The organism is Brachybacterium sp. ACRRE (assembly GCF_022346485.1).
Taxonomy (GTDB): domain Bacteria; phylum Actinomycetota; class Actinomycetes; order Actinomycetales; family Dermabacteraceae; genus Brachybacterium; species Brachybacterium halotolerans.
Genome location: NZ_JAKRMO010000016.1, coordinates 1 through 55,800, shown reverse-complemented (window position 1 = coordinate 55,800; position 55,800 = coordinate 1). Strand labels below are relative to the sequence as shown.

At 72.7% G+C, this 55,800-nt stretch carries 51 protein-coding genes, 1 tRNA gene and 4 pseudogenes (1 of these 56 only partly in view); 33 read left to right on the top strand and 23 right to left on the bottom strand.

Annotated features, from left to right (window positions below; genetic code table 11):
• Positions 1 to 875 carry the 5' portion of an MFS transporter gene (locus MHY49_RS06880; protein WP_239203306.1) on the bottom strand. Its footprint begins 691 nt before the window's first position, so only the first 875 of its 1,566 coding nucleotides appear in the window; the start codon lies at positions 873 to 875; its stop codon lies off the left edge, out of view.
• Positions 876 to 1,040: 165 nt separating this feature from the next.
• Between MHY49_RS06880 and MHY49_RS06875 the strand changes: the two genes are divergently transcribed.
• On the top strand, positions 1,041 to 1,685 hold the full coding sequence (locus MHY49_RS06875; protein ID WP_239203305.1) for a TetR/AcrR family transcriptional regulator: 645 nt from the start codon (positions 1,041 to 1,043) through the stop codon (positions 1,683 to 1,685).
• Positions 1,686 to 1,783: 98 nt separating this feature from the next.
• Here MHY49_RS06875 and MHY49_RS06870 read toward each other — a convergent pair whose 3' ends face one another.
• Positions 1,784 to 2,962: an FAD-dependent monooxygenase gene (locus MHY49_RS06870; protein WP_239203304.1), complete on the bottom strand. Its 1,179-nt coding sequence runs from the start codon at positions 2,960 to 2,962 to the stop codon at positions 1,784 to 1,786.
• A 124-nt stretch (positions 2,963 to 3,086) separates the two neighbouring features.
• Here MHY49_RS06870 and MHY49_RS06865 point away from each other — a divergent pair, with 124 nt between their 5' ends.
• Together MHY49_RS06865 and MHY49_RS06860 are read left to right on the top strand one after the other, a co-directional pair.
• Positions 3,087 to 3,746 (top strand): TetR/AcrR family transcriptional regulator, encoded by a 660-nt coding sequence (locus MHY49_RS06865; RefSeq protein WP_239203303.1) that lies wholly within the window; start codon positions 3,087 to 3,089, stop codon positions 3,744 to 3,746.
• A gap of 459 nt (positions 3,747 to 4,205) precedes the next feature.
• Positions 4,206 to 4,325: pseudogene (locus MHY49_RS06860) on the top strand (zinc finger domain-containing protein); the annotation flags it as partial.
• Positions 4,326 to 4,394: 69 nt separating this feature from the next.
• Here the strand turns inward: MHY49_RS06860 and MHY49_RS06855 are convergent.
• The 3 genes from MHY49_RS06855 to MHY49_RS06845 all read right to left on the bottom strand — a co-directional run bounded on the left by MHY49_RS06855 (position 4,395) and on the right by MHY49_RS06845 (position 6,438).
• Positions 4,395 to 5,330 (bottom strand): Abi family protein, encoded by a 936-nt coding sequence (locus MHY49_RS06855; RefSeq protein ID WP_239203301.1) that lies wholly within the window; start codon positions 5,328 to 5,330, stop codon positions 4,395 to 4,397.
• A 245-nt stretch (positions 5,331 to 5,575) separates the two neighbouring features.
• Positions 5,576 to 6,070: a GNAT family N-acetyltransferase gene (locus MHY49_RS06850; RefSeq protein WP_239203300.1), complete on the bottom strand. Its 495-nt coding sequence runs from the start codon at positions 6,068 to 6,070 to the stop codon at positions 5,576 to 5,578.
• A 23-nt stretch (positions 6,071 to 6,093) separates the two neighbouring features.
• Complete coding sequence (locus MHY49_RS06845) at positions 6,094 to 6,438, bottom strand: metalloregulator ArsR/SmtB family transcription factor (protein ID WP_239203299.1); 345 nt, start codon at positions 6,436 to 6,438, stop codon at positions 6,094 to 6,096.
• Between the two features lie 86 nt (positions 6,439 to 6,524).
• Between MHY49_RS06845 and MHY49_RS06840 the strand changes: the two genes are divergently transcribed.
• The 3 genes from MHY49_RS06840 to MHY49_RS06830 are packed head-to-tail and all read left to right on the top strand — an operon-like array spanning position 6,525 to position 10,124.
• On the top strand, positions 6,525 to 7,841 hold the full coding sequence (locus MHY49_RS06840) for an NAD(P)-binding domain-containing protein (RefSeq protein ID WP_210416619.1): 1,317 nt from the start codon (positions 6,525 to 6,527) through the stop codon (positions 7,839 to 7,841).
• Positions 7,838 to 8,902 (top strand): NAD(P)/FAD-dependent oxidoreductase, encoded by a 1,065-nt coding sequence (locus MHY49_RS06835; protein ID WP_239203297.1) that lies wholly within the window; start codon positions 7,838 to 7,840, stop codon positions 8,900 to 8,902. Before MHY49_RS06840 ends, MHY49_RS06835 begins: the two co-directional genes overlap by 4 nt.
• A 46-nt stretch (positions 8,903 to 8,948) precedes the next feature.
• Positions 8,949 to 10,124, top strand: a complete 1,176-nt coding sequence (locus MHY49_RS06830; protein ID WP_239203296.1) for an MFS transporter — start codon at positions 8,949 to 8,951, stop codon at positions 10,122 to 10,124.
• A gap of 7 nt (positions 10,125 to 10,131) precedes the next feature.
• On the opposite strand, the pseudogene MHY49_RS06825 reads toward MHY49_RS06830, so the two are convergent.
• The 6 genes and pseudogenes from MHY49_RS06825 to MHY49_RS06800 form a co-directional block, all read right to left on the bottom strand.
• Positions 10,132 to 10,530, bottom strand: a pseudogene (locus MHY49_RS06825) (low molecular weight phosphatase family protein); the annotation flags it as partial.
• 51 nt (positions 10,531 to 10,581) lie between these two features.
• Positions 10,582 to 10,995 (bottom strand): annotated as a pseudogene (locus MHY49_RS06820) (arsenate reductase ArsC); the annotation flags it as partial.
• A 16-nt stretch (positions 10,996 to 11,011) separates the two neighbouring features.
• Positions 11,012 to 12,013, bottom strand: a complete 1,002-nt coding sequence (locus MHY49_RS06815; RefSeq protein WP_239203328.1) for a metalloregulator ArsR/SmtB family transcription factor — start codon at positions 12,011 to 12,013, stop codon at positions 11,012 to 11,014.
• Positions 12,010 to 13,104 (bottom strand): ACR3 family arsenite efflux transporter, encoded by a 1,095-nt coding sequence (gene arsB, locus MHY49_RS06810; RefSeq protein ID WP_239203295.1) that lies wholly within the window; start codon positions 13,102 to 13,104, stop codon positions 12,010 to 12,012. Before arsB ends, MHY49_RS06815 begins: the two co-directional genes overlap by 4 nt.
• A 67-nt stretch (positions 13,105 to 13,171) precedes the next feature.
• A complete protein-coding gene (locus MHY49_RS06805; protein WP_239203327.1) occupies positions 13,172 to 15,085 on the bottom strand; it encodes a cation-translocating P-type ATPase in 1,914 nt (637 codons plus the stop codon).
• Complete coding sequence (locus tag MHY49_RS06800; RefSeq protein WP_239203294.1) at positions 15,082 to 15,450, bottom strand: helix-turn-helix transcriptional regulator; 369 nt, start codon at positions 15,448 to 15,450, stop codon at positions 15,082 to 15,084. The genes MHY49_RS06805 and MHY49_RS06800 overlap by 4 nt, the downstream gene beginning before the upstream one ends.
• 288 nt (positions 15,451 to 15,738) lie before the next feature.
• Here MHY49_RS06800 and MHY49_RS06795 point away from each other — a divergent pair, with 288 nt between their 5' ends.
• Entirely contained in the window at positions 15,739 to 15,882 is a 144-nt protein-coding gene (locus MHY49_RS06795) for a zinc finger domain-containing protein (protein ID WP_370646024.1), read from the top strand.
• Between the two features lie 72 nt (positions 15,883 to 15,954).
• On the opposite strand, the gene MHY49_RS06790 is transcribed toward MHY49_RS06795, so the two are convergent.
• Positions 15,955 to 16,554 carry a DUF4396 domain-containing protein gene (locus MHY49_RS06790; RefSeq protein WP_239203326.1) on the bottom strand — a complete coding sequence of 200 codons (600 nt, stop codon included), beginning with the start codon at positions 16,552 to 16,554 and terminating at the stop codon, positions 15,955 to 15,957.
• Positions 16,555 to 16,729: 175 nt separating this feature from the next.
• Between MHY49_RS06790 and MHY49_RS06785 the strand changes: the two genes are divergently transcribed.
• Positions 16,730 to 17,056, top strand: a complete 327-nt coding sequence (locus MHY49_RS06785; RefSeq protein ID WP_239203292.1) for a putative quinol monooxygenase — start codon at positions 16,730 to 16,732, stop codon at positions 17,054 to 17,056.
• Positions 17,057 to 17,189: 133 nt separating this feature from the next.
• The gene (locus MHY49_RS06780; protein WP_228358316.1) at positions 17,190 to 17,804 is read left to right on the top strand and encodes a response regulator transcription factor; all 615 of its coding nucleotides are present in this window, start codon (positions 17,190 to 17,192) and stop codon (positions 17,802 to 17,804) included.
• 48 nt (positions 17,805 to 17,852) lie between these two features.
• On the opposite strand, the gene MHY49_RS06775 is transcribed toward MHY49_RS06780, so the two are convergent.
• The 5 genes from MHY49_RS06775 to MHY49_RS06755 are packed head-to-tail and all read right to left on the bottom strand — an operon-like array spanning position 17,853 to position 25,208.
• On the bottom strand, positions 17,853 to 18,980 hold the full coding sequence (locus MHY49_RS06775; protein ID WP_239203291.1) for a sensor histidine kinase: 1,128 nt from the start codon (positions 18,978 to 18,980) through the stop codon (positions 17,853 to 17,855).
• Positions 18,977 to 20,812: a thiol reductant ABC exporter subunit CydC gene (gene cydC / locus MHY49_RS06770; RefSeq protein WP_239203290.1), complete on the bottom strand. Its 1,836-nt coding sequence runs from the start codon at positions 20,810 to 20,812 to the stop codon at positions 18,977 to 18,979. Before cydC ends, MHY49_RS06775 begins: the two co-directional genes overlap by 4 nt.
• Positions 20,809 to 22,542 (bottom strand): thiol reductant ABC exporter subunit CydD, encoded by a 1,734-nt coding sequence (cydD, locus tag MHY49_RS06765; protein WP_239203289.1) that lies wholly within the window; start codon positions 22,540 to 22,542, stop codon positions 20,809 to 20,811. Before cydD ends, cydC begins: the two co-directional genes overlap by 4 nt.
• 11 nt (positions 22,543 to 22,553) lie before the next feature.
• Positions 22,554 to 23,636, bottom strand: coding sequence for a cytochrome d ubiquinol oxidase subunit II (cydB, locus tag MHY49_RS06760; protein ID WP_239203288.1), 1,083 nt, complete (start codon positions 23,634 to 23,636; stop codon positions 22,554 to 22,556).
• A gap of 15 nt (positions 23,637 to 23,651) precedes the next feature.
• On the bottom strand, positions 23,652 to 25,208 hold the full coding sequence (locus tag MHY49_RS06755) for a cytochrome ubiquinol oxidase subunit I (RefSeq protein WP_228358321.1): 1,557 nt from the start codon (positions 25,206 to 25,208) through the stop codon (positions 23,652 to 23,654).
• A gap of 476 nt (positions 25,209 to 25,684) precedes the next feature.
• Here MHY49_RS06755 and MHY49_RS06750 point away from each other — a divergent pair, with 476 nt between their 5' ends.
• The 5 genes from MHY49_RS06750 to proB all read left to right on the top strand — a co-directional run bounded on the left by MHY49_RS06750 (position 25,685) and on the right by proB (position 32,685).
• Positions 25,685 to 28,975, top strand: coding sequence for an Rne/Rng family ribonuclease (locus MHY49_RS06750; protein ID WP_239203287.1), 3,291 nt, complete (start codon positions 25,685 to 25,687; stop codon positions 28,973 to 28,975).
• 258 nt (positions 28,976 to 29,233) lie between these two features.
• Positions 29,234 to 29,542, top strand: a complete 309-nt coding sequence (rplU, locus tag MHY49_RS06745) for a 50S ribosomal protein L21 (protein WP_200500859.1) — start codon at positions 29,234 to 29,236, stop codon at positions 29,540 to 29,542.
• Positions 29,543 to 29,581: 39 nt separating this feature from the next.
• Positions 29,582 to 29,836 (top strand): 50S ribosomal protein L27, encoded by a 255-nt coding sequence (rpmA, locus tag MHY49_RS06740; RefSeq protein WP_200500858.1) that lies wholly within the window; start codon positions 29,582 to 29,584, stop codon positions 29,834 to 29,836.
• Positions 29,837 to 29,962: 126 nt separating this feature from the next.
• A complete protein-coding gene (gene obgE / locus MHY49_RS06735; protein WP_239203286.1) occupies positions 29,963 to 31,495 on the top strand; it encodes a GTPase ObgE in 1,533 nt (510 codons plus the stop codon).
• A 2-nt stretch (positions 31,496 to 31,497) separates the two neighbouring features.
• Entirely contained in the window at positions 31,498 to 32,685 is a 1,188-nt protein-coding gene (proB, locus tag MHY49_RS06730; RefSeq protein ID WP_228358323.1) for a glutamate 5-kinase, read from the top strand.
• A 318-nt stretch (positions 32,686 to 33,003) separates the two neighbouring features.
• On the opposite strand, the gene MHY49_RS06725 is transcribed toward proB, so the two are convergent.
• Together MHY49_RS06725 and MHY49_RS06720 are read right to left on the bottom strand one after the other, a co-directional pair.
• On the bottom strand, positions 33,004 to 33,927 hold the full coding sequence (locus MHY49_RS06725) for a ribokinase (protein WP_370646022.1): 924 nt from the start codon (positions 33,925 to 33,927) through the stop codon (positions 33,004 to 33,006).
• A 200-nt stretch (positions 33,928 to 34,127) separates the two neighbouring features.
• Positions 34,128 to 34,502 carry a DUF488 domain-containing protein gene (locus MHY49_RS06720; protein ID WP_239203285.1) on the bottom strand — a complete coding sequence of 125 codons (375 nt, stop codon included), beginning with the start codon at positions 34,500 to 34,502 and terminating at the stop codon, positions 34,128 to 34,130.
• A 178-nt stretch (positions 34,503 to 34,680) separates the two neighbouring features.
• Between MHY49_RS06720 and MHY49_RS06715 the strand changes: the two genes are divergently transcribed.
• From MHY49_RS06715 to MHY49_RS06685, 7 genes are all read left to right on the top strand, one after another.
• On the top strand, positions 34,681 to 36,081 hold the full coding sequence (locus tag MHY49_RS06715) for a glutamate-5-semialdehyde dehydrogenase (RefSeq protein WP_239203284.1): 1,401 nt from the start codon (positions 34,681 to 34,683) through the stop codon (positions 36,079 to 36,081).
• 101 nt (positions 36,082 to 36,182) lie between these two features.
• Positions 36,183 to 36,404, top strand: a complete 222-nt coding sequence (locus MHY49_RS06710) for a hypothetical protein (RefSeq protein WP_152352815.1) — start codon at positions 36,183 to 36,185, stop codon at positions 36,402 to 36,404.
• A gap of 3 nt (positions 36,405 to 36,407) precedes the next feature.
• Entirely contained in the window at positions 36,408 to 37,016 is a 609-nt protein-coding gene (gene nadD / locus MHY49_RS06705; RefSeq protein ID WP_152352816.1) for a nicotinate-nucleotide adenylyltransferase, read from the top strand.
• Positions 37,009 to 38,136 carry a hypothetical protein gene (locus tag MHY49_RS06700; RefSeq protein WP_239203283.1) on the top strand — a complete coding sequence of 376 codons (1,128 nt, stop codon included), beginning with the start codon at positions 37,009 to 37,011 and terminating at the stop codon, positions 38,134 to 38,136. Before nadD ends, MHY49_RS06700 begins: the two co-directional genes overlap by 8 nt.
• The gene (rsfS, locus tag MHY49_RS06695) at positions 38,133 to 38,507 is read left to right on the top strand and encodes a ribosome silencing factor (RefSeq protein ID WP_152352818.1); all 375 of its coding nucleotides are present in this window, start codon (positions 38,133 to 38,135) and stop codon (positions 38,505 to 38,507) included. Before MHY49_RS06700 ends, rsfS begins: the two co-directional genes overlap by 4 nt.
• The gene (locus MHY49_RS06690; protein WP_239203282.1) at positions 38,504 to 39,139 is read left to right on the top strand and encodes a histidine phosphatase family protein; all 636 of its coding nucleotides are present in this window, start codon (positions 38,504 to 38,506) and stop codon (positions 39,137 to 39,139) included. Before rsfS ends, MHY49_RS06690 begins: the two co-directional genes overlap by 4 nt.
• A 73-nt stretch (positions 39,140 to 39,212) precedes the next feature.
• Positions 39,213 to 39,285 (top strand) — tRNA-Ala (locus tag MHY49_RS06685).
• Positions 39,286 to 39,409: 124 nt separating this feature from the next.
• On the opposite strand, the gene MHY49_RS06680 is transcribed toward MHY49_RS06685, so the two are convergent.
• A complete protein-coding gene (locus tag MHY49_RS06680) occupies positions 39,410 to 40,438 on the bottom strand; it encodes a pyridoxal-phosphate dependent enzyme (protein ID WP_239203281.1) in 1,029 nt (342 codons plus the stop codon).
• 288 nt (positions 40,439 to 40,726) lie between these two features.
• Between MHY49_RS06680 and MHY49_RS06675 the strand changes: the two genes are divergently transcribed.
• From MHY49_RS06675 to MHY49_RS06660, 4 genes are all read left to right on the top strand, one after another.
• The gene (locus MHY49_RS06675) at positions 40,727 to 41,932 is read left to right on the top strand and encodes a sensor histidine kinase (protein WP_239203280.1); all 1,206 of its coding nucleotides are present in this window, start codon (positions 40,727 to 40,729) and stop codon (positions 41,930 to 41,932) included.
• Positions 41,929 to 42,591: a response regulator transcription factor gene (locus MHY49_RS06670; RefSeq protein ID WP_239203279.1), complete on the top strand. Its 663-nt coding sequence runs from the start codon at positions 41,929 to 41,931 to the stop codon at positions 42,589 to 42,591. The genes MHY49_RS06675 and MHY49_RS06670 overlap by 4 nt, the downstream gene beginning before the upstream one ends.
• Positions 42,592 to 42,770: 179 nt before the next feature.
• Positions 42,771 to 43,148 (top strand): hypothetical protein, encoded by a 378-nt coding sequence (locus MHY49_RS06665; protein ID WP_239203278.1) that lies wholly within the window; start codon positions 42,771 to 42,773, stop codon positions 43,146 to 43,148.
• 232 nt (positions 43,149 to 43,380) lie between these two features.
• Complete coding sequence (locus MHY49_RS06660; protein ID WP_239203277.1) at positions 43,381 to 45,114, top strand: sulfite reductase flavoprotein subunit alpha; 1,734 nt, start codon at positions 43,381 to 43,383, stop codon at positions 45,112 to 45,114.
• Positions 45,115 to 45,171: 57 nt separating this feature from the next.
• On the opposite strand, the gene MHY49_RS06655 is transcribed toward MHY49_RS06660, so the two are convergent.
• Complete coding sequence (locus tag MHY49_RS06655; RefSeq protein ID WP_239203276.1) at positions 45,172 to 45,678, bottom strand: DUF6314 family protein; 507 nt, start codon at positions 45,676 to 45,678, stop codon at positions 45,172 to 45,174.
• A 390-nt stretch (positions 45,679 to 46,068) separates the two neighbouring features.
• Here MHY49_RS06655 and MHY49_RS06650 point away from each other — a divergent pair, with 390 nt between their 5' ends.
• From MHY49_RS06650 to MHY49_RS06625, 6 genes are all read left to right on the top strand, one after another.
• On the top strand, positions 46,069 to 47,598 hold the full coding sequence (locus tag MHY49_RS06650) for an MDR family MFS transporter (protein ID WP_239203275.1): 1,530 nt from the start codon (positions 46,069 to 46,071) through the stop codon (positions 47,596 to 47,598).
• A gap of 34 nt (positions 47,599 to 47,632) precedes the next feature.
• A complete protein-coding gene (locus MHY49_RS06645) occupies positions 47,633 to 48,478 on the top strand; it encodes an HAD family hydrolase (RefSeq protein WP_239203274.1) in 846 nt (281 codons plus the stop codon).
• Positions 48,475 to 49,557 (top strand): FAD-dependent oxidoreductase, encoded by a 1,083-nt coding sequence (locus MHY49_RS06640; protein ID WP_239203273.1) that lies wholly within the window; start codon positions 48,475 to 48,477, stop codon positions 49,555 to 49,557. Before MHY49_RS06645 ends, MHY49_RS06640 begins: the two co-directional genes overlap by 4 nt.
• 98 nt (positions 49,558 to 49,655) lie before the next feature.
• Complete coding sequence (locus MHY49_RS06635) at positions 49,656 to 50,516, top strand: siderophore-interacting protein (RefSeq protein WP_239203272.1); 861 nt, start codon at positions 49,656 to 49,658, stop codon at positions 50,514 to 50,516.
• Positions 50,517 to 50,526: 10 nt separating this feature from the next.
• Positions 50,527 to 51,249 carry a DNA-3-methyladenine glycosylase I gene (locus MHY49_RS06630; RefSeq protein WP_239203271.1) on the top strand — a complete coding sequence of 241 codons (723 nt, stop codon included), beginning with the start codon at positions 50,527 to 50,529 and terminating at the stop codon, positions 51,247 to 51,249.
• Between the two features lie 168 nt (positions 51,250 to 51,417).
• A complete protein-coding gene (locus MHY49_RS06625; protein WP_239203270.1) occupies positions 51,418 to 52,833 on the top strand; it encodes an O-acetylhomoserine aminocarboxypropyltransferase/cysteine synthase family protein in 1,416 nt (471 codons plus the stop codon).
• Here MHY49_RS06625 and MHY49_RS06620 read toward each other — a convergent pair.
• Positions 52,796 to 52,978 carry a hypothetical protein gene (locus tag MHY49_RS06620; protein WP_239203269.1) on the bottom strand — a complete coding sequence of 61 codons (183 nt, stop codon included), beginning with the start codon at positions 52,976 to 52,978 and terminating at the stop codon, positions 52,796 to 52,798. The two genes, MHY49_RS06625 and MHY49_RS06620, sit on opposite strands and share 38 nt — an antisense overlap.
• 122 nt (positions 52,979 to 53,100) lie before the next feature.
• Entirely contained in the window at positions 53,101 to 54,585 is a 1,485-nt protein-coding gene (locus MHY49_RS06615) for an NAD(P)/FAD-dependent oxidoreductase (protein WP_239203268.1), read from the bottom strand.
• A 119-nt stretch (positions 54,586 to 54,704) separates the two neighbouring features.
• On the opposite strand from MHY49_RS06615, the gene MHY49_RS06610 reads away from it, so the two are divergent.
• Both MHY49_RS06610 and MHY49_RS06605 read left to right on the top strand, forming a co-directional pair.
• Positions 54,705 to 55,286 carry a hypothetical protein gene (locus tag MHY49_RS06610; RefSeq protein WP_239203267.1) on the top strand — a complete coding sequence of 194 codons (582 nt, stop codon included), beginning with the start codon at positions 54,705 to 54,707 and terminating at the stop codon, positions 55,284 to 55,286.
• Positions 55,283 to 55,800: pseudogene (locus MHY49_RS06605) on the top strand (hypothetical protein); the annotation flags it as partial. The gene MHY49_RS06610 and the pseudogene MHY49_RS06605, both read left to right, overlap by 4 nt.

Genomic DNA, 55,800 nt, shown 5'->3' with positions numbered 1-55,800 from the left:
GTGAACAGGGAGTACACCCCGCCCAGCGCCGCGGCCGACAGGAGGAACACCGCGAGTGCTCCGCTGACGGTGCGGTTGGCGAACAGGCGCACGTCCAGCAAGGGCTGGGCCGCGCGCAGCTGCCGGACCACGAACCACAGCCCGACCAGGGCCCCGGCGATCAGCAGGCCGATCGACGGCCCGGCCGGCTCCTGGGTGGCGAAGCGCTTGACGCCGTAGATGATGGCCAGCAGCGAAGCCACCAGGAGCAGTGCGCTGAACAGATCGATCCTCGCGGTCGGATCCTTGTGCTCAGGAAGCAGCAGCGGCGCGCCGACGGCCACCAGTGCCATCACCGGCACCGCGACCAGGAAGGTCGCCTGCCAGCCGAAGACCTCCAGCAGCAGGCCGGACAGCAGCGGTCCGAGGGCGACGCCGGCGGAGATCCCGCCTGCCCAGACGCCGATCGCGACGCCTCGTGCCTTCGGATCGGCGAAGAGCACGAAGATCAGTCCCAGGGTGGACGGGAGCATCATGGCCCCGCCCAGGCCGAGGACGGCGCGCCAGGTGATCATCAGCTCGGGGCTGGTCGTCAACGCCGCGGCGATGGACACGATCCCGAACAAGACCGCGCCGATCATCATGAGCAGCCGCTTGCCGATCCTGTCGCCCAGGACGCCCATCGCGACGAGGAACCCGGCCATGACGAATCCGTAGATGTCGAGGATCCACAGCAGCTGCGTGCTCGTCGGGTTCAGGTCGGCGGCCATGCTCGGCGCGGCCAGGAACAGGATCGTCAGCATCATGAACAGCAGCGTCGACGGGATCACCAGGACCGCCAGCCCCCACCACTGCTTCGCCCCGGTCCGGGGCGCAGATGCACGCGCCTCAGGCATCGCGCACCTCACTGTCTCGCGTCGTCGTCGTCATGGCTCCACAGGTCCTCTCGCTCTCGACGGAGTCGTCACGGGCCGGGAGGCCCTCACCGAAGTCAAGCATCGATGTACGACTTCTAACCGCTAGAGTATCTCGTATATTCCCGTACGAGTTAGAGGTGGGGCATGCCAAACGGCAAGAGCATGGCCGGCGCTGGAGAGCAGAAGCCGGTGCGCCGAGGAAAGACGGCCAACCAGCGGGCGGACGCCCAGCGCAACCGGGCGAGGATCCTCGCCGCGGCCCCTGATGCGTTCCGGAAGGACCCCGATGCCTCCGTCGCCGACATCGCCGCCGAGGCGGGCATCGGCCGGATGACCCTGTATGGGCACTTCAAGACGCGCGCCGAGCTCATCGAGGCCGCTCTCGTCGAGAGCATCGAGAAAGGCGACGAGGTGCTGGCCGACGTGCCGCTGGACGGCGATCCCGCCTCAGCGCTCCAGCGGCTGATCGCCTCCAGCTGGACCCTGGTCGACCGGTCCCGGGCACTGCTGGCGGCCGCGCAGAAGGAGCTGCCCGCGTCTCGCATCCGCGAGATGCACGAGAAGGCCGAGGCCCGGATGCGCGGCCTGCTGCTGCGCGGCCAGCGCGAGGGAGCGTTCCGGTCCGACCTGCCCCTGACCTGGCTGCTGACGACTGCTCACGTGGTGATGAACGGAGCCGCGGAGGAGGCCCGGGCCGGCCGCCTCGAGCCGGATGACGCGCCGTGGTTCATCCAGGCCGTCCTGCTCCCGGCCTTCGCACGGCCGCCGGGTGTCGAGACCGCTTCATGAGCGACCGCAGCCGGCGGCTGCCGCATCGGTCGTCGTCCCAGCCTGCCTCTCGGCCCGGCCGGAATGGCAGACCACCGGTCCGGCAGGTCACGCCTCATCTACGGCGCGGCCAGTCCGGCAGTAGGCGGGGTCCATCCGAAGGCACCGCCGACGGCTCGGTTCGCCAGGCCCGTGGGCAGGGCGCGGGTCAGTCGGTCGCGGAACCAGGCGGCGAGGGGGTGGCTGGTCTGGGCGACAGCGCCGATCCGCCCCGACATCGCGGCCATGCGTTGGGTGCGGGGGCGGCGCAGGGCGTCGTAGTCGTGAAGGCCGTCGTCGATGCCGCTGGTGTTGGTCATGGCGGCGAGCACCGCGGCGTCCTCGACGGCCAGGCATGCGCCCTGGCCGATGTCGGGGGTGACTGCGTGAGCGGCGTCGCCGAGCAGCGCGATCCGACCGTGGACGAAGCTGGGCAGGGGCGCGCGCAGGTAGTAGACATTCTGCCGCAGCAGCCTGGACTCGGCGGTCGCGGCGAGCAGCCGGGGGATGGGGTCGTGCCAGTCGTGGAATCGGTCGGCGAGCAGGTCGAGCCGGTGCGGCGGCGCGTCGAACTCGTCGAGGTTCTCGCAGGCGAACCAGTAGATGCCGCTGTCGATGGCGGCGATGCCGAATCGGGTGCCGCGACGACTCCAGGTCTCTGACAGGACCGGCTGGATCTGCGGAGTCGGGGCGTCGACGTGGCCACGCCACACGGTGTAGCCGGCGTAGGTCGGTCCTGGGTGTTCAGGGAACAGTGCCGCGCGCAGGCGGCTCTGGACCCCGTCGGCGACGATCACCATGTCGGCCGTCGCCGTGATCGACTCCTCGGACTCGGTGGCGAAGGTCGCCGACGCCGAGTCGATACCGGTAGCGATCGCTGTTGCCCTGTGCCCGGTGTGCAGGGCCTGGGCATCGAGCTGGTTCAGCAGGATGTCGTGCAGTGTGGCTCGATGGAGTGCGTAGAAGGGTGCTCCGTAGCGGCGGAGAATGTCGTCTCCGGAGAGTCGAAGCAGGTGGCGGCCCGACTGGTCACTGATCGCCATGCCCGCTTGTCGACGTCCCCGGCTGCGGATCTGGTGGCCCAATCCCAGTGCGTCGAGGGCCTTGACGGCGTTCGGGGCGATCCCGATGCCGGCTCCGACCGGGGCGATCGCCGGGGTCTGTTCGTAGACGTCGACCCGCCAGCCGGTGCGCTGCAGCGCGTGGGCAGCGGTCAGACCCCCGATTCCGGCTCCCACCACGATGGCCGCTCTCGTCATCCCAACCTCCGTCTCATTGCCGTTGCCGTCAGCGGGCCACGGCATTCAATCGATCGTTTGACGCGTGAGGCACCATTCCAGCACATCCTGCGCATGTCTTCAAACGATCGTTTAAGATGGTGCCATGGGAACGACCTCGGATCGACAGACCGCGGATCGCCTGATCACGGCGGCGCTGCGCATGTTCGGCGAACACGGCTACGACGGAGCAGGGGTGCGTGCGATCACCGAGGAGGCCGGGGCGAACATCGCGGCCGTCAAGTATCACTTCGGCAGCAAGCAGGGACTCTTCCGCGCCGTCATCGGCCTCGCCATGGAACGGATCAACACCCAGCGGGAACGGCGGCTCGACGAGATGTTCGCCGGAGGGCGACCGACCGCGGCAGAGCTCGTCGACGCCTTCGTCTCTGCCGCACTCGTCCTGGCAGAACGAGGGAGCATCTATGACGCCGACCTTGCGCGCTTCCTTGGCCGAGTCGTCTGCGATCCCGATCCCCGGCTGCGCCGAGCCTTCAGCTCCGAAGTCGCCTCCGTCGAAGGTCGATACCTGGACGAACTCGTCCGAGCGTTGCCCGGTCTTCGCAGATGTGACGTCGAGTTCCGCTTTCGATCCATGGTCGGGCTCCTCGCCCTGCACCAGATCGGGAGTCTCCGACAGCTCGCGCCCGGGCCGGTGGCCGCCACTGTCGAGCAGGATTCGGACGCGTTGCGGGTGCTAGCGCTACAGCTCTTCCAAGTGGGGCCGCAACGTGCAGGGAAGAAGTCGATGAGAGCGGGCGGGTGAGAGGTCGACAATTCGCCGGCCGGGCCATCCTGGCATCAGGTGCCGCCTCCACCGGGCAATGTGAGCGTTAAAAGCCTGGGCGGTGTGCCGTGCAAAGCCTCAAGATCATCCCCTTGGCAGGAAGAGAACCGACCGCCCGATCGCGCGAGAAGTCCGGTCTCAGAACACCGTCTTGCAGGGCGAGCGTCCAAGCCGGGCTACGGGTGGCGACTACGGGCAAGTGTTGAAGATCAGGAGCAGCGTCGATGCCCGAGGAGGAGTGCTCGATGTCGCCGCCGCGGGAAAAGCCTCTATTGAAGCGCCAGGGCCCCCGGTGACTCACATCAGTATCATGATCCTCAAGGCGTCCTGCCGTGCTGGATTAGGAGTGCGAGTAGAGTGCCGATTGAATCGCGAGTCGACTGGCGACTCGACTCACTTGTGAGTGAACGTCACAAACTTGTCGAGTCCGGACGCATGACATTGGATGTATATGGGCGGGAGGGTCGCCCGTGCAGGCGCTGCGGCACTCCGATCGTGCGCGAGCGCTTCATGAACCGCTCGAGCCACTTTTGCCCGGCCTGCCAGCGGAAACGCTAGCCGAACGCTCGCGTTCAACCCAACCACGAGTGGTAATCCGACCTCTGTCATGACGGATCGTCAGGCGGCTCAGTCGAGGTGTCGACGCCAGAACGGGTTGTCTGCCCAGTCGTCGGGGATGCCCATGCCACGCAGGTTCATCGCGGGGCGAGAGTCGACCAGTTCGTGAAGTCGCCGCGCCCAGCCGCTGCGCGGGGAGATCGGTTCCAGGACCGTCTGCAGGGAGACGAGGACGGGGTAGAGCCGCTTTCTGGATCGCTCGGGCAGCGCTTCGGTTCCTTCGAGCCAGGACACGGTGGGCGAGTTCGGGATCGCCGGGTAGACGCCGAGGCCGACGTTCCACAGTCGGCCGTGGTGGGCGCAGACGTTGCGAACGCGGACGTAGGTCTGCATCCAGGACTCGAGCAAGGGCGCTGTCAGGCCGATGCTCCGGGCGACGGCGGTCCGATCAGAGCGGCGCTTCAGATTCCGGTACCCGCTGGTGAGCTGTCCGACGGTGAGGGTCTCGACCATGAGCCAGGACGGCGGCAGCTCGGGTGAGCCGTAGGTGGTGAGGTAGTGCTCGAGCGCCGAGCGGTGGACCAGCGAGTCCTCCCCGGCGTCCGGGGTGCCGCGGAGCCGCTCGTCGCAGGTGTCCCTGACGATCTTCAGAAGTCCCGCATGCTTGCCGCGGTCGCGGAAGTGCGAGGCGTCCATGTACCAGTGCGGGTCGTCGTAGACCGTCGACATGTGATCGGTCAGCGCCGCGCGCACGGCGACCTCGACGCGCTCGAGAGCGTCGATGACCACCGAGCGCAGCGCCCGGTCGAAAACGTAGAGGTCTAGTACGTCGTCGAACGACGTCCCGTCGCGCAGGCGATGCTCGGGTCCGCCCTGTTGGAAGGGGATCGTGTAGGGGGAGAGGCGGTAGTAGCCGATGTGGCGCAGGTGCCGCAGCGCCCGCTCCCGGTTGACGATGACCAGTCCGCGGTCGGCGAGGCGGTCGACGAGCTCTTCCAGCTCCATTGGCGGCTTGTCGTAACTCAGTGTTCCGCGCGGGCGAGGCGGGCGGGGCGCGCGGCGCGGCTGGGGCATCGACGCTCCCTCCTCGATGCGGGCAGAGAAAATCCCCCAAGTGCGCATCGTGGAGAGGCGTGGGGGATGTAGTGCCCTCAGGCTAGCACGGACGGGCCGAGGCGTCGACCGTGCGCGTTTGTCGGCCGACGAGCACCACCACCTTGCGGCCCGGTGCGTAGCCGGAGTCGTGAGGTTCAAGAAGTCGTCGCGGGTGCGCGTCTCTCGATCATCACGGTGTCCCGCCACTGGCCGGCTAGCGGCCCGCACGGCATCAGCCCGATCCGCTCGCGGCGTCCGACGACCCTGAATCCCGCGCTCTGGTGAAGCCTCAGGCTGGCGGCGTTCTCGGGGAAGATCGAGGACTGGACGGTCCAGACGCCTGAGCGATCAGCGAGTTCGAGGAAGTTAGAGAGGAGCCGCGATCCGACTCCGCGACGGGCGGCATCAGGGGCGACGTAGACCGAGTGCTCGACCACGCCGCGGTAGACGGCGCGCATGGAGACGGGACCGGCGGCGGCCCAGCCGAGCACGCGGTCGTCGCCATCGACGGCGACGATCATGAGGTCCGGGCGCTTGCCGGCGGCGAACGCTTCCCAGTCTGGCGATGGCTCCGCTTCGAAGGTGGTGTGCCCGGTCGCGATGCCTGCGCGGTAGATGGCCTCGACGGCGGGCCAGTCGGCCGGCGTCATCGGCCTAGTGGCTGGCGGCTCCATCAGGCGATGAGTGCCCTGGCGGCGGCGGCGAGGGTGTCGATGGTGGGTCGGTAGTAGGCCCAGCGGCCGCGCTGCTCGCGGGCGACGAGCCCGGCCTCGACGAGCAGTTTCATGTGGTGGGAGACGGTGGGCTGGGAGAGGCCGACGGGCTCGGTGAGGTCGCATACGCACATCTCGCCGTCGCTGCTGCCGGCGATGAGGGACATGAGCTTGACCCGGGTGGGGTCGCCGAGGGCCTTGAACACCTTGGCCAGGTCGTGGGCGACGCTGTCGTCGATCGTCTCGCCGAGCACGCAGCAGGGCGCAACGTCGGCCGTGGCCTCGATGGCGGGAGAAGTGCTCATGCCTCCATTCTGCCTCACGTATTGACATCTGTCGATACGTGAGGCAGGCTCGACTCATCGAAAAACGTCAATACGTGGAGGTTGCAGTGAATCCCGTCATCGTCATCGGAGCCGGTCCGCAGGGCCTGGCCGCCGCCGCCCACCTGCTCGAGCGCGGACTGGAGCCGCTCGTCCTGGAATCGGGCGACACCCCGGCGTCGGCCGTCACGGAGTGGGGCCACGTGCGCCTCTTCTCGCCGTGGCCCGAGCTCACGGACCCCGCGGCCCGCCGACTGCTCGAGCCGACCGGCTGGAGCACGCCGGAGAAGGGCTACCCGACGGGCGCGCAGTGGGTCGAGGGCTACCTCGCGCCGCTCGCCGAGGCGCTGGGCGACCGCGTCCGGTACGGCTCGCGCGTGGTCGGCGTCGGCCGCAAGGGGCGCGATCTCTCGGTCGACGCCGGTCGAGCCGAGCAGCCCTTCGTGGTCCACGTCCGGCGCGCCGACGGGTGCGAGGAGCGGTTCGAGGCACGTGCGGTGATCGATGCCTCGGGCACCTGGCGGGCCCCGAGCCCGGCGGGCGCGGACGGGCTGCCTGCCTTGGGCGAGCTGGCCGCGGTCGAGGCCGGTCTACTCGGACACCGCACGCCGAGCCGCGAAGAGGCGGCAGCGCTGACGGGCAAGCACGTCGTGGTCGTCGGCAGCGGCCACTCGGCGGCGACCGCCATCGGCGACCTCGCGACGTTCGTGCGCCGTGTACCAGCCACCCGGGTGACCTGGGCGCTGCGCCGCGGCTCCGTCGGCAACGCCTTCGGCGGCGGAGTCGCCGACGAGCTGCCCGAGCGTGGAGCCCTGGGGCAGCGGGCGAAGAAGGCCGTCGAGGACGGCCTCGTCGACCTGGTCACCGGCTTCCGCACCGAAGAAGTCGTCGTCGAGGACGGCCGGGCGGTCCTGGTCGCCGAGGATGGCCGTCGGCTCGCTCCCGCGGACCGGGTGGTCGTCGCGACCGGGTTCCGCCCGGACCTGTCGTTCCTGTCCGAGGTGCGCCTGGACCTGGACGTGCGGCTGCAGGCCCCGGCGAAGCTCGCCGCCGAGGTCGACCCGAACGTCCACTCCTGCGGCTCGGTGCGCGCCACGGGCGCGGCCGACCTCGCCCACCCGGAGCCCGGCTTCTACATCGTCGGGGCGAAGTCCTACGGCCGCGCTCCGACGTTCCTGGCGATGACCGGGTACGAGCAGGTCCGCAGCGTGGTCGCCGAGCTCGCCGGTGACCACGAGGCCGCGTCGCGGGTCGAGCTGGAGCTGCCCGACACCGGTGTGTGCGGCGGGTCAGGGCTGTTCGACGCACCGGAAGAGGCGTCGTCGGGCGGCTGCTGCACGCCCGCGCCGCAGCTGATCCAGCTCGGCACGAGGACGGCGGGATGAGCCGCGGCCGCCTGATCGTCGTCGGCGGCGGCCAGTCCGGGCTCGCCGCTGCCCGTGCCGGGCGGGAGAAGGGCTGGGAGCCGGTGGTCCTTGAGGCCGGTCCGGAGCCGGTCGGGTCCTGGCCGCGCTACTACGACAGCCTGCGTCTGTTCTCCCCGCGCCGCTACAGCGCATTCCCGGGCCACCCGTTCCCCGGCGACCCCGACGGATACCCGGGCCGCGACGAGGTCGTCGACTACCTCCGCGGCTATGCCCGCAGTCTTGATGTCGAGATCCGAATCGGGGCTCGGGTCGTCGGCGTGGCCGCGGATGGTCCGTCGTTCGCGGTCGAGCTCGCCGACGGCTCCGGCCTGGTCGGGGATGCGCTGGTCGCTGCCTCGGGCTCGTTCGGCAACCCGCACGTGCCGACGATCCCCGGGCGAGAGGCCTTCGGCGGCCGGGTCCTGCACGTGGCCGATTACCGGTCCCCGGAGGAGTTCTCGGGCCGGCGGGTCGTGGTCGTCGGCGCGGGCAACTCCGCCGTCCAGGTCGCCCACGAGCTCGCCGACCACGCCAAGACGTCGCTGGCGGTCCGGGACCGGGTCCGGTTCGCGCCGCAGGTCATCGCCGGGAAGGATCTGCACTGGTGGCTGAAGGTCACCCGCGCCGACCTCCTGCCACCGTCTGTCCTCGCCCGGATCGTCACCGGCACCCCGGTGATCGGGACGGACAAGTACCGGAAGGCGCTGGAGGCGGGACGTCCCGACCAGCGGCCCATGTTCGCCGAGTTCACCTCCGACGGTGTCGTGTGGCCGGACGGCTCGCGGGAGCAGGGCGACGCGGTGGTCTTCGCGACCGGTTACCGGCCGCATCTGCCGTACCTGCGCTCCGTCGGCGTCCTCGACGAAGCCGGCATGCCGAGACATGACCGTGGGGTCGCGACCGGGCTGCCGGGTGTGGGTTTCCTCGGTCTGGAGTTCCAGCGCTCGTTCTCCTCCAACACGCTGCGCGGGGTCCACCGCGACGCCGACTACGTGGTCACGGCTCTCGCTCGGCAGCCGCGGGGTGCCGCCGTTGCCTGAGCCGGCGACACGCCCAGCGCTGGGGACGGTGCTGGTGGCGCTGTGCGTGACCGAGATCGTCTCCTGGGGCCTGCTCTACTACGCCTTCCCCGTCCTAGCCCCGCGGATCAGCGCCGACACCGGCTGGTCGCCGATCGTCGTCGCCTCGGCGTTCTCGGCCGCGCTGGTCGTCTCCGCGCTGGCCGGGGTGCCGGTCGGCCGGATCATCGACCAGCGCGGGCCGCGTCTGGTCATGACCGCCGGCTCGATCCTCGGCGTCCTCGCCCTCGTCGTGATCACCGTCTCGCCGGAACTGCCGGTCTTCGTCGGTGGCTGGGTGCTCGCCGGGGCCGCGATGGCCGGGGTGCTCTACCCGCCGGCTTTCGCCGCGATCACCGGCTGGTTCGCTCCTCGTCAGCTGGGTGCGCTGGCGACGCTCACCCTGGTCGCCGGACTGGCCAGCACGGTGTTCGCTCCGCTGACCGCGACCGTCGGCGCGCACGCGGGATGGCGGGCGACCTACCTGTGGGCGGCGGTAGTCCTCGCCGTCCTCACGGTCCCGGCGCATTGGTTCCTCCTGCGTCGGCCCTGGCCCGCGAAGCAGCGGCCCGAGGAACCCGCCGTCGACCGCGCCTACGCATCGGAGGTCCTGCGCAGCGCCCAGTTCCGGCTGCTCGCGGCCGGGCTGACCGCGGTGTCGCTGGCGATGTACGCAGGTCTGCTCGCCCTGGTCCCGCTCATGCTCGAGCGCGGTCTCGACGCCCAGACCGCGGCATGGGTGCTCGGCCTCGGCGGCATCGGGCAGGTCGCCGGCCGCCTCGTCTACACCGGTCTGGCGCGCCGCGTCCCGCTGACCGCGCGCACCGCGACGGTGTTCGTCCTGGTGTCGGCGAGCACGCTCGCCCTGGCCGTCGTGCCGGGTCCGGTCGGCCCGCTGGTCGCGGCGTCAATGACTGCCGGGATCGGGCGCGGGATCGCGACACTCCCGCCGGCGACCGCGATCACCGACCGCTGGGGCCCGCGCGCCTACGGCCACCTCTCCGGCGTCCTGGGCCTGCCGGTGCTGCTGGCCACCGCCCTCGCCCCGTTCGCCGGCGCGGTGCTGGCCGAGACGACCGGCGGCTACGCGCACGCGTTCCTCGTCCTCGCCGCCCTGGCGGCGGTCGGGACGGTGCTCATGATCGCCAGCGCACGCACCCAGGCTCCCCGCCGGGCGGCGGCCACGGCCGAGCGGACGGCGTGACCCGGGTTCAGGCCTTCGACGAGACGACCAGCTCTGAGAGGAGGCCGCGGGCCTTCTCGGCGAGTTCGTCGCGAATCAGCCGCATCCGCTCCTCGCCCTCGATCCCGCGGTCTGACGGCTCGTCGATGTTCCAGGTCTCGATGGTCCCGGCCATCCCCGGCGTGGGCTCGACGACGGCCTCGTCGCCGATGACGACGACGCGGTCCACGGTGCGCAGCAGGGCCGGGTCGATCGGCTTGGGGTGCTCGCCGGCCATGCTCGCCCCGACCTCCGCGACCGAGGCAACAGACTGCGCATTGAGCGACGACCCCGGGGCCGTGCCCGCGGAGTAGACCTCGACGGAGTCACCGGCGATCTGGCGCATGAGGGCGGCGGCCATCTGCGACTTCCCGCCGTTCTTCTTGCAGACGAACAGCACCGCCGGCACCTGCCCGCGTTCCTCCTGCTCGGCGGGCGCGAGCAGTTCGTCGACCAGCTTCTCGATGCGGGCGCGGATCTCGTCGCGGATCGGGCGGACGGCGTCGATGCCCTGGCCGGCGGGGTCGTCGAGGGTCCAGTCCTCGTAGCGTTTGCCGGGGTAGAAGGGGCAGGTGTCGCCGCATCCCATGGTGATCACGACGTCGGAGTCCTGCACCGCTTGGGTGGTGAGGATCTTGGGCTGCTCCGCGGCGATGTCGATGCCCATCTCGGCCATTGCTTCGACGGCGACGGGGTTGATCTGCTCTGCGGGCATCGAACCGGCGGAGCGGACCTCGATCCGGTCACCGGCGAGGTGACGGAGCCAGCCGGCGGCCATTTGGGAGCGGCCGGCGTTGTGGACACACACGAAGAGCACGGAGGGCTTCTGCGCGGAGGGGCTCTGTTCAGGCATGAGGGTCCTTGTTCCTTCAGTTGGTGAGGGCGGCGATGAGCGTGCGGACGCGGTGCTCGATGTCGTCGCGGATCGCTTCGACGCCTTCGGGCGAGGCCAGCGCTGGGTCGCCGACGGCCCAGTCCTCGTAGCGGACGCCGGGGATGATCGGGCACACGTCGCCGCAGCCCATCGTGATCACCACGTCGGCGGCGCGGACGGCGTCGTCGGTCAGGGGTTTCGGGAATGCGCTGCTCGCTTCTCGTTCGCCCTCGATCTCGGCGAGCAACGACCGCACATGCGGGTGCACGTCCACCGACGGCGTCGACCCCGCAGAACGCGCGATCACCTTGCCGTCGGCGAGCCGGTTGACGATCGCGGCAGCCAGCTGGGAGCGGCCCGCGTTGGCGACGCACACGAACAGCACCTGCGGCCGGCCTGCCTCCCGGTCCCGCGTCAGGTCGGCGAGGCGCTGCCGGGCGAAGCGCTCGGTGAGCGGGATCAGGTGCTGGGTCAGCTTGGCCGAGCGGGCAAGGCCCGCGTAGGACTCGCGCACGATCGCGATCACGAGGTCGCGGTCCAGGCCGGCCGTCTCGTCGGCCAGCTCCTCGCCGAGCCGGGTCACCCGGTCGTCCATGTCCGGCAGCGCCTGAGCGCGGGCCTCCGCATGCTCGGGGGCGTCGGCGATCGCGGCGGGGGCGAACGCGTCGAGCAGCGCGGAGACGGCGCGCCGCCTCGCCGGGGCAATCCGGTACCAGACCCAGGTGCCACGGCGCTCCGACAGCAACAGCCCGGTCTCCTTGAGCACCTTCAGATGATGGGAGACGGTGGGCTGGGACACGTCGGCGAGCTCGGCGAGGTCGCACACGCACGACTCGCCGCGGGGATCGGTCGCGATCGCCGAGAGCATCCTCAGCCGCAGCGGCTCCGCCAGCGCCTTCAACGCGCCGGCCACGGTCGTCGCAGCTTCCTGGCCGATCGCTTGCGTCGCGGACGGCGCGCAAGCCTCGGGACCGGTGACGGCTTCTGCGGTAGTCATGATGCCCTCAATTCGGCGTACGGGTCGGCGCGGAACCAGGCACGAGCCGCCCACAGCGAGACGTAGACGAGGCCCACGAGCACCGGCACCTCGATCAGAGGCCCGACGACACCGGCCAGAGCCTGACCGGACGCGGCACCGAACGTGCCGATCGCGACGGCGATGGCGAGCTCGAAGTTGTTACCCGCCGCAGTAAACGCCAGCGTCGCCGACCGGGCATATCCCAGACCGAGGCCCCGGCCGAGCAGCATCCCGGCCAGCCACATGATCGCGAAGTAGGCCAGCAGCGGCAGCGCGATCCTGGCGACGTCGAGCGGGTTGGAGGTGATCGCGTCGCCCTGCAACGCGAACAGCAGCACGATCGTGAACAGCAGCCCGTACAGCGCCCACGGCCCGATCCGGGGCAGGAACTTCTCCTCGTACCACTCCCGGCCCTGGCGCTTCTCGCCGATCCACCGGGAGGCGAAGCCGGCGACGATCGGGACGCCGAGGAAGACCAGGACGTTGAGCGCGATCTGACCCATGGACACGTCCAGACCCTGCGTGTCCAGGCCCAGCCAGCCGGGCAGCACGGTGAGGTAGAACCAGCCCAGCACCGAGAACATCACGACCTGGAACACCGAGTTGATCGCCACCAGCACCGCGGTGGCCTCACGGTCGCCGCAGGCCAGGTCGTTCCATATCACCACCATCGCGATGCACCGGGCCAGGCCGACGATGATCAGACCGGTCCGGTACTCGGGCAGGTCCGGCAGGAAGGCCCAGGCCAGGGCGAACATGATCGCAGGGCCAGCGAGCCAGTTCAGAACCAGGGAAGAGATGAGCAGCTTCTTGTCGCCGGTGACGGCGGCGACCCGGTCGTAGCGGACCTTCGCGAGCACCGGGTACATCATCACCAGCAGTCCCAGGGCGATCGGCACCGAGATGCCGCCGACCTCGAGCCGTGACAGCAGGCCGGACAGGCCAGGGACGAGCCGGCCGAGTAGCAGACCGGCAACCATCGCCAGGCCGATCCACGCGGGCAGCCACCTGTCGAGGGTCGAGAGCCGTCGGGTCGCTGGAAGTGCAGCGGTCGCCGCTTGATTAGACATGCCTCTATATTGACAGAACTCGATTCAGCATCGCAACCGCATGCCCCTCCATCGGGGCGGTCCCGCATCAGCCCGCCTGACGATTGCGGGCACGCGCGGCGCGCAGCCCGTTGGCGATGACGACGACCTCGGCGACCTCGTGGACGAGGACCACCGCTCCCAGGCCGAGCACGCCGGTGATGGCCAGCGGCAGCAGCACGGTGATGATCGCCAGGGACAGCACGATGTTCTGGTTCATGATCGCCCGGCCGCGGCGGGCGTGCCGCAGCGCCTGCGGGATCAGGCCGAGGTCGTGGCCGGTGAAGGCGACGTCGGCGGACTCGATCGCGGCGTCGGAGCCGGTCGCACCCATCGCGATGCCCACGGTCGCACCGGCCAGGGCGGGGGCGTCGTTGATGCCGTCTCCGATCATCGCCGTAGGCGCGGCCTCGGAGAGCCGGGCGACGATGCGGGCCTTGTCCTCGGGCTGCAGCTCGGCGTGCACATCGCCGATCCCGGCGATCTGCGCGATCGCGTGCGCGGTGCGGGCGTTGTCGCCGGTGAGCATGCTCACCTCGACGCCCTGGCCCCGCAGCGTGCGCACGACCTCGGGGACCTCGGGGCGCAGCTCGTCGCGGACGCCGATCGCCCCGGCCAGCTGGCCGTCGACGGCCACGAGCACGCAGGTCTGGCCCTCGGCCTCCAGGTCCTCGACCCGGGCCTTGAGCGGCCCCGCGTCGATCCAGCGGGGGCTGCCCACCGTCACCCGGCGGCCGTCCACCAGGCCGCCGATGCCGTGCCCGGCCTCCTCGGCGACGTCCTGCGCGGCGGGGGCTCCCTGGCCCGCGGCGGCGATGGCGGCGGCGAGAGGGTGCGTCGAGTGCTGCTCCACGGCCGCGGCCCAGCCGAGCACCTGGTCGTCGTCGAACCCGTCGGCGGCGACGACGGCGGTGACCTCGGGTCGGTTGCGGGTCAGGGTGCCGGTCTTGTCCACGGCGAGGTGGCGGATGCCGCCGAGGCGCTCGAAGGCGGCCCCGCTCTTGATGACGACGCCGAACTTCGTCGCCGCCCCGATCGCGGACACCACGGTGACGGGCACCGCGATCGCCAGCGCGCACGGGCTGGCCGCGACGAGGACGACCAGGGCGCGGGTGATCCAGGTCTCGGGGTCGCCGAGCAGCGAGCCGAGCACGCCGACCAGCACCGCGAGGACCATCACGCCGGGCACCAGCGGGCGGGCGATCCGGTCGGCGATGCGCGCACGCTCGCCCTTCTCGGCCTGGGCCTGCTCGACCAGCTCAACGATGGTGGTCAGCGAGTTGTCGGTGCCCGCGGCGGTCGCCTCGACCTCCAGCACACCGGCGGTGTTGATCGCGCCGGCCGAGACCGCGTCATCGGGCGCGACCTCGACCGGGATCGACTCGCCGGTGATCGCCGAGGTGTCCAGGCTGGAGCGACCGGACCGGACAGTCCCGTCGGTCGCGACCCGCTCGCCGGGGCGGACCAGCAGCACGTCGCCGACGGCGATCTCCTTGGCCGGGACGTCGACCGAGGCACCGTCGCGCAGTACGGTCGCGGTCTCCGGCACGAGCTTCAGCAGCGCGCGCAGGCCGCCGCGGGCGCGGTCCATCGCCTTGTCCTCCAGGGCCTCGGCGATCGAGTAGAGGAACGTCAGCGCGGCAGCCTCCTCGACGTAGCCGAGGATCACCGCCCCGACGGCGCTGATTGTCATCAGCAGCGCGATCCCGAGCTTCCGCCTGACGACCAGGTTCCGCAGAGCGCCGGGCACGAACGTGTACGCGCCCAGCAGCAGGCCCGCCCAGAACGCGACCAGCGCCGCGACGCGCAGCCCCGACCACTCCAGCACCAGGCCGGTGCCGAACGCGACGCCGGAGAGGATCGGCACCACCAGTCCCGGGTCGCGCCACCACGGGCGCTCGGACTCCTCGGCTTCCTCGGATGTGCCGGTGGTCGGCTCGTCGCAGCCGCAGGCGGCGCTCACGAGGCGTCCCCCGAGCCGGTCGCGGCGCAGCAGCCGGACACCGAGCAGTGCGGGTCGATGCACGGCGCGCTCTCGTCCACCGCGAGAGTCACGTCCACCAGCGCCGTCAGTGCCGCGGCCAGGTGCGGATCGGCGATCTCGTAGCGGGTCTGGCGGCCCTCGGGCTCGGCGACCACGATCCCGCAGTCACGCAGGCACGTCAGGTGGTTGGACACGTTCGAGCGCGTCAGCCCCAGCTCGCGCGACAGCACGGCGGGGTGGCTCGGGCCGTCGAGCAGGGACATCAGGATCCGGGAGCGCGTCGGGTCGGCCATGGCCCGGCCCAGCCGGTTCATGACGTCGAGGCGCGAAGCAATGGTCAGCATACACTGAACGATACAGTGGTTGCTGACCTATTGCGAGCTCTCCTCGTGACGGCGGCTGCGTCTCAAAAGCATCTGCTTTCGAGACCCAAGGAGGGACAAGTGCTGTAGTCACTCGTGTGCTGTCCGACCGCCCGCAGTGTGCCTGTTCAATGTCATGATGGTCGAGTGCTCATGTCCGATCGGGAGGAGCGCTGGTCCCTTGAAAATCGATCCGTGTCCCGCGCTAATGCGGCTGACCTGGGGAAACGGGCGTCCGAGGCTCTTCCCGTACATCAATGTCACAAACGTGTGGAGTCGGGCTACTTCGCGCGCTCCCTCGCCGCCTACGGCCGGGCGGGGGAGCCGTGCCCGCGCTGCGGCACGATCATCCGCCGCTCCGTGCTGCAGCAGCGCTCGTGCTTCTTCTGCCCGAACTGCCAGCGCAGGGCCTGAGGAGGCACGGGGCTCAGGGCGCGGCCTCGTCGCATGGCCCCTTGGCACGGCCCTGCGCGCCGGGAGCCGTGATCAGCCCAGCAGCGAGCCGATCGAGGCGATGAAGCCGCCGAGCAGGAAGGCGCTGATGCCGATCAGCAGCGGCCGGTTGTCCATCGCCGCGTCCTCGCCGAGCGCATGGTGCGTGACGGCGTGCCCCTTGCCGCGGCGCAGCAGCGCGCGGTTGACGGGCCAGGCGGCGAAGAACGCGATCGTCAGGGAGATCGCCATCGAGAGCCAGAAGAGCGGGTCGAGCAGCGTCGCCCCCATGGCACCGGGGATCACCAGCATGACCAGGTTGTCCACGACCTCCATGGTCGCGATCGACAGGGTGTCCGCGACGAGCACCAGGCGCAGCGCGTCGCCCAGGGCGATCCCGCCCCGGACCAGCGGCAGCGCCGAGAGCGAGTACCCGAAGACGAAGGCGAGGAGTATCGAGAGGACCGTGGTGGGGAGGTTCGTCCACCCTGCGGCGGTGCCGACCAGCATCCCGATGATCTCCCCGATGGAGCACCCCGTGAGGCAGTGCAGCGTCGCCCCGACGGCCATCCCGGACATGTCGTGAGCACGGGTCCCGTGGTGCGGGTCCGCCGTGCCCGGGACGTGCTCATGGTGCGCGTGCTCATCGGGCATGTGGTCCACCGGAGTCCTCCTCGTTCTCGCTCCGCGCCGGTCAGGGCTTGGGGCCGGAGCGTCGGAACCCGACGATCGTACGACCTGGGAGGACCCGCGTTGCGGGAGGGCCGGCGCCGGTCTAGCGTCGGCCGCGCGTCCGGACGGGCGCTCCCGACGGCAGAAGGAGACTCTCATGGCACTCCAGGACCAGCCCGGCTACGTCATCCAGATGCGCGCGAAGCCCGGCATGGGGGACCGGCTGTTCGAGCTCGCGACCGAGGGGATGTTCAGGTCCGGCTCCTCCGACCGCTTCATCATGCTGCGCGAGGACGCCGATCCCGACGTGCTGTGGAACATCGAGATCTTCCGCTCGGAGGAGGACAAGGCCCGCTACGAGGACAGCCCGCTCGCGGACGAGCTGCGCGAAGAGATCCTCGAGACCCTGGACGGCCCTCCGCTGCGTCGCGTCGAGGTGCACCCGTACGCCGCGATCCCGGAGCTTCCCGGCGACAAGGCCTGAGGCCCGCGGATGCTGCGGGCGCCCGTCGGTCCCCGCCTCTCCCGCCGCCCCCAGGAAGGCGGTGACCTGCTGGGGTAGCGTGTCGAGCGTCGGACCCCACCACCAGCACCGATCACTCGCGGAGGACTCTGCCATGGACGACGCCCCGATCGGCGTGATGCTCGTCGACGACTTCGAGGTGGTCCGACGGGGGATCGCGACGGTGGTCGCCGCCGATGCACGCCTGCGGGTCGTGGGGGAGTCCGCGAGCGTCGCCGAGACCGCGCGCCGTCTGCCCGCGATCCGGCCCGATGTGCTCGTGGTGGACCTCCAGCTGCCCGACGGCACCGGCATCGACGTCATGCGCGCGGCGCGGGCCGTCGACCCCGACATGCGGATGCTGGTGCTCACCAGCTTCGACGACGACCCGGCCGTCCACGAGTCGCGGGCCGCGGGAGCCGCGGGGCTGGTGCTGAAGTCGGCGCGGGCCGCGGACATCGTCGGCGCCATCCTCGCCGTGCATCGCGGAGAGTCGATCTGGCCAGAGGACCGCGTCGCCGACGGGCCGGAGCTGTCCGCCTCCGATCAGCGCATCGTCGAGCTCATCGGCGACGGGCACTCGAACCGGGAGATCGCCGAGGAGGTGGGGATCGCGGAGAAGACGGTCAAGAACCGGGTCACCGTGATCCTGCAGGCCCTGGGGCTGCAGCGGCGCACACAGGTCGCGGCGATGGTGGCGGCGCGCCGTCGGGCCGGCTGGAAGCCCTGAGCAGCGAGTCCCCGATCCGGGGAGCCCGCGCCTCGGCGGGACCCCGCCTCAGGCGGGCGGGAGCGTCACCCGCCAGTTGATCATCGTGCCCGGCTCGAGCGAGATCGCATCGACCCAGCCCTGATGGCGGCGCGCCCGGCTCGACATGTTCGCCAGGCCGCTGCGGCGGCTCACGCTCGGGTCGATGCCGCGGCCGTTGTCGGAGACCGCCACCTGCACGACACGGTCCACACCCTCGCTGAACAGCGTCACCGAGACGGCCACCGCGCTCGCGTGCGCGTGGCGGGCGGCGTTGGCGAGCGCCTCGCGGACCACCGCGACGACGTCCTCGGCGATCTCCTCGGGCACCTCGGCGTCCATCGCCGCGGCGTTCCGCGGCAGGCGCAGGGCGGGTGCGAAGCCGAGCCCGGCGGTCGCGAGCCCCGTCTCGTGACGGAGCCGCTCGCTGAGCGTCGCCTCGCTGCGCTCACGGCGCAGCGACTGGACGATCTGCCGGATCTGGGCGACCGCGTTCTCGACGCCCAGCAGCGAGGTCTCGACGCTGCGGCGGATCGTGGCGTTGGAGACGGCGCCCGCCGCCTCGTCGAGCGCGGAGGTGAGGCCCTCGAGCTCCATCCCCACGGCGAACAGCTCCTGGATCGCGAGGTCATGCAGGTCCCGGGCGATGCGGCGGCGCTCGTCGTCCAGGTCCTGCTCGGCGGTGCCGCGACGGTCGTCGAGCGCGAGGGACACCAGCAGCGCGAGGGGTTCGAGGGCCCGGCGCGCGGCCCTGCGCGAGGTCTCTCCGCCGACGGCGAGCAGAGCGCCCGGGCCCTGTTCTCCCGCCTCGACGATCTCTGCGGTCGCGCTCCATGTCCTGCCCTCGAGGGCGAGTTCGTCGACAGCGCCCACCGCTTCCGGGTCGCCGCTGACCAGAGCGGCGTGCAGCGCGGATCCCGGGTCGGGGGCGGCGCCCAGCAGGAGCGCGGCCTCGCGGCCCTCGGCGACCTCGACGCTCCACTCGCCCCGGCGCTGCGGCAGCACCAGCGCCGCGCCGGCGGCTCCGGTGCGGGGCGGCACCGCGCGGACCAGCAGGTCCAGGAGGTCCTCGACGTCCCCGCCCGCGCCGACGGCGGCCGCGAGCTCGTGCAGGCTCGCCTCGGCCGGTCGTGGAGACGTGGGGGGCTGGCTGGTCATGGCGTGCTTCCGTGTTCGTCGGTGCGGGGCTCGGCACGCACGAGCTCGTGCCCGCCACCGGGCAGGATACGCAGGACCGTGGTGCCCGCGGGGATCGCCTCCACCCTGTGGGTCACCACGAGAGCGCTCGCGCCGACGGGGAGGAGGGAGCCGTCGGCGGGATCCAGGAGCCGGCGCAGAAGGTCGTCGCCGCGCGCCGCATCGAGATGCTCCGTGGGCTCGTCGAGCAGCGTGATCGGCGCTGCGCGCACCACGGCGCGGGCCAGCAGGAGCCGTCTCCGCTCGCCGCCGGAGATCGTGGTGCCGTCGGGCCCGAGCATCGTGTCCAGGCCGCGGGGCAGGGTGTCGACCCAGTCGTCGAGGCCGACGGCGCGCAGCGCCGCGGCGCACTCCTTCGCGCTCACGTCGCCGCGGGCGACGCGCAGGTTCTCGTGCACGGTGGTGGCGAAGACGTGCGCGTCCTCGAGCAGCGCGATCATCTGTGCGCGGACGGCGTCCTCGGACAGCTCGCCGAGCGCATCGCCGCCCAGGCGCACGATGCCGGCGACGGGCTCCAGGAGGCCCGCCAGGGTCTGCACGAGCGTGGTCTTGCCTGTGCCGGAGCCGCCGGTCACGGCGATCCGCTCGCCGGGGGCGAGGTCGAGGTCGAGATCGTGGACCCGCACGGCGTCCTGCCCGTAGCCCGCGGACAGTCCGCGCGCGGACAGATGCAGGGCCGTGGGGCGGCCGGCGCTCCCGGCGCCGCCCGGCGCGGCGACGGCGGTCCCGTCGGGCCCGGGCGCCGGAGCGTCGGGGCCGACGGCGTCCTCGAGGCGCGCGGCGGCGGCGCGCGTGCGGGCCAGCTGGGAGGCCGCCGCGGGCAGCGCGGTGACGGCCTCGAAGCTGCTGAGGGGGAGCAGGACGAGCATGCCGATCGCCCCCGCCCCCGCGCCGCCGTGCAGCCAGGCGCCGCCCGCCGCGAGGACCGAGCCGAGTACGGCGAGGATCATCACCGCCGGGACCGACGCCGCGGCCAGGGCCGAGGGGAGCGCCGCGCGGTCGATCGCGGCGTCGTGGTCGCTCTGCGCCCGCGCGAGCTCCTCCATGCGCTCGCCCAGTCGACCCTGCACCCGCAGGGCGGTCGCATCGTCCAGGACCCCCAGGCCGCTCGCCGTCAGCTCGGAGCGGGTCTCGACGACGGCCGCCTCGGTGAGCCGCGCCGCCCGGTGGGCCGCCAGGGGCGCGAGGACCCCGGCGAGCACGAGCGCGAGCAGCATGCACGCGGCCGCCGGCAGGCTGAGCGGGGCGATCGTCAGCACGACCACCACCGTCATCACCACGGCCACCAGTCCCGGCACGATCGCCCGGATCACGAGGTCCCCGAGCTCCTGCGCGTCGTCGCCCAGGCGGGCGAGGAGGTCGCCCCGGCGCACCCGGCTGAGGGCGTCCCCGCGGCGGCGGGCGAGAGCCGAGTACAGGTTGGTGCGCAGGGAGACGACGCCCCGCAGGGCGACGTCATGGGTGAGCATGCGGTCCAGCCAGCGGAAGACGCCGCGGGAGATCCCGAGCGCGCGCACCCCGACCACGGCGACCGTGAGGTCCAGGACGTTCGGCATGGTCCATGCGGTCGTCACCAGCCAGGCGGCCAGCGCCGCGAGGGCGAAGGACGAGGCGAGGGTCGCGATCGCCGCGAGGACGGCCGCGAGCAGTCGGGAGCGGGGGATCTCCAGGAGCCCCACCATCCGGCGCACGGCGGACGGCCCCGAGACGGCGTCGCCGCTGGTGCCGGCGCTGGAACGGCTGCCGCTGCCTTCGTTGTTGCTGCTGTTGCTGCTGCTGAGGATCGTGCTCATCGGCCTGCTCCCTCCTCGACCGTCTCCGGACCGACGTGCGCGGCACGCAGCCGCGTGACCTCGTCGGCCACCTCGAGCAGTCGCGAGCGGTGCGCGACGAGCACGACGGTCCGCCCCTCGGCCCGCAGAGTGCGCACGAGGTCGAGGACCAGTTCCTCGGTGGCGCCGTCGAGGTGCGCCGTGGGCTCGTCGAGGACCACGAGCGGCGCCGGGGCGAGCAGTGCGCGGGCGAGCGCGAGGCGCTGGCGCTCGCCCAGCGAGAGGCCGCTGCCGCCGCGCCCGACGGGGGCGTCCCAGCCGCGCGCGGCGATCACGCGGTCCAGTCCCGCGGCGCGCGCCGCGCGGTCCAGCCGGTCCTGGTCGGCGCTCCCGTGCGGCGCGGCCTCCGCGAGGACCGCGCGCACGGTGCCGGTGGGGAGGACGGGCCGCTGGGGGAGCAGCATCGTCTGGGACCAGAGGGACTCCCGGCGCAGGTCCTGGACCGCGGTGGCGGTGCCGTCGGCGGCGACCACCCGGGCCGAGCCCTCGTCGGGCGCGAGCAGGCCGAGCATGACCTGCACGGCGGTGGTCTTGCCGCTGCCGCTCGGGCCCGCGATCGCATGCACCGTGCCGGGCCGGACGACGAGGCTCGCGTCGTGCGGGGCGAAGCCGTCGCGCGATCGCACGCCGACGCCGTCCAGGCGCAGCGTCGCGGTGCGCAGGTCGGGGCAGCGGACGGTGCCGTCGGCCGGGGCGCTCTCGACGAGCACATCGAAGGCGGCGGAGACGGCGGCGACGCCGTCGGACGAGGCATGGAACTGGGCTCCCACCTGGCGCAGGGGCAGGTACACCTCGGGGATCAGCACGAGCACCGCGAGCGCGGGAGCGAGCTCCATGTCCCCGTAGACCAGGCGCAGGCCGATCGCGACCGCGACGAGCGCGACGCACAGCGTGCCCAGCAGCTCGAGCACCATCGAGGAGAGGAAGGCGTAGCGCAGCGAGCCCATGGTCGAGCGGCGGTGGCGATCCCCCAGCGCGCGCACCATCTTCTCGGGCCCGCGCTCGCGGCCGAGCGCGCGCAGCGTGGGCAGCCCGTCGACGAGGTCGAGCATCTGCGACCAGAGCGTGCGGGTGTCGGCGAGGAGGGCCTCGGAGCGTCCCACGGTGAGCCTGCCGATGAGGATCATGAAGAGCGGGACGAGCGGCAGCGTGATGACGGCGATGCCGGCGCTCGTGGGGTCCAGCAGCAGGATCGTGAGCAGCGTGAGCGGGGTGACGGTGGCCGAGAGCAGGAGCTGGGGCACGTAGCCGACGAGGTAGGGGCGCAGCTTCTCCAGGCCCGTCGTCGCCAGGGTCGTCAGGTCCGCGCCGCGCCCGGCGCCCGCCCGCGGGCCCAGGCGCGCCGCGTGGCCGATGAGGCGGGAGCGGAGGTCGGCGATGGCCGCCGTGGCCGCCCGATGGGCGGTGCGCTGCTCGACGAGGACCGCGAGGGCGCGGACGCCGAGCGCGGCCACGAGCCCTGCGAGCAGGGCGGGGAAGTCCAGAGGGGAGCGGTGGTCCACGAGGAGGTCGGCGCCCAGGCGGGCCAGGAGCAGGGCCGTCGCGATGACGGCCCCGGCCTGCACCAGGCCCAGCGCCGTGGTCCGCACGACGTGCCGGCGGGCGGCCGCGACCTCGCGCAGCAGCCGGGGATCCAGCGGCGGACGGCGCTCGCCTGAGCGCCGTCCGGTCCGCGGGGTCGCCTGGTCCATGGCTGAGGGTCTCACTCCTGCTCGAAGGCCTGCCGGTAGCCGCGGCGGGCACGCGCCAGCAGGGACTCCGGGGCGTCCGAGCCGTCGCCGGTCACCGGATGGCGGAACACCCAGTACGCCCAGATCGTGTACGCGATCACGCACGGCAGCAGCACGCACGCGGCGATCAGCATCACCGTCAGGGTGTGCGGGGAGGAGGAGGCGTTCGCGACGGTCAGCGAATGGGCCGCATCGTTCGCGGCGGGCATCACGAACGGGAAGAGTCCCGCGAACAGCTGCACGCCGGCCGCGGCGATCGCGATCGCGCTCGCGAGGAAGGCGAGGCGATCGCGGCGCGCGCGGTTCCCCGCGATCACCGCGATGAGCGCGAGCGCGGCGACGGCGAGCGGGATCCAGGTGAGAGCGGTGTGGGAGACGGTCAGCTGCGCCCAGATCAGGTACACGGCGCCCAGCACGGTCGTGGGCCAGATCGTGCGGCCCGCGAGGGCGCGGGCGTCCGCGCGCAGCGGGTCGCCGGTGCGCAGCACCAGGTACAGCGAGCCGTGGGTCCAGAACAGCATCACGAACACGAGCCCGCCCAGCAGGCCGAACGGGGTGAGCAGGCCCAGCACGGAGGTCGTCACCCATTTGTTCTCGTCGATCGCGACGCCCGCGACGATGTTCGAGAAGGCGACGCCCCACAGGAACGAGGGGAGCAGCGAGGTGATCGTGTGGACGACGTCCCAGCCGGTGCGCCAGCGACGGCCCTCGAGCTTGTCGCGCCACTTGAAGGCGCACACCCGCAGGATCAGCGAGAGCAGGATGACCAGCAGCGGGATGTAGAACCCGGAGAACAGCGTCGCGTACCACTCGGGGAAGGCCGCGAACAGCGAGGCGCCGGCGGTGATCAGCCAGACCTGGTTGCCGTCCCAGATCGGGCCGATGGTCGAGAGCATCGTGCCGCGGCGCTCGCTGTCGCCGCGACCCAGGACGCCCAGGTTCATCTCCACGCCGAAGTCGAAGCCCTCGAGCACGAAGTAGACGGCGAACATGAACGCGATCAGGCAGAACCACGCGGTCTGCACGGCGGTGGGGTCGGTGAGGACGGGATCCATGGCTCCGTGTCTCCCTCAGTACTCGAAGGACAGGGTGGGGGTGTCCAGCTGCTGCGTCTCGGGATCGCGCCGGGGCAGGGGTATGCCCTTCAGTGCGGCCTTGCGCATGAGGTGGAACCAGATCACGGCGAGCACCGTGTAGAGCAGCGCGAAGGACGTGAGCGAGGTGATCACCATCCAGGCGGGATTGCCCGACACCCCCTGCATCGTCATCAGGAACACCGTGGGGTCGTCCGGATTGGGGACCACCACCCAGGGCTGTCGGCCCATCTCGGTGAAGACCCAGCCGGCGGCGTTCGCGAAGAACGGCATCGGGATCGACAGCACGGCGAACCACTTGAAGACCTGCGAGCCGGAGGTGCGCGCCTTCTCGCCCCGCCCGCGGGTGATCCACAGCGCCCAGAAGGCGAGGACCGCGCTGAACACGGCCAGGCCGATCATCAGGCGGAACGACCAGAAGGTGACGAACAGGTTGGGCCGGTAGTCGGCCGCGTGCTGCTCGCCGTGCACGTCGGTGACTGTGGTGCCGTAGGTCTCGAGGTCCTTCGCCTGCAGCTCGTCGACGCCCTGCAGGGTCGCATCGAAGGTGTGCGTGGCCAGGAACGAGGTCACGTAGGGAACCTGGATGACGTGCGTGACGTCGCCGCAGTCCTGATGGAACGCCTGGGGTCCGCCGACGGTGAGGATCGAGAACGACGCCCCGGTCTCCGTCTCGCAGAGCGCCTCCGCGGAGGCCATCTTCATCGGCTGCTGCTTGAACATGATCTGGCCCTGCTGGTCGCCCGTGACGAACAGGCCAAGGCCGGCGATGAACAGGGCGATCACGCCGAAGCGCACGGCGGGGCGGAAGATCGTGCGCGCCTGCTGGTCGTGCGCACGTCCCTCGTCGGTGGTCAGTCCCGCGGTGCGCGCGCGGTTGTGGTGGGTGACCATGTGCCACGAGGCGACGCCGGTGATGAAGGCGGCCGCGACCAGCAGCGCGCCGAAGATGATGTGCGGGAAGGCCACGAGGGTGGTGATGTTCGTGAGGATCGCCCACAGCCCGCCCTTGTCGGGATCGAGCTCGGCGCGGCCCGTCTCGGGGTTGATCGAGGCTCCCACCGGGTGCTGCATGAAGGAGTTCGCGGCGACGATGAAGTAGGCCGAGGCCATGGTGCCGAAGGAGACGCACCAGATGGTCAGCAGGTGCACCTTCTCGGGCAGGCGGCCCCAGCCGAAGATCCACAGTCCCAGGAACACCGACTCCATGAAGAAGGCGACGAGTCCCTCGAGGGCCAGCGGGGCGCCGAACACGTCGCCCACGAACCGCGAGTACTCCGACCAGTTCATGCCGAACTGGAACTCCTGGAGGATGCCGGTGGCGATGCCGATGCCGAAGTTCACGATGAGCATCGAGCCGAAGAACTTCGTCAGGCGCGTCCAGGCGTCCTTGGCGATCGGGCTGCGCGCGCGCATGGAGATCGTCTGCATGACGGCGACCAGGAAGGACAGGCCGATCGTGAGCGGGACGAAGAGGAAGTGGTAGACGGTCATCGAGCCGAACTGCCACCGAGCGATGTCGAGGGCTTCCATGGGACCTGTCCTCCGTGGGGCGAGGGGACGGCGCGGCACGCGAGTGCGCCGCGTTCACGTTCAGCGTAGGACCCGGGGGAGCGGCCGCAGAGGGACGATGGTCCTGCCGCCAGCGGGAATCGCCCGCACCGTCATGCGCCGTCCCGAGCGTGCCCGAGCCCGCCCGAGCGCTTCCGGTCCTCTCGCGCGGGCCCCGTCGCACGCGTCTCACGGGTGCCCACGTCCCCGGGAGGAGCGCTCGCCTGTGCCATACTGCCGGGAGCGCTCTTCCTCCGCGTACCCGGAGGGGGAACCTCCTCGGGGTCGACCAGCCATGCACCGATACCGCGCACAGCGCGATCGAGATGCTTCGAGCGGCCGACATCGCAGCGCTCCTGACCTGGAGCCGCGCGCCGGAGAGGGCGAACGACTTCCGTCCGCATGGACGATGACCGAAGGGCCCGGGGTGCGTCGGTCCCTCTATGAGGAGCAGCCCCATGGCTGAGGACATCAGCACCCCCGAGACGTCGGCGTCGCAGGAGACGCCCAGCACCACGAGCGGAACGGGGAGGGCGAAGCGTCCGCGCCGCCGCGCCGGATCCCCGGTCGGCGCCCCGCAGCACCAGGAGACGGCGCCCGAGGCCGACGCTCCCCAGCGGCACACCACCGTCGCCGCCCAGCAGACGCCCCCGAGCGAGCCGGCTCCCGCAGCGGCCGAGAAGCCCGCGACCAGGCGTCGTCGCCGTGCCGCTGGCGCCCCCGCCGGCCCGCCCGTCGCGCCGGTCGCCCCCGCAGAGACCGTCGAGGCCGACGCCGAGCCCGCCGTGACCGAGACCGTCGCCGAGCCGGCGCCCGAGACGGATGCTGCGGCGGATGCCGCGGACGAGACCGTCGATGTCGAGAGCACGGAGACGGCCCCTGAGGATTCCGAGGACGACGCCGAGACCGCGTCCGACGCCCCGGCCGAGGCGGACTCCGAGCGGCCCAGCGGTGTCGCCGCGGATCTGCAGGCCCTCGCCGAGAACCGCCCGCAGGAGCCGAAGCGGGCCGTGCGCGAGCAGACCCAGATCGATTTCGCCTCGCTGATCTTCCAGGCGCCCACGCCCGAGAAGCGCACCACGGTGCCCGAGCAGCGCGCCGGCCACGACGACGAGGACCACCAGTCCGGCAGCGCGGAGCTGTCCTTCGGCACTGCCTCCCGCGGGTCGCGCCGACGCCGCGCCACCCGGCCCCAGAGCGAGGCCGTGCTCCCCGAGCAGGAGCAGGCGCCCGCCGACGGCGAGGACGCCGCAGAGGTCGAGGAGACCCAGGTCAGCACGGACGAGCAGGCGCAGGAGGGGCAGGGCGGCCGCGGCCGCGGCTCCCGCGGGCGCCGCTCCTCCAGCCGTCGCCGCCGCGGATCCTCCCGGGGCGAGTCCTCCGAGGACGCGTCGGGCGAGGAGAACGGTCAGGACGCAGGCGAGGACCGCCGCACCCGGCGCGACGGCGCCCAGGACGACGTCGACGCGGATGCGAGCGGCGCGGACGAGGAAAACGACAGCAACGGCGAGGAGGAGGACGGCCAGTCCTCAGGCTCCTCCCGTCGACGTCGCCGCCGGGGCGGCCGCGGTCGTCGCGGTCGCGGTCGCGGCGAGGACTCGGCCGATCGCGAGGACGAGGACTCGCGCGACGACGATGAGCGCTCCGAGGACACCTCCGACGACGCCTCCGAGCGCGCGACGAAGGACGGCAAGAAGTCCTCGGCGGACAACTCCGAGGACCGCGACTCCCAGGACGGCGAGGACCAGGGCAAGGACGAGGACGGCTCCTCGGGCGGCTCGAGCTCGCGCCGCCGTCGTCGCCGCCGCCGCTCCGGCTCGTCCTCGAACTCGGAGAACGGCCCGTCGCCCGACGATCCGCCGAACACCGTCGTCAAGGTCCGCGAGGCCCGTGACGAGGTCAAGGCCGTCAAGGGCTCGACCCGCCTGGAGGCCAAGAAGCAGCGCCGCCGCGAGGGACGCGACCAGGGCCGCCGCCGCAACGTGATCACCGAGGCCGAGTTCCTCGCGCGCCGCGAGTCCGTCAAGCGCTCCATGGTGGTGCGCGAGCGCAAGGGCAGCACGCAGATCGCGGTGCTCGAGGACGACATCCTCGTCGAGCACTATGTGGCCCAGAAGTCGCACACCTCGATGGTCGGCAACGTGTACCTGGGCAAGGTCCAGAACGTGCTGCCGTCCATGGAGGCCGCCTTCGTCGACATCGGCAAGGGTCGCAACGCCGTGCTGTACGCGGGCGAGGTCAACTGGGACGCGGCCGGGCTCGAGGGCCAGCCCCGCCGCATCGAGCTCGCGCTCTCGAGCGGCGACCCGGTGCTGGTGCAGGTCACCAAGGACCCGATCGGCCACAAGGGCGCGCGGCTGACCAGCCAGATCTCCCTGCCGGGCCGCTACGTGGTCTTCGTGCCCGGCGGCTCGATGACCGGGATCTCCCGCAAGCTGCCCGACGCCGAGCGCTCGCGGCTGAAGAAGATCATGAAGCAGGTCATCCCCGAGGACGCGGGCGTCATCGTGCGCACGGCCTCCGAGGGCGCGAGCGAGGAGGAGCTCACCCGCGACGTCGAGCGCCTGCGCAAGCAGTGGGACCGGATCCAGAAGGCGCAGAAGTCGAAGTCCGCTCCCGCCTCCCTCTCGCAGGAGCCCGACCTCGCCATCAAGGTGGTCCGCGACGTCTTCAACGAGGACTTCACCTCGCTGATCGTCGAGGGCGAGGGCGTCTACTCGGACGTGCACGAGTACGTCTCCGACGTCGCCCCCGACCTGCTGGAGCGCGTGACCAAGCACGTCGGCGAGAAGGACGTCTTCGCCAAGCACCGCATCGACGAGCAGCTGCTGAAGGCCATGGACCGCAAGGTCTACCTGCCCTCGGGCGGCTCCCTGGTCATCGACCGCACCGAGGCGATGACCGTCATCGACGTGAACACCGGCAAGTTCACCGGCGCCGGCGGCTCCCTCGAGGAGACCGTCACCAAGAACAACATCGAGGCCGCCGAGGAGATCGTCCGCCAGCTGCGCCTGCGCGACATCGGCGGGATCATCGTCATCGACTTCATCGACATGGTGCTCGAGGCCAACCGCGACCTCGTGCTGCGCCGCCTCGTGGAGTGCCTGGGGCGGGACCGCACCAAGCACCAGGTCGCCGAGGTCACCTCGCTGGGCCTCGTGCAGATGACCCGCAAGCGCGTGGGCGCGGGCCTGGTCGAGACCTTCTCGACGACCTGCGAGGCCTGCGCGGGCCGCGGCATGATCGTCGACCTCGACGGCGTGGACACCGGCCACCAGCACCACGGCGGCCAGGGCTCCCAGGACGACGACTCCTCGAAGGGCGGCCGCCGCCGCAAGGGCAAGTCCAAGGGCGGCAGCGGGAGCAGCGGCAACGGGAGCAACGGCGGCGGGAACGGCGGGAACGGGAGCAGCGGCAACGGCTCCGGCGGCGGGAACGGCGGCTCGGACCGCGGATCCCAGAGCGCCAAGGAGGCCGTCGAGGAGCTCACCGCCTCCACCGACGTGCACCGCCTCGAGTCCGACAGCGCCTCGCGCGCCCTCGCCCGCGCGACCATCGCCTCGATCGCGGCGGCCACGGGCTCCAAGGAGCACCCCGAGGTCGTCGTCGACGGGGAGGCGGTGACGGTGGAGGCAGACGCCGCGCAGGCCGCGGGGGACACGCCGGAGCAGGCGACCGAGGTCACCCCCGATGCCGCGGACGGCTCCGCGAGCGCCGAGGAGCGCGACGACAGCGCCGCCGACGCGTGATGAGTTCCACAGGCTCTCAGCGGTGAAATCGCAGGTCGGACCGGTCATGAGCCTTGACCGGTCCGGCCGGGCCTCGTAGGCTGTCCCTCGGCGCAGAACGCGTCGATCGTCGTTCCCGGCCGCTCGGTCGGCGGAGCTGCGACCCTCGCGGGTCGCGCACCCGGCCCGGACGTCACCCGCCCAGCTCTCCGCCCCGGAGCGCCGGAGGCGGTGCGGCGGGAGACGACGACCCAGTACGAACCAAGATGGAGCAGTGACGTGGTGTACGCAATCGTCCGCGCAGGCGGTCGTCAGGAGAAGGTGTCGGTCGGCGACACCATCGTGATCAACCGCGTCGCCGGCGAGCCGGGCCAGAGCGTCGACTTCACGCCCGTGCTGCTCGTCGACGGCGACGCGGTGACCTCGGCCAAGGGCGACCTCGAGAAGGTCACCGTCTCGGCGGAGAAGGTCGAGGACCTCCGCGGTCCGAAGATCCGCATCCTCAAGTACAAGAACAAGACGGGCTACAAGAAGCGCCAGGGCCACCGCCAGGAGCTGACCCGTCTGAAGATCACGGGCATCGCCTGAGCGTCGCCCTTCCAGGCTGAACGAGAGAAGGTTCTTCCCATGGCACACAAGAAGGGCGCGAGCTCCTCGAAGAACGGTCGCGACTCCAACGCGCAGCGCCTCGGCGTCAAGCGCTTCGGCGGCCAGCAGGTCGGCGCGGGCGAGATCATCCTGCGCCAGCGCGGCACCCACATCCACCCCGGTGCGGGCGTGGGCCGCGGCAACGACGACACGCTGTTCGCGCTCACCGCGGGCACCGTGGAGTTCGGCCGCAAGCGCGACCGCAACGTCGTCAACGTGATCGCCGGCGTCTGAGACCTCGGTCCCGGCGCGGCGCGCACAGCGCGACGCAGCACATACCCTCGTGAAGGGGCGGAGCACCTGCTCCGCCCCTTCACGTTTTTCCCCGCAGCACCATCCCGCCGTCCGCAGGAGAGACCCATGGCCACCTTCGTCGATCGCGTCGTCCTGCACGTCACCGGCGGTGACGGCGGGCACGGCTCCGCCTCCATCCGCCGCGAGAAGTTCAAGCCGCTCGCCGGGCCCGACGGGGCCAACGGCGGCCGCGGCGGCGACGTGGTGCTCGAGGTCGACCCCTCGACGACGACGCTGCTGAGCTACCACCACAAGCCCCATCAGCGCGCGAGCTCGGGCGACTTCGGCAAGGGCGACATGCGCCACGGCTCCCGCGGCGAGGACCTGATCCTGCCCGTGCCCGACGGCACCGTGGTCGCCGACAAGGACGGCAACGTGCTCGTCGACATGGTCGGCACCGGCACCCGCTTCGTCGCCGCCCGCGGCGGACAGGGCGGCCTGGGCAACGCGGCGCTCGCCTCCCCGAAGCGCAAGGCGCCCGGCTTCGCCCTCCTCGGCGAGCCCGGCCAGGAGCGCAGCCTCGTCCTCGAGCTCAAGAGCGTCGCGGACGTCGCCCTCGTCGGCTACCCGAGCGCCGGCAAGAGCTCGCTGATCGCCGCGATGAGCGCGGCCCGGCCCAAGATCGCCGACTACCCGTTCACGACCCTGGTGCCGAACCTCGGTGTCGTCGAGGCGGGGGAGCACCGCTTCACCGTGGCCGACGTGCCCGGGCTGATCCCCGGCGCGAGCAGCGGCAAGGGACTGGGGCTGGACTTCCTGCGCCACATCGAGCGCTGCCACGTGATCGTCCACGTGCTCGACGCCGCCGCGCTCGAGTCCGACCGCGACCCCGTGAAGGACCTCGAGACCATCGAGGGCGAGCTCGCCGCCTACGCGGGCCGCCTCGACGAGGAGACCGAGGACCGCACGCCGCTCATGGAGCGGCCCACCGTGGTGGTCCTGAACAAGACCGACGTGCCCGACGGCGCCGACATGGCCGACCTCGTCCGCGACCGCCTCGCCGAGCGCGGCGTGCCCGTGTTCGAGGTCAGCGCCGTCTCCCGCCGGGGCCTGCGCGAGCTCGGCTTCGCCCTCGCCGAGCTCGTCGAGCAGGCCCGCGCCCGGCTGCCCGAGCCGGAGGCCGCGCCCATCGTCCTCACCCCGCGGTCGTTCGGCGCCAAGGAGTTCGAGGTCGTCACCGAGCAGTACGACGGCGACAAGGTGTACAGGGTCGTCGGCGACAAGCCCGAGCGCTGGGTGCGCCAGACCGACTTCTCCAACGACGAGGCCGTCGGCTACCTCGCGGACCGCCTCGCCACCCTCGGCGTCGAGGAGCAGCTCTACCGCGCCGGGGCCGTCCCCGGCAGCACCGTGGTCATCGGTCCTGGACAGGATGCCGTGGTCTTCGACTGGGAGCCCACAATGGTGGGAGGCGCCGAGCTGCTCGGCCGCCGCGGCACCGACCGTCGACTCGAGGACCACCACCGCCCCACGCGCGATGAGAAGCGCGAGGAGCAGCGTGCCCGCACCGAGGCCCGCATGGGACGTCTGGCAGCGATGGAGGAGGAGCGCCGCGCCGGGCACTGGGCCGATCCCGCGATCGACGACCAGGAGGACTGACCATGGCCACCGTGACCGACGAACCGCACCAGCCGGCGCGACTGCAGGCGCGCACCGACATCCCCGGACCCCGTCGGGCGGTGGTGAAGATCGGCTCCTCGAGCCTCACCCGCGACGACGGCCACCTCGACGAGACCGGGCTGCGGATCATCGCCGACCGGATCGCCGCGCTGCTCGAGGACGGCTGGGACGTCGTCATCATCTCCTCGGGCGCGATCGCCGCGTCGCTGCGCCCCCTGGGCCTCGACGCACGGCCGACCGACGTGCCCTCCCAGCAGGCCGCCGCGAGCGTCGGCCAGGCGCTGCTGGCCACGGCCTGGTCCGCGGCCTTCGGCGCGCACGGACGGATCACCGGGCAGGTGCTGCTCACCGAGGCCGACGTCATCCGGCGCGAGACCTACGGCAGCGTCCGCACCGCCCTCGAGGCGATGCTGGGCCTGGGCATCATCCCGATCATCAACGAGAACGACACCACCGCCACCCACGAGATCCGCTTCGGGGACAACGACCGCCTCGCCGCTCTCGTCTCCCAGCTGCTGGGCGCCGACCTGCTGGTGCTGCTCACCGACGTCGACGGGCTCTACACGAAGAACCCGGCCGAGCCGGACGCCGAGCGCCTCAGCGTGGTCGAGGACTTCGCGGCGCTCACCGACGTGAAGGTCGGCTCGGTCGGCTCCTCCGTCGGGACCGGCGGCATGGTCACCAAGCTCGACGCCGCCCACCACGCCGCGAGCACGGGCACCGCGACGCTGCTCACCGCCGCCGAGAACTTCGGGCGCGGCGTCTCGGGCGAGGACGTGGGCACCTTCTTCCCGGCCCAGCAGGGCCGCCGCCGCTCCCGCCTGGTGTGGCTGCGGTACGCGACGCGCGGCGCGGGGACCCTCGTGGTCGACAAGGGCGCGGCCGAGGCCCTGCGCTCCCGCCGCCGCTCCCTGCTCGCCGTGGGCATCGCCGAGGTCGACGGCGCGTTCCCCGCGGGCGTCCCGGTGGACATCGCGGCGCCCGACGGCGACGTGATCGCCCGCGGCCTCGTCACCTACTCGAGCGAGGACCTGCGCGCGATGGCGGGGCTCACCACCAAGGAGCTGCGCGACCGCATGGGCGACCGCTACGGCCGCTCCGTGGTGCACCGCGACGACATGGTGCTGATCACCTCTCCCGTTGCGGACGCCACCGGCTCCGCTGAGTGAGCGGCGGCTGGCGAATGTCGGCCCCACCGCTGAGCGATCGGTGGCCGACGGACGTCGGTTCCTTCGAGGCGCGCCGGCCCGACCGAGGCACGTCGGCTCCACCGAGGCGCGTCGGCTCCTCCGGGGCGTTCAGTGCTGCGTAACGGTCGTTATGAGCGCTCATAACGACCGTTACGCAGCACTCTCGGTGGCCAGGACGTGGGCAGCACTCTCGGTGGCCAGGACGTGCGCAGCACGCTCGGGTGCCGGGTCGTGCGCAGCGCTCTCGGGGGTCGGGAAGGATGCGGCATCCTGGGCCGCACGGGGTGCGCGGCGCTCTCAGGCGCCGGGAAGCTCCTCGCCCTTGCGCGGGTAGCTGGTCTGCGCTCCCTCCCGCGTCACCGATGCGGCGGAGACCCGGGTGGCGAAGCGGGCGGCGTCGACGAGGGACGCGCCCTCCGCCAGCCGCACTGCGAGGGAGCCGACGAAGGCGTCCCCGGCTCCTGTGGTGTCCACCGCGCGCACCGTGACGGCGGGCACCCGCACGAGCGACCAGGCCCTGTCGGACTGCGGATCGTCGTCGGCTCCCGACACTCCGACCAGGGCGCCCTCGGCTCCGAGCGTGATCACGAGGCTCTCGATGCCTGCCGTGTGCAGGGCGTGGGCGAGGTCCTCCGGAGCGGGGGAGGAGCCCGCGTGCTCCTCGAGCAGATCGAGGACGAGCGCCGCCTCGTGCTCGTTGACCACGAGCGGGTCCGCGCGCAGCAGCACGTCGCGGTCGAGCTCGAGCACGGGGGCGGGGTTCAGGATCAGGCGTCCCTGGGTGCGGCGGGCGGCCTCCTCGATCCCGTCGCGCGGGATCTCGCCCTGGAGGACGACGACCCCGGCGCCCGCGATGAGGTCGCCGCTCTCGCGCACCCGCGCGGCGTCCATGGTCGCGTTCGCGCCGGGGACCACGACGATCGTGTTCTCCCCGTCGTCGGAGACCGTGACCACTGCGAGGCCCGTCGGCCCGTCCACCTGGTGCACCGCGGAGAGGTCCGCGCCGCTCGTGGAGAGCACGGAGAGGGCGTCGGCTGCCATGGCGTCATCGCCGACCGCACCCACCATCGCGACGGCGCCTCCCTGCAGCGCGGCGGCGGCCGCCTGGTTGGCGCCCTTGCCGCCCGGGCGCACCTCGCCGCCCGTGCCATGCAGGGTCTCGCCGGGCTGCGGGTGTCGGGCGACGCGCGTGGAGAGATCGGCGTTGATCGAGCCGACCACCACGATCCCCGGCCGGGACGGGCCCGGCTCGTTCGACGCGGACCCGGAAGGCGATCGCCGGGACGGGGAGGTTCCGGGCGAGGCCGGCGCCGAAGCGGACTGTGCGGACGGCGCGGGCGCAGGGGAGGGGGAGTCGGAGTGCATGCTCCGATTCTGTCCCATCCGCGCCGCCTGCTCCGCAGCTCGCGGCAACCCCGCCCTCAGGCCTGCTTGCCCTTGCGCTCCTCCTGGAGCACGTCCTTCAGCACCGTCGCCTCGCTGATGTCGTCGCGCTTGGAGGCGGTGAGCAGCGTGAGGTTCCCTTTCGCCGCGTAGCCGCGCAGCTCGTCGAGGGCCTCCGCGCGCTCGGTGTCGTCGAGCTCCGCGCGGTAGCGCTCGGCGAACTCCTCCCACTTTTCGGGGTCGTGCTGGTACCACTTGCGCAGCTCGGTCGACGGAGCGACGTCCTTGCACCAGCTCGTGAGGTCCGCGCGCTCCTTGCTCACGCCGCGGGGCCAGATGCGATCCACGAGCACCCGTGCGCCGTCGGACCGCTCGGGGTCCTCGTAGATGCGGCGGACGCGGATCGTGCTCATCGTGGACTCCTTCCGAGGGGACGGCGCAGACGGCGACAGGACGACGCCGCCGTTGCGACCGGGCTGCGCCGGTGCTCGCGACCGTAGCACCGCGCAACGTGACTCCGCGCACGTCCAGGGACGTCCAGAAGGGGAGCGGGCCTGCCTCGGGGAGGGGCCGGCGGCCTAGTGTGGAGGGATGGACGAGACGACTTCGACGCCCGCGCCCACGCCCACCTCTGCTCCCAGCGCCCCCGGCTCTGCTGCCCCCGGCTCTGCTGCCCCAGGCTCTGCCGCGTCCGGCACCGCCTCCGATGTCGAGGAGGCGGTCCTCGTCGCCGCCCGCCGCGCCAAGGACGCCCAGCCCGCGCTCGCCACCCTCACCCGCGAGCGCAAGGACCAGGTGCTGCGCTCCATGGCCGATGCCCTCGTCGCACGCGCCGGGGAGATCGTCGCCGCCAACGCCCAGGACATCTCCGAGGCCGACGCCGCCGGCATCGACGCAGGACTGCGCGACCGCCTCCTCCTGGACGAGGACCGGGTGGGCGCCATCGCCCAGCAGCTGCGCGACGCCGCCGCCCTGCCCGACCCGATCGGAGAGGTGGTCCGCGGCGGGCTGCTCGCCAACGGGCTCGAGCTGCGCGAGGTCCGCGTGCCCCTCGGCGTGATCGGCATGATCTACGAGGCCCGCCCCAACGTCACCGTCGACGCCGCCGGGCTCTCGCTCAAGGCCGGCAGCGCCGTCGTGCTCCGCGGCGGCTCCGCCGCACTGCACTCGAACACCGCCCTCATCGCCGTGCTGCGCGACGTCCTGGAGGAGCAGGGGCTCCCACGGGACCTCGTGGTCGGGATCGACGAGCACGGGCGCGCCGGGGCCGACGTCCTCATGCGCGCCCGCGGGCTCGTCGACGTGCTCATCCCGCGCGGCGGCGCCGGGCTGATCCGCCGTGTCGTCGACAACGCGAAGGTCCCGGTGATCGAGACCGGCACCGGCACCACGCACGTGTTCATCGACGCCAGCGCCGACCTGGCCAAGGCCGCTGCGATCGTCGAGAACGCGAAGACACAGCGCATCGGCGTGTGCAACGCGCTGGAGACGCTTCTCGTCCACCGCGACGTCGCCGAGGAGGCTCTCGCCGCGATCACGGAGGTCCTCGCCCCGCACGGCGTCACGCTCCATGCGGACGACGCGGCCCGCGCGATCCTCACCCGGGACGACGCCGGCGATGCGCCGGCGGTGCTTCCCGTGGTCCCCGCGACCGAGGACGACTGGGCCGCCGAGTACCTCTCGCTCGATCTCGCGGTGCGCGTGGTCGACGACGTCGAGGCGGCCATCGCCCATATCCGCCGCTGGTCCTCCGGGCACACCGAGTCGATCATCACCTCGGACCTCGCCTCGCAGCGGCTGTTCACGACGGCCGTCGACTCCGCCGTGGTGATGGTGAACTCCTCGACCCGCTTCTCCGACGGCGCCGAGTTCGGCTTCGGCGCGGAGATCGGCATCTCCACGCAGAAGCTCCACGCCCGCGGGCCGATGGGGCTGCAGGAGATCACCTCCACCAAGTGGATCGTCATCGGCGACGGCCACGTGAAGCCCTGAGGACCTGCTTGAGAAACCGCGCACGACCCGGCCGCGCCCGGGTCCGGGGAGCGCTCGGCTATGGGATGATGTGAGGGTTCACGTCATCGAAAGGTGCACACATGCTCGACCACGTCCTGATCCTCGCCGAGGGCGGCTCGCACGCCTCCGAGGGCGGCGTCCCCCCGATCCTCGTCGGCGGCGCCATGTTCCTCGGCCTGCTCATCCTGCTGGGCATCACCTACCTGTTCAGCGGCCAGAACCAGCGCCCCGCGAAGACCCGCACCGGTGCTCGCGCGCACACGGCGCAGGAGAGCGCCTCGACGGACGCGCGTCGGCACTGACGCATGGAAGGGCAGCCTCGCCGGATCGGCGTGATGGGCGGGACGTTCGACCCGATCCATCACGGCCACCTGGTCGCCGCGAGCGAGGTGCAGAGCGTCTTCGGGCTCGACGAGGTCATCTTCGTGCCCACGGGTCGGCCGTGGCAGAAGTCGGACAAGGTCATCTCCGACCCTGAGCACCGGTACCTGATGACGGTCGTCGCGACCGCCGCGAATCCGGTGTTCACGGTGTCCCGCGTGGACATCGACCGTCCGGGCGCGACCTACACGATCGACACCCTGCGGGATCTGCAGCGCATGCATCCCGACGCGGACCTGTTCTTCATCACCGGTGCGGACGCCCTGCAGTCGATCCTCACCTGGAAGGACACCCGGGAGATCTTCGAGCTCGCCCATTTCGTGGGCGTCACGAGGCCGGGCCACGAGCTCGAGACCGAGGGCCTGCCCGCGGACCGGGTGACGCTCATCGAGGTCCCCGCGATGGCGATCAGCTCGACCGACTGCCGCATCCGCGTCGCCGCCGACCAGCCCGTGTGGTACCTGGTCCCGGACGGCGTAGTGCAGTACATCAACAAGTACGCCCTGTACACAGGAGGTGAGGGCGGTGAGTGAGAACGACGCCCCGCAGGCGCCGAGGCGCCACGGTCGACGTGCCCGCCAGCTGACCCCCGAGGAGACCGCCGAGCAGCGGGCCCTCGCCGCCCAGCACACCGGCGAGCTCCCGGCCGCCGGCGACGACGGGAGCCCCGCTCCGGAGTCCGACGCCGCAGCCGGCACGCCGGATCATGGCGCTGACGGCTCGTCCTCCGATGCCCCGTCCGCTGATGCGCAGCCCTCCCAGGAGTCCTCGGACGAGGCCGCCGCGGTCGAGGAGGCCCCCGGCGCCGGCGCCGGCGCCGGCGGAGATGCCGACGCCCCCGGCGCTGACGCCGTGACCGCCGACTCCGCGGCCGGCGGTCCCGCGGCTGCCGATCCCGAGCCGGCCGACAGCCCGACCTCGCGCACCGATGCCGCAGGTCCGACGTCGGGCGCGCCCCACCATGCGGCGTCCACAGGCGGTGCCGGTGCGCACGGCAGCTCCACCAGGGCGGGAGCGCTCCCGGCGGGCCGGCCGTCCTCGCGCGGTGCGATGGCCGCGCCGACGGCCGACGCCCCCGTCCCGAAGCTCCGCAAGTTCGGCAAGCGCGCCCGGATCATCGAGGTCGAGCCCGAGGAGCCGAGCCCGTCGGCCGCCCCCGCGCCGACCGCCGACTCGGACACCCACGCCCCGGACGCCGAGCGCGCGACCGCCGCCGACGACGCGGGCGCCCCGTCCCAGGGCACGACGAACGAGGCCGCGACGAACGAGGCCGCGGCGAGCGAGGACGCGGGCACCTCGACCCTCACGGTCGAACGCGACGCCGACGGCGTCGAGCTCGGTGAGATGGGCGTCGGCGAGGCGCCGGGTCCCAAGCCCGCGCCCCGCTTCGAGGGCCGCGTGCTGAACCGCCCCGAGCAGGGGCGCGGCAAGCCGCTGCTGTGGGTCGTGTGGGTGCTCATCGCCCTCGCGATCATCGCGCTCGTGGTCCTGCTGGCCACGGGCGTCCTCGGCCCCGGGACCGACCAGGCCCTGGCCGCCCCGCTCGGAGCCCTGCACTCCGACGTCCTTCCTTCCGACACCCTGCACGGGGCGGCGTCCGCCGCCTCAGCCTCGACTGCCGTCCCCACCGACCTGGAGGTCACCTCCGCGTGAGCGCTTCGCCCGAATCCCTCGACCTCGCCCGTGCCGCCGCGCACGCGGCCGCCGACAAGCTCGCCGAGGAGATCATCGGCCTGGACGTGTCCGAGCAGGTCGTGATCACCGACGTGTTCGTGGTCTGCAGCGGCTCCTCCGAGCGCCAGGTCAGCGCCATCGTCGGCGGCATCGAGGGGGACCTCATCAAGGAGCACCGCCGCAAGCCCCTGCGCCGCGAGGGCGAGCGCGACGCCCGCTGGGTCCTGCTCGACTACGGCGACGTCGTCGTGCACGTCCAGCACGCCGAGGACCGCGCCTTCTACGCGCTCGAGCGCCTGTGGCGGGACGCGCCCGTCGTCGACCTGCAGGTCGAGGGCGCCGGCGCATGACCGACCCGCGCGGCCGCCTGCTGCTGGTGCGGCACGGGCAGACCGACCACAACGTCCAGGGGCGTCTCCAGGGACAGGTCGACATCCCGCTGAACGAGACCGGGCGCGAGCAGGCCGCCGCCGTCGCGCACGCGCTGTCCCGCCACACCTTCGACCTCGTCATCAGCTCGCCGCTGGCCCGCGCCCGCGACACGGCCCGCGCGATCGCAGACGCTGTGGGCGCGGCCGAGGTGGAGACCGAGGCCGCCTTCATCGAGCAGAGCTTCGGGAAATGGGAGGGCCTCACGGGCGAGGAGATCCACGAGGGCTGGCCCGAGCTGCACGCCCAGTGGCGCGCCGGCAGGACCGTCCCGGGCATCGGCATTGAGGACCGCGAGAGCGTGGGGGAGCGGTTCGCCGTCGCCGCGCGGACGCTGATGGCGGAGAACCCCGGGGCGACGATCCTCGTGGTCTCCCACGGCGCCGCGATCCGCGCCGGGATCACCACCCTGATCGGCCTGGACGCGAGCGCTTTCCACGGCATCGGCGGCATGGGCAATTGCCACCGCAGCCTGCTCGAACCGCTGCACTCCGACCCCACGGGGAAGGCGATGAGGTTGCTGTCACACAACGTCCCGGCCGATTTCGCATGAGCTGGCCGAGGTTGTAGACTCGTCGAGTCGCAAGGCCGGACCGAGAGGTCAGAGCCGGATCGGCACCCAGTACGGGGCTATGGCGCAGTTGGTAGCGCGCTTCCATGGCATGGAAGAGGTCAGGGGTTCGAATCCCCTTAGCTCCACTCGAGAAACCGTGAGACAGTGACTCGTCACGAAGGCCCCCACCGGATGGTGGGGGCCTTCGTCGTGTCCGGGACGCTCGTAGGGCGGCCGGACCGGACGTCGACCGTCGGCCCCGCGGCCCTGTCACTGCCCGAGATCGAGCTCCCGCAGGACGTCCGCCGGCACCAGTGACTCCGGCTCGTCGACCTCGAAGCCGTTCTCGCGCATCCACGCGTCGTCGAAGAGCTTCCCGAGGTACCCGCGCCCGTGATCGGGGAGCAGGACGACCACCACCGCGTCAGCCGGCAGGTCACGGGCCGTGCGCAGAGCGGCGACCACGGCCATGCCGCTCGAGCCGCCCACCAGCAGACCCTCCTCGCGGGCGAGTCGGCGCGCCATCGCGAAGGACTCCGCGTCGGGGACCCGCTGGAGGCCGTCGACGACCTCGGGGTGGTAGGTCTCGGGGACGAAGGTGACGCCGACGCCCTCGATGAGGTTCGCGTGGATCTGCTCGGGATCATCGGGGTCCGCCGAGTAGATCGACCCCTCCGGGTCCGCGCCGATCACCTGCACACGACCCCCGGAGGCCTCCTTGAGGAAGCGTCCCGCGCCGCTGATGGTGCCTCCCGTGCCGATGCCGGCGACGAAGTGCGTGACCGCGCCGTCGGTGTCGCGCCACACCTCCGGTCCCGTGGTCTGGAAGTGCGCGAGCGGGCCGTTCTGGTTCACGAACTGGTTGGGCTGGAAGGCGCCGGGGATCTCGCGCGTCAGCCGATCGGCGACGCTGTAGTAGGAGCGCGGATCCTCCTTCGCCACCGCGGCCGGCGTCACCACGACCTCGGCGCCGTAGGCCGTGAGCACGGCGCGGCGGTCGGGCCCCACCTTGTCCGGCACCACGAAGACCGTCCGGTATCCGCGCTCCTGGGCGACCAGAGCGAGGCCCACACCGGTGTTGCCGCTCGTGGGCTCGACGATCACGCCTCCCGGGCGCAGTCGGCCCTCCCGTTCGGCGGCATCGATGATGGTGCGGGCGATGCGGTCCTTCGAGGACCCGCCCGGGTTGAAGTACTCGACCTTGACCAGGACGGTCGCGTCGATCCCCTCGGCGACGCGCTGCAGGCGGATCAGGGGAGTGGAGCCGATGAGATCGGCCGCGGACTGGGCGAAGTGCACGAGTGGTGTCCTCTGGACGGGGTGCGGCGGACGGCGTCGACGCCGCACGGTGGTCGATGGATCGTCGGGCGCGCTCGGCGGGGAGCGCGGGCGCGCTCGGGCCGAGCGCAGGCGCTCAGGGACGACAACGACAGGTCAGCACGGCGTCACCGTAGCCCGCCGCGACCGCGCGAGGCAATCGGAGCGCTCCGGCCCGACGGCCCGTGTCCCGGTCTGCTCCCCCGGGAGCACCGTCGCATGCTCCCGGGGGACGACGACCCGGCGCACGCTCCGGCGTAGCCTTCGAGCATGCGCGCGAGAGACGGGGCGGATCCCGCGCCCCGCCCCCGGGGACGACGGGGCCCGGGGCGCGTCGTCGCTCTGCTCCCCGCACTGGTCGCGTTCCTGATCCAGGTGCCGCCGACGCTCGCCATCGGCGTGTGGACGGAGACGGCCCCCGCGGTCGTCGCTGCGCGGACCGCGGCGGCGGCCCTCTCGGCTCTCGCCCTGCTCGCGATCTGGACGCGTCCCGGGCCGACGGTGATCGTGATCGCGCCGCTCGCGCTCGTGCTGCTGTTCCTGCCGCCGCCCTTCGGCCCTCCGCCGGTCGCGCTCGGCATCGCGCTGGTGATCGCGCTGGTGCGCGCCGCCCCCGTGTGGGCGCTCGCGACGGCGTGCACGACCTGGGCGGTGGGCGTCGTGCTCGCGGAGCTGCTGTGGCCCTCGGGAGCACCCCAGCGGATCATCGCCGGGACCGTGATGCTGGCCGTCTGCCTCGGCGTCGGCATGGGCATCCGCTCGCGCGCCGAGCGGATGCGGAGACGGGAGGCGCTGCTCGAGCAGCGGCGGCGCGAGGCGGAGCAGTCCGAGCGGGACCAGATCGCCCGCGAGCTGCACGACGTCCTCTCCCACTCGCTCTCCCAGATCTCCGTGCAGGCGGGGATGGGACTCCACCTGTTCGACAGGGACCCGGCGAAGGCCCGCGAATCCCTCGGGAACATCCGCCGCCTCGCGGGCGGCGGCCTCGAGGAGGCCCGCGGCGTGCTCGCGACCCTGCGCGGCGAGGAGGCCCCGCTGACCCCCGAGCCGCAGCTCGCGGACCTCCCCGCGCTCCTCGACCAGCACCGGGGGCTCGGTCTCGCGATCACGCTGGACAGCGACCTGGACGGCGTGGACCCCCTCGGCACGGAGTCCCATGGCACGGAGCCCCGCGCCGGGGATGCTCCGGCGGGTCGGACCCAGGCGACCGCCGTCCGCATCGTCCGCGAGGCGCTCACGAACGTGGTGCGGCACTCCGGCGCGGAGGCGGCCGAGGTCCGGCTGCGGCGCGAGGGCGGCGCGCTCCGGATCGACGTCGCCGACGACGGAGTCGGCACCGCGCTCGCTCATCCGGGGGCGGGGATCCGCAGCATGAGGGACCGCTCCGAGCTGCTCGGAGGCACCCTCTCCCTGGGGCCCGGTCCGCAGGGACGCGGGACGGTCGTCACCGCGCGTCTTCCCTGGGGGCACACATGATCCGCGTCGCCATCGCCGACGACCACCAGCTCGTGCGCGGCGGCTTCCGCGCCCTGCTCGACGCCGAGGAGGACATCGAGGTCGTCCTCGAGGCCGCCGGCGGCCGGGAGCTGCTCGCGGCGCTGCGCAGCACCCCGGTGGACGTCGCCCTCGTGGACATCCGGATGCCGGAAGGGGACGGGCTCTGGGCCACCGAGCAGATCGCCGCCGATCCCGCGCTCCGCGCGCTGCGCGTGGTGATCGTGACGACCTTCGAGCTCGACGAGTACGTGGTGCGGGCGATCCGCGCCGGCGCCGCGGGCTTCCTGGTCAAGGACACCGAACCGGCCGACCTGATCCGTGCCGTGCGGGTCGTGCACGACGGCGGCGCGCTGCTCTCGCCGGGCATCACCCGGCTGCTCCTGGACCGCGCGGCAGGGGGCCTGCGCGAACGCCCGGACCCGACCGCGCTCGGCGAGCTCACCGAGCGCGAACGGGAGGTGCTGCGCCTGGTCGGGGAGGGGCTGAGCAACGAGGAGATCGCCGGCAGGCTCGTGCTCTCCCCGCTCACCGCGAAGACGCACGTCTCGCGGATCATGCAGAAGGTCGGCGCCCGTGATCGCGCGCGCCTGGTCGTGCTCGCCTACGAGACGGGCCTGGTGCGCCCCGGCTGGAGCTGATCAGGTCCGGCTGGAGCCGGCGAGGTCCGTCTCGAGCTGGTGAGGGGCCCGGCGCGCGGCGTCTGCTCCCGGGGGAGCAGACGGAGTGTCTCCCGGGGCGGGATGTGCGGAGGGCCCGTGGCCGGTTCGCTGGAGGCATCGGGTCGCCGCAGGTGCGGCCCCTGTCGGAAGGACATGCCATGCACACCGCGTTCACCACCGCACTCACCGCGACGCCCGCCGCCCCTCTGCTCGCCGACGGCGGAGCCGGACCCTGGGGCGCCCATCCCGTCGGCCCTTTCTTCCTGCTCGCACCGCTGTTCTGGCTCGTGATCCTCGTGGTCGCGGTCGTGCTGCTCACCCGCGGGCGCCGGCGCTGGTCCGCCGAGCGCCACGAGGAGCGCGAGCAGCGCCGGATCGAGGAGCGAGCGCGTCGGGCCGACGAGGCCCTCGCGCCGCTGCGCCGGGCCGAGCTGACCCTCGCCGAGCGCTTCGCCCGGGGCGACCTCGAGGAGGCCGAGTACCGCCAGCGGCTCGAGGTGCTGCGCGCGAGCGCCGCCCTCACCGAGAGGAGCTGAGCGAGGACTCGGGGGCCTCGTGGGGGACACGCCGGGGTCGACGCGATCGCTGACCCCGGCGGGACCGCCCGGGCTGGGGTGTGACCCACGGCATCTGCAGCGCTCCGCGGGGATCCGTAGTCTGGAGGCACGCCCCACGAGGAACGGAACTCCGTCTGCCCTGGAGGCGATCGCCACGACCCGCTGGACCACCACCGTCGCCGCCCACGAGACCGGCCCGAGCGCGCAGCCCGTGCTCCACGTGCTGTACGCGTCCGAGACCGGGAACGGTGAGGAGCTCGTCGAACGCGTCGCGCCGCCCGCCGCCCGCGCCGCCGGCATCGGCGTGCGCGTGCGCGAGATCGACGCCGTGTCCCTCGAGGAGCTCGCGCAGATGCGCTGGGCGCTGTTCGTCGTCTCCACCACGGGTCAGGGCGATGTCCCCTACGACGCCGAGGAGCTGTGGGACGCGCTGATCGCCGCGGACGCGCCGGAGCTCGACCAGCTCCGCTTCGGGGTCCTCGCCCTCGGAGACCGGGTCTACGCGGACTTCTGCCAGGCCGGCATCGAGTTCGACGACCGCCTCGCCGAGCTCGGCGCGCAGCGCCTCGTCGAGCTCGTCACCTGCGACTACGACTACGAGACGCCCGCCTCGCGCTGGCTGCGCGAGGGGATCGATGCGGTCGCCCGTGACATGGCCGAGGCCGCCGGAGGAGCGGACGCCGGGGAGCCGACGAGCGCGGAGCCGGGCCCGAGCGGTCCCGGTTCCGCGCCCGCCGGCCCCCAGGACACGGAGCCCGAACCGCTGCGGATCCCCGACCCTGCGGCCCGGACCGACGGGACCGCGATCGTCGAGGACGTGCGGGTGCTCACCGACAGGGATCCCGATCGGGAGATCCTGCACTGCACCCTCGCGCTGCCGCCCGCGCTCGTGGCCGCGGGACCCGACGGCGACGGACCGCCCTGGCAGGTCGGCGACTCGCTCGATCTGCTCGAGCCCAACGACCCGCGCCTCGTGGCCGCCGTGCTCGACCGGCTGCGGATCGATCCGGACCAGGTCGTGGAGGACGGGACGACGAGCATCACCGCCGCGCGTCTGCTGACCGAGAGGCTCGAGCTGCGCCAGCTGCCGCGATCGCTGGTGGAGGCGATCCAGGAGCGCACAGGGGACGACGCCCTCGGACGCCTGCTCGCCGGGCGCGCCACGAACTTCGAGCGCTGGCGATGGGGACGCGACCTGCTCTCCGTCCTCGAGGAGGCTCCGCAGCTGCAGGCCGACGCCGAGGACCTCGCGCGGTGGCTGCGCCCGCTGCAGACGCGCGCCTACTCGATCGCCTCGAGCCCGCGGACGGACGCGGGCCGCGTGGACCTCACCGTGCGGACCCTCCGGTACGAGCGGGACGGCAGGACCCTCGAGGGCACCGCGAGCGGCGCCCTGTCCCGGCTCGCCCGGGGCGCTGGGGACCATCCCGACGGGAACCCGTCCCTGGAGGTCCTCGTGCGGCACCGCCCTGCGCCGGGATTCCGTCTGCCCGACGACCCGTCGGCCGATCTGGTGATGATCGGCCCCGGCGTGGGCGTCGCGCCGTTCCGCGGGTACCTCCAGGAGCGCAGCGCCCGCGGCGACTCGGGCCGCAGCTGGCTGCTGTGCGGGATCCGCGAGCGCACGACGGACCTGCTGTACGCGCGGGAGCTCGAGGCATGGCGGGACGACGGCGTGCTCACGCGTCTGGACGTCGCCGAGTCCCGGGCGGCGGACGGAGCCGAGTACGTCCAGCACACGATGGATCGACTCGGCCCCGAGCTCTTCGCATGGATCGACGCAGGAGCGCATCTGCACGTGTGCGGCGATGCGCGCGAGATGGCGCCCGCCGTGCGACTCGCCCTGCGCGCCGTCGGCTCCCGGGAGCTCGGCTCCCCGGAGCGGGGCGCGGCCTGGGTGGCGCGGCTCCAGGCCGAGCACAGGTACCGGGAGGACGTGTACTGAGCCCGGGCGGCGGCGCCACTGAGCCGCAGGCCTGCGCAGCCCCGGGCCCGCGGAGTCTCAGCCCTGCGGAGCGGTGAGGGAGCTGTGGATCGTCATGTCCTTGGCCGGGCCGGTGACCTCCCAGGTCACGTGCCATTCGCGCTCGTCCCGGATCTCGACGAGGCCGTCGTAGCGGTCCTCGCCGCAGGGGTGCATCACGGCCCGTCCGGGCGTCCAGGGGTGGAAGTCCCGGCCGTCGGCGAACAGGACCATCCAGTCCTCGTCCGGGGAGGCCGCGCCGCGCTGCCCATCGAGGGGGCGGGCACGGCGCTCGATGAGGAGCTCGCGTCGCACGGGGATCGGCCGAGCATCCGCGGCGCCGCGGACGAGCACACCGCTCTCGCTCCAGACGATGCGACCGTCCTCGCGCATCGAGATCTCGGTCGTCCCGGTCACCTGCAGGATCTCGCGGGACAGGCGGTCCTCGATGCGGCGGTTCAGCAGCCAGTCGCCGAGGAGCGCCAGCGGGCTCGCACCCGGCGATGTCCGAGGGGTCGGCCGGAGGGCATGCCGCGGGTCGCTCACTCGTCGAGGCTATCGAGGGCGTTGCGGAGGCGACAACATCGGTCCGGTGCCCTCCCCACGGGGCGTGCGCTCACCGAGGCGAGCGCGGCCCGAGGTCGGGCGCGTCCTCGGGAAAACCCCCGTGACGCGAGGGGCCCCGGACCGCGATACTCGTGGACGGGGCGATCGGCATCCTCGGTCCGGACCACGGGAATACCGCCTGATCCGCCGACGTTGCCCGAAGTGCCGCTCGCGTCGACGCCAGGCGCCGGTCCACGGCGTCCGCCGTCGGCCTCAGCGCTCCCGCCCTTCCCGCAGGGCCGTCGGCCCCGCCGATCCGGCCGCGGGCCCTCGACGACCCACCGGCGCCCCTCACCCGCGAGCGCGCCGCCGCCCTGACCCAGGAGCCCCATGTCCCCGCACGAGACCGCGCCCTCCCCGCAGCCCGCCGCGCCGCCGGCCACGGGCATCGATCCCCAGGGCATGCGCGTCATCTGGCTGCTGCTGGTCGCCGCCTTCGTGGCGATCCTCAACGAGACCACGATGGCGATCGCGATCCCGCACCTGAACAACGACCTGGACATCGCCCCGGAGAACGGGCAGTGGCTGACCAGCGGCTTCATGCTCGTGATGGCCGTGGTCATCCCCACCACCGGCTTCCTCCTGCAGCGGTTCACGACGCGCCAGGTGTATCTCTTCGCCATCAGCGCGTTCTCCCTGGGCACACTCGTCTGCCTGCTCGCGCTCGGCTTCCCGATGCTGCTGCTGGGCCGCGTCGTGCAGGCGATCGGCACCGGCATCATGATGCCGCTGCTGATGACCACGATCATGAACGTCGTGCCCGCGCACTCGCGCGGACGCATGATGGGCCGCGTGGGCCTCGTGATCTCGCTGGCCCCCGCCATCGGCCCGACGCTCTCGGGCGCTGTCCTGGACACCCTGGGCTGGCGCTGGCTGTTCGGGATCGTGCTGCCGATCGCGCTCGTCGCCCTGCTGCTCGGCGCCCGCTGGATGACCAACCTCGGGGAGACCCTGCGCGCCCCGCTCGACGTGCTCTCGGTGATCCTCTCGGCCCTCGCCTTCGGCGGCCTCGTCTACGGGCTGAGCCTGCTGGGCTCGGCGCACGAGACCGCGGGCGGCGGAGCGAGCGCGACCATCCCGGGCCTGGGGACCCAGGGCACGGCGATCGTCCTGATCGTCGTCGCCCTCGTCGTCCTCGGCCTCTTCTGCCTGCGCCAGATCTCCCTGCAGCGCGCCGACGACGCCCTGCTGGACCTCCGGGTCTTCCGCTCGCGCACCTTCACGCTGGCCGTGATCATCATGGGCGTCGTCGCGATGGCCATGTTCGGCACGCTCACCCTGCTGCCCCTGTACCTGCAGAACGTCGCGGGACTGGACGCCCTCATGTCGGGCCTGATCCTCATGCCCGGCTCGATCCTCATGGGACTGCTGGGGCCCGTGATGGGCCGCGTCTACGACGCCAAGGGCCCGCGCGTCCTCCTCGTGCCCGGCACGATCGTGGTCGCGGGCGCCCTGCTGTTCTACTCGACGGTGGGCGAGGACACCGCCTGGCCCGTGCTGATGATCGTCCAGACCCTCATGTCCGTGGGCCTCGCGATGACCTTCACGCCGCTGTTCTCCGCCTCGCTCGGCTCGCTCCAGCGCCGGCTGTACTCCCACGGGTCGGCCGCGCTGAACACGCTCCAGCAGGTGGGCGGCGCTGCCGGCGTCGCCGTCCTCATCGGCCTGTACTCCTCGATCCTCCATCAGGGGGAGGCCGACGGCCTCTCGACCGCGGCGGCCGGCGCCCCGGGAGCGCGGGCGGCCTTCCTCGTCGCGGGACTGATCGCCCTGGTGCCCGTGGTGCTCGCCTGGTTCATCCGCGCGCCCGAGGAGGCCGAGGAGGAGCCGCAGCAGATCCCCGTCGAGTCCGCCGCCTGAGCGGCGCGACGTCGCGGACCGCAGAATGGACGGTATGACCACCCCGGCCTCAGCACCGCCCGAGCGCTCCGCCCCCGCCGCGGGGACCCTCGGCCTCGATCTGGACGCGACGCTCATCCACGGGCCGCTGGGGACCGTGATCGCGGACCTCGATGCGCAGGTCGCGCGCGAGCAGGGGATCGTGGGCCTCCACGACCAGGTGATGGCCGAGGCGCAGCGCCTGTTCGCCGAGGACCCCGCCGCGGCCTACGACTGGCAGGCGACCCTCGCCCGGGTGGCTCGCGAGCGCGGTGCCCGGCTGCCGTTCGACATCGTCGAGCGACTCGAGGAGGTGGCTCCCGCGCGCACCCGACTCCTCGAGGACGACGCGCCGGAGGTGCTGCGGGCGCTGAAGGCCGACGGCTGGCGACTCGTGGTGATCACCAACGGGTGGCGCCGCTATCAGGTGCCCGCGCTGCGGGCCGTCGGCCTGCTCGACCTCGTCGACGATCTCGTCACCGCCGACTCCGCCGGTGCCCCGAAGCCCGATCCGGTGATGTTCGCGAGCGCCCGGGGAGGCGCACGCAGCGGCGACGGACCCCTCGTCCACCTCGGGGACCGGCTCGACGACGACGTGCTCGGCGCCCATGGCGCGGGCGGCGCGGCGGTTCTCTACTGCCCTTCGGCGCCCGCCGAGCTCCAGGGGCCGACGGGTCCTGCGCCGGCGGCCTCGCCCGGCACGTCGCCCGTGCGCGACGACTCCTTCTCGGAGTTCCTCCGCGTTCTCGCCGCGCGTCAGCAGGCGCGCGTGGACCTCGACGACCCGCGCGCTCACCCGGAGGCGGTGATCTCCGGGATCAGGGATCTCCCCGCCGCGCTCCGAGCACTGGCGCTCCCGTGAGCGAGCAGCCCGTCACCCGCGAGGCGGACGTGGTGGTCATCGGCGGGGGACAGGCGGGCCTCAGCGCCGGCCACCACCTGCTGCGCCGCGGCGCCGACGTGATCATGCTCGACGCCGAGGACGGCCCGGGCGGCGCCTGGCGACATCGCTGGGACTCGCTGACCATGGCGACGGTCAACCACATCGCCGACCTCCCCGACATGCCGCAGGGCACCGTCGCCGCGTCCGAGAGCGCGAACACCGCGGTCCCCGCCTACTTCGCCGAGTTCGAGCGGCGGGACTCCCTCCCGATCGAGCGACCCGTCCGCGTGACCGACGTGCGCTCCGAGGACCCGGACGCGGGGATCGAGTCCCCGCTGCGCGTCGAGAGCGTGGACGGGGAGGGGAGGGCGCTCACGCCGATCCGCACGCGCGCGGTCGTGAACGCGACCGGCACCTGGAGCAATCCGTTCGTCCCCTTCGTGCCGGGGATCGGCACCTTCTGCGGCCGCATGCTGCGCACCGTCGACTACCCGGGCGCCGCGGCCCTCGCGGGGCGGCGGATCGGGATCGTCGGCGGCGGGATCAGCGCCACCGGCTTCCTCGCCGAGCTCAGCGAGGTCGCGAACACCTTCTGGTACACGCGCCGGGAGCCGGTCTTCCGCGAGGGAGGGTTCACCCCGGAGATCGAGGGCCGCGCGGCCGTCGCGATGGTCGAGGAGCGCGTGGCGCAGGGACTCGCCCCGCTCAGCGTGGTCTCCGTGACCGGCCTGCCCTGGAGCCCGGCCCTTGCGGCCGCCGACGCCCGGGGCGCACTCGCGCGGCGACCGATGTTCACGCGCATCGTGCCCGAGGGCGTGATCGAGGCCGACGGCACCACGACGCCCCTGGACGTCCTGCTCTGGGCGACCGGCTTCCGCGCGGCCCTGGACCACCTCGCGCCGCTGCACCTGCGCGCCCCGGGCGGCGGCATCCGGATGGACGGCACTCAGGTCGCGGACGACCCTCGCATCCACCTCGTCGGCTACGGCCCCAGCTCCTCGACCATCGGCGCCAACCGCGCCGGCCGCGCCGCCGCCCGGCGCCTCCTGCGCAGATGACGTCCCGTCCGGGGCCGGCCCCGATTTAACGCAAGGGACGTGTGGCGATAATCCCTCGGCCCTGCAGGGGGTCGGCGGTCTGCCGTACTGTCGGAGGCATGAGCGACGCCACAGGAACCGGGACCGCAGCACCGAACCCCAGGGACCGGGGGAAGCGGCCCCCGCGCCCCCAGGCGGTCCTCGAGGTGATCGGCAAGCAGCGGATCACGCCGAACCTGCTGCGCGTCGTCGTCGGCGGTGACCAGGTCAGCGTCCTGAACGACAACGACTCGACGGACAAGTACCTCAAGCTCCTGCTCCCGCAGCCGGGCAGCGGCCTGCAGCCGCCCTACGACATGGAGGGCTTGCGCGAGACCTCGCCCGAGTCCCTGCCGTCCCGCCGCACCTACACGGTGCGCTCGTGGGACCGCGAGAAGCAGCTGCTCGCGCTGGACTTCGTGCTCCACGGCGAGGGCACGATCGACGGGATCGCGGCCGCCTGGGCGGACGCCGTCCTGCCCGGCGACGTGGTCGCCGCGAACGGCGCCGGCGGCGGCTACGCTCCCGACCCGGAGACGGGCTTCCACGTGCTGATCGGCGACCACTCGGCGCTGCCCGCCATCGCCTCCGCCCTCGAGGCCATGGATCCCTCGGCCCGCGGCATCGCCCTCGTCCAGCTCGATCACGCCGAGGACCAGCAGGACCTCGAGCACCCCGAGGGCGTCGAGCTGCGCTGGCTGATCGGGGATCGCGAGCAGCTGGTCACCGAGACCGAGGGCCTGGACCTCCCGGCCGACGGACTCCAGGTCTTCGCCCACGGGGAGCGCGGCATCATCAAGCGGATCCGTCGGAACCTCGTCAAGGAGCGCGGCATCGACCGCTCCCTCATCTCGATCTCCGCCTACTGGGCCGCCGGTCGCGTCGAGGACCAGTTCCAGGCCGAGAAGCGCGAGCCCGTCGGCCGCATCGACGAGGACTGAGCACCGCCGCATGAGCGATCCGAGCGAGGACCTCGTCGTCGGCGAGGACGGACTGGCCCGCCCCGTCTGGGCGAGCCGCCACGAGGACCTGCGCGAGTACTACGACACCGAGTGGGGCATGCCGCGGCGCACCGAGGCCGAGGTGTTCGAGCGCCTCGCGCTCGAGGGCTTCCAGTCCGGCCTCTCCTGGGCCACGATCCTGCGGCGCCGCCCCGGATTCCGCCGCGCCTTCGCGGACTTCGACCCCGAGGCGGTCGCCCGCTTCGAGGAGGCCGACGTGGAGCGCCTGCTCGCCGACGAGGGCATCATCCGCCACCGCGGCAAGATCGAGGCGACGATCGCCAACGCCCGCGCGACCCTGGCCCTGCGCGGGGCCGAGGGGACCGGAGCCCGCGGCGACCTCCCGCGCGGCTCGACCCTCGCCGATCTGGTCTGGAGCTACCGGCCGGGGACGAGCCCCGCGCCGCGCACCGCCGCCGAGGTGCCGACGACCTCCGCCGAGTCCCGCGCGCTCGCGAAGGAGCTCAAGGCCCGCGGATTCCGTTTCGTGGGGCCGACCACGATGTTCGCCCTCATGGAGGCGCTCGGCGTGGTCGACACCCACCTGCTGGGCTCCCACCGGCGCGGCAGCTCCGGCCTCTGGGACGAGACGGGCGCGCGTCGAACCTGGCCGGCGCGCGTCGAGCCTGACCGGCTCAACTCGAGCCTGAACCGCGCGAGACGCGAGTCCTGAGTCCGACCCGCGCGAGCCGCGCACCCCGTCCCCGACCGCCACGTCCGGTGCGCGGGGACCGCATGTGCGGTCACACGTGGTCACACTCCTGGGCGCCCGACCCGTGTGCGCGCGAGAGTGGCCGGGAGCGGCGTCCTCGGCCCCGTCGGCCGCTCGGGAGGAGAGGTCATGTCCACGACATCGGTGCACGCGGGCTGGGACGCGCGCGACGCCCACGGCTCGCTCGTCCCCCCGATCTATGCCACCAGCGCCTACGCCCACAGCGGCCACGCCTCTCTCAAGGCCCTCTTCGCCCGGGAGAGCGAGGGCTTCGCCTATTCCCGCTCCGGGAACCCCACCACGGCCGTCCTCGAGCAGCGGATCGCCGCGCTCGAGGGCGGGATCGGCGCGATCGCCGTGGCGAGCGGGCAGGCGGCCACGACGATCGCGCTGTGCGCCCTGCTGGAGCCGGGCACCCATGTCGTGGCCTCCTCCCGCCTCTACGGCGGGACCACGGAGTTCCTCGGCGACACCCTCGTCGACCTGCAGGTGAGCTGGAGCGCGGTCGACCCCTGGGACGTCGACGCCTGGCGCACCGCGATCCGTCCGGAGACCCGCGTCGTCCTCCTCGAGTCGATCGCCAATCCGGGGGCCGAGCTGGCCGACCTCGATGCCATCAGCGCGATCGCCCACGAGCACGGCGCGGTGGTGGTGGTCGACTCGACCCTCGCGAGCCCCGCCCTCTACCGTCCCGGCGAGCACGGGGCCGACGTGGTGGTGCACTCGGCCACCAAGTACCTCGCCGGGCACGGCACCACGATCGCCGGGCTCATCGTGGACACGGGCTCCTTCGACCCGCGTCGATGTCCCGAGCGCTGGCCGCGCCTGACCACACCCAACGAGCGCTTCCACGTGACCTTCGCCGATGAGTACGAGGACGGCGGCTCCGGGCTGCTGGGCTTCGCCCGCACCAAGTACGTCACCGACTTCGGCGCCACCCTTCCCGCCCAGAGCGCCCGCGACGTGCTCGTGGGCATCGAGACCCTCGACCTGCGCCTGGAGCGCATCAGCGCTCACGCCGAGCACATCGCTCGCAGCCTGCAGGGCGCGGAAGGGATCGTCCGCGTGAACCACCCGTCGGCCCCCGGGCGCGCCGACGCGCACCTCGCCGCGCGCGACTTCCCGCGCGGCACCTCGGGAGTGTTCTCGATCGACCTCGAGGGCGGGGAAGCAGCGGCCGCCGCCTTCTGCGATGCCCTGAGCGTCTTCACCCTCGCCGTGAACATCGGCGACGTCCGCTCCCTGGTCTGCCACCCGGCGACCACGACGCACTCGCACCTGAGCATGGAGCAGCGGGCGGCCTGCGGGGTGGGCGAGGGCACGGTGCGCCTCAGCATCGGCCTCGAGGACGTCGACGATCTGCTCTCGGACCTGCAACGGGGCCTCGCCGCCGCGCGCACGGCGCGCGACGCGGAACCGGGCGACGCGGAGCCGGGAGGCGCGGAACGGGGAGAGGTGGAACCGGGAGACGCGGCGCCGACGGACGTGCCGGATCGTGCGTCGGTGCTCAGCGGCGCGGGCGCTTCCCGCTCGCGAACTGCTTGACGCGCCCGAACCAGCCTCCGCCGCTCACGGCGTGCCCGACCCCGCCGCCCACCGCATGCCCTGCGGAGGCGCCGAGGATCCGGTCGTTGCAGCGCTCGCACAGCACGCGCCCCGTGAACGACCTCCGGGCGCGGCTGCGGATCACTCTCCTGCACTGTTCGCATCGCTGAGCCATGCCACGAGTGTGCCCCAGCGGGGCAGATCCGTCGAACGCGCCGCGTGCCTCGACCGGTCGGCTCGCTGGGAGTGCGCAGTGTCCTCGCGCCGTCAGGCGCCAGGACCGAGGTCGGGGGCCCGACGGATCCCGAAGCGCTCGCGCAGGACGCGCCGCGCGGCGAAATGGCCGTTGAGGCCATGGACCCCGGGGCCCGGAGGCGTCGCCGACGAGCACAGGAAGTGGCCGTCGTCCGAGAGCCGGTAGGGGTCCCACACCGCGCGGGGCCGCGCGATCATGCGGTACATCGTGATCGTCCCCATCGCGATGTCGCCACCGACGATCGCCCGGTCGTGCTCGCCCATGCGCGCGGCGGGGATTCCCCTCGCGGCGACGATCGTATCGCGGAATCCGGGGGCGCTCGCCTCGATCTGCGCGATCACGGCCTCGGTGGGATCCTCCATGCCGCCGACGGGCACGTGCGCGTACGCCCAGATCGGCCGCAGACCGCCGACCTCGCGGGAGGGATCGGCGACCGCCGGATCGCTCACGAGCACCACGGGACGCTCGGGGATGCGGCCCGCGAGCACCTGGTTCTCGGCCGCGGCGACCTGCTCCCTGGTGCCGCCCAGGTGCACGGTCCCCGCGCGGCGCACGTCCGGATGCGCCCACGGGATCGGCCCGCTGGACACCAGATCCACCTTCGCCGCGGCTCCCGCGTGCCCGAGGCCCCGCAGGCCGCGGGCGGTGCGGCGGGGGATCGTGCGGCCGAGGATCCGCGCGGCGTCGTCGGCGCTCGTGTCCAGGAGCACGGCGCGCGCGGGCGGAAGATCCGCGAGCGATCGCACGGGGCGGCCTGCGATCGCGCTGCCGCCGTGGGCTCGCAGGTCCTCGAGCAGGGCATCGGCGATGGCCTGGCTGCCGCCGACAGGGATCGGCCAGCCGCCCGCGTGCGCGAGCGCGGCCAGGAGCAGGGAGACCCCGGCGCCGGCCAGCGACGGCAGGGGACTGATGCCGTGCGCGGCGACCCCGGTGAGCAGGGCGCGCGCCCTCTCCGTGTGCAGGGGCGCGTCCCAGGCCCGGGTGCCCTGCTGCAGCACCCGCAGCCCGAACCGGGCGCCGGCCGTGAGCCCGGCGGGGGAGAGCACCTCCGAAGGGATCGAGCGCTTGTCGCCGAGAGCGAGGGCGGTGACGGCGTCGGCATGTCGGGCGAGGGGCTCGAACATGCGGCGCCACGAGGGTCCGTCGGGCCCGAGCCCCTCGACGGTGCGCTCGAGGTCGTGCCAGGCGATGCCCGCGTCGCCGCCCGGCAGCGGCTGGGCGTAGGAGACCTCGGGCACGATCGTGCGCACGCCGCGCGCCGCGAGGTCGAACTCGCGCAGGAACGGACTCGCGAGCGCCATCGGGTGCACGGCCGAGCAGATGTCGTGGACGATCCCGGGGGCGAGGCCGAGGTCGAGCGTGCGGGAGCCGCCGCCCAGGGTCTCCTCGGCCTCGAGGACCTGCACGCTCAGCCCCGCACGGGCGAGGGTGACCGCCGCCGCGAGCCCGTTGGGCCCGGAACCGACGACCACTGCGTCCAGCGAGGGGGAAGCCATGCTCGAAGCCTAGTGGTCGGGGCAGGGGCGTCGCGCGCGGACCCCGGAGGTCCAGGTCGCGGGGCGTGACCGGCGTGGGGTTCGGCCCGGCCGCGTCCGCGTTCCCTATCGTGGGCGCAATGACCGAAGATCCCGCGTCCCCTCGCGATCAGCCCACCGGGCGGAGCGCCGATCAGCACCATGATCCGGGGATCGGCCCCTCGGCGGCCGGGATGCCGGGAGCCCCCGGCGGCACGGTGCCGCGCGTGCGGCGGACGCGCGTGCGGCGCATGGGCCCCGTGGGCCTCGCCTGGCGGATCCTCGCGATGGCTGCGGGACTGGCCGTGCTGACGGCCGCGCAGATCGGACACACCGACGACCTCTTCCCGTTCAGCGCGATGGCCATGTTCGCCCAGCCCCGCGACCCGGACGGCGTCGTCGACGACACCTGCCTCGAGGGCACCCGCGAGGGCAGCGACGAGGTCCTCCCGATCAGCTTCCCCGACGCCGGCATCGCGCGCTCCGACGTGGAGGGGAACCTGCGCGGGATCCGCGAGGACCCCCAGCGCCTCGCCCCGCTCGCCCGGGCCGTCGACGCCCACCACCCGGACGAGCCGCAGCTGACGAGCCTCACCGTCTGCAGCGACCGCTATCACCTGCGGTCAGGCGCGCCCGACGGCCCGCCCGAGCACGTCGCCCTGGTCACCTGGGAGGCGCGATGAGCACGGCGACCTCGACGGGCACGAGCACACCGCCCCGCGCACGGCGAGGGGCGGGACGGCTGCTCGATGTCCTCACCCCGGCGATCCCCCTCGCGCGTCTTGCAGTGATGCGCCGTCTGATCAGCGCGTTCGTCGTCTTCGACGTGCTGCTGGTCTCGAACGATGTGATCGGCCACGCGGCGAACCCCGAGTACTTCCGGCCCACGGCGCTCGCCCGCCTCCTGCACCTTCCTGCGGTGACGCCGGTGCTCGGCTGGGGACTGCTGGTGGTCATCCTCGTCTCCGGGGCCCTGGGCGCGCTGGGGCGCGCGCCGCGCGCGAGCGGCGTGGTGCTCGCCGTGAGCTTCTGGATCTGGATGCTCTACTCCCAGGGCTACGGCTACATCAGCCACGACCACGTGGCGCTCATGGTCGCCGTGGCCGTGCTGCCTACCGCCGGCATCGCGAGGACCCGATCCGACGGGGCAGACGGGGTCGACGGGGTCGACGGGTTCGGTGGGGTCGACCTGTCTCT

Coding starts and splice junctions, on each gene's coding strand:
- MHY49_RS06875 (WP_239203305.1), top strand. CDS start 1,041: ATGCCAAACGGCAAGAGCATGGCCGGCGCTGGAGAGCAGAAGCCGGTG.
- MHY49_RS06870 (WP_239203304.1), bottom strand. CDS start 2,962: ATGACGAGAGCGGCCATCGTGGTGGGAGCCGGAATCGGGGGTCTGACC.
- MHY49_RS06865 (WP_239203303.1), top strand. CDS start 3,087: ATGGGAACGACCTCGGATCGACAGACCGCGGATCGCCTGATCACGGCG.
- MHY49_RS06855 (WP_239203301.1), bottom strand. CDS start 5,330: ATGGAGCTGGAAGAGCTCGTCGACCGCCTCGCCGACCGCGGACTGGTC.
- MHY49_RS06850 (WP_239203300.1), bottom strand. CDS start 6,070: ATGACGCCGGCCGACTGGCCCGCCGTCGAGGCCATCTACCGCGCAGGC.
- MHY49_RS06845 (WP_239203299.1), bottom strand. CDS start 6,438: ATGAGCACTTCTCCCGCCATCGAGGCCACGGCCGACGTTGCGCCCTGC.
- MHY49_RS06835 (WP_239203297.1), top strand. CDS start 7,838: ATGAGCCGCGGCCGCCTGATCGTCGTCGGCGGCGGCCAGTCCGGGCTC.
- MHY49_RS06815 (WP_239203328.1), bottom strand. CDS start 12,013: ATGACTACCGCAGAAGCCGTCACCGGTCCCGAGGCTTGCGCGCCGTCC.
- arsB (WP_239203295.1), bottom strand. CDS start 13,104: ATGTCTAATCAAGCGGCGACCGCTGCACTTCCAGCGACCCGACGGCTC.
- MHY49_RS06800 (WP_239203294.1), bottom strand. CDS start 15,450: ATGCTGACCATTGCTTCGCGCCTCGACGTCATGAACCGGCTGGGCCGG.
- MHY49_RS06790 (WP_239203326.1), bottom strand. CDS start 16,554: ATGCCCGATGAGCACGCGCACCATGAGCACGTCCCGGGCACGGCGGAC.
- MHY49_RS06785 (WP_239203292.1), top strand. CDS start 16,730: ATGGCACTCCAGGACCAGCCCGGCTACGTCATCCAGATGCGCGCGAAG.
- MHY49_RS06780 (WP_228358316.1), top strand. CDS start 17,190: ATGGACGACGCCCCGATCGGCGTGATGCTCGTCGACGACTTCGAGGTG.
- MHY49_RS06775 (WP_239203291.1), bottom strand. CDS start 18,980: ATGACCAGCCAGCCCCCCACGTCTCCACGACCGGCCGAGGCGAGCCTG.
- cydC (WP_239203290.1), bottom strand. CDS start 20,812: ATGAGCACGATCCTCAGCAGCAGCAACAGCAGCAACAACGAAGGCAGC.
- cydD (WP_239203289.1), bottom strand. CDS start 22,542: ATGGACCAGGCGACCCCGCGGACCGGACGGCGCTCAGGCGAGCGCCGT.
- cydB (WP_239203288.1), bottom strand. CDS start 23,636: ATGGATCCCGTCCTCACCGACCCCACCGCCGTGCAGACCGCGTGGTTC.
- MHY49_RS06755 (WP_228358321.1), bottom strand. CDS start 25,208: ATGGAAGCCCTCGACATCGCTCGGTGGCAGTTCGGCTCGATGACCGTC.
- MHY49_RS06750 (WP_239203287.1), top strand. CDS start 25,685: ATGGCTGAGGACATCAGCACCCCCGAGACGTCGGCGTCGCAGGAGACG.
- rpmA (WP_200500858.1), top strand. CDS start 29,582: ATGGCACACAAGAAGGGCGCGAGCTCCTCGAAGAACGGTCGCGACTCC.
- obgE (WP_239203286.1), top strand. CDS start 29,963: ATGGCCACCTTCGTCGATCGCGTCGTCCTGCACGTCACCGGCGGTGAC.
- proB (WP_228358323.1), top strand. CDS start 31,498: ATGGCCACCGTGACCGACGAACCGCACCAGCCGGCGCGACTGCAGGCG.
- MHY49_RS06720 (WP_239203285.1), bottom strand. CDS start 34,502: ATGAGCACGATCCGCGTCCGCCGCATCTACGAGGACCCCGAGCGGTCC.
- MHY49_RS06715 (WP_239203284.1), top strand. CDS start 34,681: ATGGACGAGACGACTTCGACGCCCGCGCCCACGCCCACCTCTGCTCCC.
- MHY49_RS06710 (WP_152352815.1), top strand. CDS start 36,183: ATGCTCGACCACGTCCTGATCCTCGCCGAGGGCGGCTCGCACGCCTCC.
- nadD (WP_152352816.1), top strand. CDS start 36,408: ATGGAAGGGCAGCCTCGCCGGATCGGCGTGATGGGCGGGACGTTCGAC.
- MHY49_RS06690 (WP_239203282.1), top strand. CDS start 38,504: ATGACCGACCCGCGCGGCCGCCTGCTGCTGGTGCGGCACGGGCAGACC.
- MHY49_RS06675 (WP_239203280.1), top strand. CDS start 40,727: ATGCGCGCGAGAGACGGGGCGGATCCCGCGCCCCGCCCCCGGGGACGA.
- MHY49_RS06670 (WP_239203279.1), top strand. CDS start 41,929: ATGATCCGCGTCGCCATCGCCGACGACCACCAGCTCGTGCGCGGCGGC.
- MHY49_RS06665 (WP_239203278.1), top strand. CDS start 42,771: ATGCACACCGCGTTCACCACCGCACTCACCGCGACGCCCGCCGCCCCT.
- MHY49_RS06650 (WP_239203275.1), top strand. CDS start 46,069: ATGTCCCCGCACGAGACCGCGCCCTCCCCGCAGCCCGCCGCGCCGCCG.
- MHY49_RS06645 (WP_239203274.1), top strand. CDS start 47,633: ATGACCACCCCGGCCTCAGCACCGCCCGAGCGCTCCGCCCCCGCCGCG.
- MHY49_RS06635 (WP_239203272.1), top strand. CDS start 49,656: ATGAGCGACGCCACAGGAACCGGGACCGCAGCACCGAACCCCAGGGAC.
- MHY49_RS06630 (WP_239203271.1), top strand. CDS start 50,527: ATGAGCGATCCGAGCGAGGACCTCGTCGTCGGCGAGGACGGACTGGCC.
- MHY49_RS06625 (WP_239203270.1), top strand. CDS start 51,418: ATGTCCACGACATCGGTGCACGCGGGCTGGGACGCGCGCGACGCCCAC.
- MHY49_RS06615 (WP_239203268.1), bottom strand. CDS start 54,585: ATGGCTTCCCCCTCGCTGGACGCAGTGGTCGTCGGTTCCGGGCCCAAC.
- MHY49_RS06610 (WP_239203267.1), top strand. CDS start 54,705: ATGACCGAAGATCCCGCGTCCCCTCGCGATCAGCCCACCGGGCGGAGC.